Origin of the sequence: Leisingera aquimarina DSM 24565 (genome assembly GCF_000473165.1) — a bacterium.
GTDB classification, from domain to species: Bacteria; Pseudomonadota; Alphaproteobacteria; order Rhodobacterales; family Rhodobacteraceae; genus Leisingera; species Leisingera aquimarina.
The window spans coordinates 24,810-82,480 of record NZ_KI421505.1 but is presented as its reverse complement, the minus strand read 5'-3'; the positions used below and the strand labels follow the sequence as shown (position 1 = coordinate 82,480).

44 protein-coding genes, 5 pseudogenes and 1 other annotated feature (1 of these 50 only partly in view) are annotated in these 57,671 nt (G+C 62.9%); of the genes and pseudogenes, 21 read left to right on the top strand and 28 right to left on the bottom strand.

Annotated features, from left to right (window positions below; translation table 11 throughout):
* Positions 1 to 228, bottom strand: partial view of a DUF2218 domain-containing protein gene (locus AQUI_RS0125720; RefSeq protein WP_027260067.1) — the 5' portion only. 84 nt of this gene lie to the left of the window's left edge; only the first 228 of its 312 coding nucleotides appear in the window; it begins with the start codon at positions 226 to 228; its stop codon lies off the left edge, out of view.
* A 287-nt stretch (positions 229 to 515) separates the two neighbouring features.
* Between AQUI_RS0125720 and AQUI_RS0125715 the strand changes: the two genes are divergently transcribed.
* Positions 516 to 2,357: an ABC transporter ATP-binding protein gene (locus AQUI_RS0125715; RefSeq protein WP_027260066.1), complete on the top strand. Its 1,842-nt coding sequence runs from the start codon at positions 516 to 518 to the stop codon at positions 2,355 to 2,357.
* 94 nt (positions 2,358 to 2,451) lie between these two features.
* Here the strand turns inward: AQUI_RS0125715 and AQUI_RS0125710 are convergent, their stop codons facing one another.
* From AQUI_RS0125710 to AQUI_RS0125685, 6 genes are all read right to left on the bottom strand, one after another.
* On the bottom strand, positions 2,452 to 3,291 hold the full coding sequence (locus AQUI_RS0125710; RefSeq protein ID WP_027260065.1) for a sugar phosphate isomerase/epimerase family protein: 840 nt from the start codon (positions 3,289 to 3,291) through the stop codon (positions 2,452 to 2,454).
* Positions 3,288 to 4,598, bottom strand: coding sequence for a DUF6005 family protein (locus AQUI_RS28985; RefSeq protein WP_035920559.1), 1,311 nt, complete (start codon positions 4,596 to 4,598; stop codon positions 3,288 to 3,290). The genes AQUI_RS0125710 and AQUI_RS28985 overlap by 4 nt, the downstream gene beginning before the upstream one ends.
* Positions 4,595 to 5,827, bottom strand: a complete 1,233-nt coding sequence (locus AQUI_RS0125700) for an AMP-binding protein (RefSeq protein ID WP_027260064.1) — start codon at positions 5,825 to 5,827, stop codon at positions 4,595 to 4,597. Before AQUI_RS0125700 ends, AQUI_RS28985 begins: the two co-directional genes overlap by 4 nt.
* 5 nt (positions 5,828 to 5,832) lie before the next feature.
* Entirely contained in the window at positions 5,833 to 7,545 is a 1,713-nt protein-coding gene (locus tag AQUI_RS0125695; protein ID WP_035920557.1) for an IucA/IucC family protein, read from the bottom strand.
* Entirely contained in the window at positions 7,532 to 9,295 is a 1,764-nt protein-coding gene (locus AQUI_RS0125690; protein ID WP_051372061.1) for an IucA/IucC family protein, read from the bottom strand. The genes AQUI_RS0125695 and AQUI_RS0125690 overlap by 14 nt, the downstream gene beginning before the upstream one ends.
* Before the next feature lie 346 nt (positions 9,296 to 9,641).
* Entirely contained in the window at positions 9,642 to 11,627 is a 1,986-nt protein-coding gene (locus AQUI_RS0125685) for a TonB-dependent receptor plug domain-containing protein (protein WP_027260061.1), read from the bottom strand.
* A 272-nt stretch (positions 11,628 to 11,899) separates the two neighbouring features.
* Here AQUI_RS0125685 and AQUI_RS0125680 point away from each other — a divergent pair, with 272 nt between their 5' ends.
* From AQUI_RS0125680 to AQUI_RS0125665, 4 genes are read left to right on the top strand one after another with little or no spacing between them, the layout of a single operon-like run.
* The gene (locus AQUI_RS0125680) at positions 11,900 to 12,811 is read left to right on the top strand and encodes a siderophore ABC transporter substrate-binding protein (protein ID WP_027260060.1); all 912 of its coding nucleotides are present in this window, start codon (positions 11,900 to 11,902) and stop codon (positions 12,809 to 12,811) included.
* 52 nt (positions 12,812 to 12,863) lie between these two features.
* Positions 12,864 to 13,796: an ABC transporter permease gene (locus AQUI_RS0125675; protein ID WP_027260059.1), complete on the top strand. Its 933-nt coding sequence runs from the start codon at positions 12,864 to 12,866 to the stop codon at positions 13,794 to 13,796.
* The gene (locus AQUI_RS0125670) at positions 13,789 to 14,733 is read left to right on the top strand and encodes an iron chelate uptake ABC transporter family permease subunit (protein WP_027260058.1); all 945 of its coding nucleotides are present in this window, start codon (positions 13,789 to 13,791) and stop codon (positions 14,731 to 14,733) included. The genes AQUI_RS0125675 and AQUI_RS0125670 overlap by 8 nt, the downstream gene beginning before the upstream one ends.
* Positions 14,730 to 15,488 (top strand): iron ABC transporter ATP-binding protein, encoded by a 759-nt coding sequence (locus AQUI_RS0125665; protein WP_027260057.1) that lies wholly within the window; start codon positions 14,730 to 14,732, stop codon positions 15,486 to 15,488. The genes AQUI_RS0125670 and AQUI_RS0125665 overlap by 4 nt, the downstream gene beginning before the upstream one ends.
* A 40-nt stretch (positions 15,489 to 15,528) precedes the next feature.
* Here the strand turns inward: AQUI_RS0125665 and AQUI_RS0125660 are convergent, their stop codons facing one another.
* Both AQUI_RS0125660 and AQUI_RS0125655 read right to left on the bottom strand, forming a co-directional pair.
* Positions 15,529 to 17,916 carry a transketolase gene (locus AQUI_RS0125660; RefSeq protein ID WP_027260056.1) on the bottom strand — a complete coding sequence of 796 codons (2,388 nt, stop codon included), beginning with the start codon at positions 17,914 to 17,916 and terminating at the stop codon, positions 15,529 to 15,531.
* A gap of 10 nt (positions 17,917 to 17,926) precedes the next feature.
* On the bottom strand, positions 17,927 to 19,129 hold the full coding sequence (locus tag AQUI_RS0125655; RefSeq protein WP_027260055.1) for a methionine gamma-lyase: 1,203 nt from the start codon (positions 19,127 to 19,129) through the stop codon (positions 17,927 to 17,929).
* A 114-nt stretch (positions 19,130 to 19,243) separates the two neighbouring features.
* Between AQUI_RS0125655 and AQUI_RS0125650 the strand changes: the two genes are divergently transcribed.
* Positions 19,244 to 19,702, top strand: a complete 459-nt coding sequence (locus tag AQUI_RS0125650; RefSeq protein WP_027260054.1) for an Lrp/AsnC family transcriptional regulator — start codon at positions 19,244 to 19,246, stop codon at positions 19,700 to 19,702.
* Between the two features lie 300 nt (positions 19,703 to 20,002).
* Complete coding sequence (locus AQUI_RS32610) at positions 20,003 to 20,296, top strand: DDE-type integrase/transposase/recombinase (RefSeq protein ID WP_084294565.1); 294 nt, start codon at positions 20,003 to 20,005, stop codon at positions 20,294 to 20,296.
* Here AQUI_RS32610 and AQUI_RS0125640 read toward each other — a convergent pair.
* Positions 20,230 to 21,606: an O-antigen ligase family protein gene (locus AQUI_RS0125640; protein ID WP_156916943.1), complete on the bottom strand. Its 1,377-nt coding sequence runs from the start codon at positions 21,604 to 21,606 to the stop codon at positions 20,230 to 20,232. The genes AQUI_RS32610 and AQUI_RS0125640 overlap by 67 nt on opposite strands.
* Before the next feature lie 325 nt (positions 21,607 to 21,931).
* Here AQUI_RS0125640 and AQUI_RS28980 point away from each other — a divergent pair, with 325 nt between their 5' ends.
* From AQUI_RS28980 to AQUI_RS0125610, 6 genes are all read left to right on the top strand, one after another.
* Positions 21,932 to 23,107, top strand: a complete 1,176-nt coding sequence (locus tag AQUI_RS28980) for a polysaccharide biosynthesis/export family protein (protein WP_051372060.1) — start codon at positions 21,932 to 21,934, stop codon at positions 23,105 to 23,107.
* Positions 23,108 to 23,121: 14 nt separating this feature from the next.
* Positions 23,122 to 23,883: a metallophosphoesterase family protein gene (locus AQUI_RS0125630; RefSeq protein WP_084294563.1), complete on the top strand. Its 762-nt coding sequence runs from the start codon at positions 23,122 to 23,124 to the stop codon at positions 23,881 to 23,883.
* A 172-nt stretch (positions 23,884 to 24,055) separates the two neighbouring features.
* Positions 24,056 to 24,772 (top strand): hypothetical protein, encoded by a 717-nt coding sequence (locus AQUI_RS29560; protein WP_156916942.1) that lies wholly within the window; start codon positions 24,056 to 24,058, stop codon positions 24,770 to 24,772.
* Positions 24,773 to 24,843: 71 nt separating this feature from the next.
* Positions 24,844 to 27,159 (top strand): Wzz/FepE/Etk N-terminal domain-containing protein, encoded by a 2,316-nt coding sequence (locus AQUI_RS0125620; RefSeq protein WP_027260050.1) that lies wholly within the window; start codon positions 24,844 to 24,846, stop codon positions 27,157 to 27,159.
* The gene (locus AQUI_RS0125615) at positions 27,149 to 27,670 is read left to right on the top strand and encodes a hypothetical protein (protein ID WP_027260049.1); all 522 of its coding nucleotides are present in this window, start codon (positions 27,149 to 27,151) and stop codon (positions 27,668 to 27,670) included. The genes AQUI_RS0125620 and AQUI_RS0125615 overlap by 11 nt, the downstream gene beginning before the upstream one ends.
* A gap of 230 nt (positions 27,671 to 27,900) precedes the next feature.
* Positions 27,901 to 28,464 (top strand): sugar transferase, encoded by a 564-nt coding sequence (locus tag AQUI_RS0125610; protein WP_084294567.1) that lies wholly within the window; start codon positions 27,901 to 27,903, stop codon positions 28,462 to 28,464.
* A 28-nt stretch (positions 28,465 to 28,492) separates the two neighbouring features.
* Here the strand turns inward: AQUI_RS0125610 and AQUI_RS28965 are convergent, their stop codons facing one another.
* The 12 genes and pseudogenes from AQUI_RS28965 to AQUI_RS31045 form a co-directional block, all read right to left on the bottom strand.
* Positions 28,493 to 29,173 (bottom strand): transglutaminase-like cysteine peptidase, encoded by a 681-nt coding sequence (locus tag AQUI_RS28965; RefSeq protein ID WP_051372058.1) that lies wholly within the window; start codon positions 29,171 to 29,173, stop codon positions 28,493 to 28,495.
* A 230-nt stretch (positions 29,174 to 29,403) separates the two neighbouring features.
* Complete coding sequence (gene rfbA / locus AQUI_RS0125600; RefSeq protein ID WP_027260047.1) at positions 29,404 to 30,294, bottom strand: glucose-1-phosphate thymidylyltransferase RfbA; 891 nt, start codon at positions 30,292 to 30,294, stop codon at positions 29,404 to 29,406.
* A complete protein-coding gene (gene rfbD / locus AQUI_RS0125595) occupies positions 30,291 to 31,139 on the bottom strand; it encodes a dTDP-4-dehydrorhamnose reductase (protein WP_027260046.1) in 849 nt (282 codons plus the stop codon). Before rfbD ends, rfbA begins: the two co-directional genes overlap by 4 nt.
* 109 nt (positions 31,140 to 31,248) lie before the next feature.
* Positions 31,249 to 32,301, bottom strand: a complete 1,053-nt coding sequence (gene rfbB / locus AQUI_RS0125590; protein ID WP_027260045.1) for a dTDP-glucose 4,6-dehydratase — start codon at positions 32,299 to 32,301, stop codon at positions 31,249 to 31,251.
* 32 nt (positions 32,302 to 32,333) lie between these two features.
* Positions 32,334 to 32,888: a dTDP-4-dehydrorhamnose 3,5-epimerase gene (gene rfbC, locus AQUI_RS0125585; RefSeq protein ID WP_027260044.1), complete on the bottom strand. Its 555-nt coding sequence runs from the start codon at positions 32,886 to 32,888 to the stop codon at positions 32,334 to 32,336.
* Between the two features lie 11 nt (positions 32,889 to 32,899).
* A complete protein-coding gene (locus tag AQUI_RS30400; protein WP_169730843.1) occupies positions 32,900 to 35,062 on the bottom strand; it encodes a glycosyltransferase family 4 protein in 2,163 nt (720 codons plus the stop codon).
* Positions 35,063 to 35,090: 28 nt separating this feature from the next.
* The gene (locus AQUI_RS31400; RefSeq protein ID WP_027260042.1) at positions 35,091 to 36,464 is read right to left on the bottom strand and encodes a nucleoside/nucleotide kinase family protein; all 1,374 of its coding nucleotides are present in this window, start codon (positions 36,462 to 36,464) and stop codon (positions 35,091 to 35,093) included.
* Between the two features lie 43 nt (positions 36,465 to 36,507).
* Positions 36,508 to 37,575 (bottom strand): EpsG family protein, encoded by a 1,068-nt coding sequence (locus AQUI_RS0125570; RefSeq protein WP_027260041.1) that lies wholly within the window; start codon positions 37,573 to 37,575, stop codon positions 36,508 to 36,510.
* On the bottom strand, positions 37,572 to 38,696 hold the full coding sequence (locus AQUI_RS0125565; RefSeq protein ID WP_027260040.1) for a phosphotransferase: 1,125 nt from the start codon (positions 38,694 to 38,696) through the stop codon (positions 37,572 to 37,574). Before AQUI_RS0125565 ends, AQUI_RS0125570 begins: the two co-directional genes overlap by 4 nt.
* Positions 38,697 to 38,704: 8 nt before the next feature.
* Positions 38,705 to 40,030: a lipopolysaccharide biosynthesis protein gene (locus AQUI_RS0125560; RefSeq protein ID WP_027260039.1), complete on the bottom strand. Its 1,326-nt coding sequence runs from the start codon at positions 40,028 to 40,030 to the stop codon at positions 38,705 to 38,707.
* A gap of 9 nt (positions 40,031 to 40,039) precedes the next feature.
* Positions 40,040 to 41,275, bottom strand: a complete 1,236-nt coding sequence (locus AQUI_RS29555) for a glycosyltransferase family 4 protein (protein ID WP_156916941.1) — start codon at positions 41,273 to 41,275, stop codon at positions 40,040 to 40,042.
* Positions 41,276 to 41,693: 418 nt separating this feature from the next.
* Positions 41,694 to 42,018, bottom strand: a pseudogene (locus AQUI_RS31045) (IS30 family transposase); the annotation flags it as partial.
* Here AQUI_RS31045 and AQUI_RS0125550 point away from each other — a divergent pair.
* Positions 42,005 to 42,322: a zinc-binding dehydrogenase gene (locus tag AQUI_RS0125550; RefSeq protein ID WP_027260038.1), complete on the top strand. Its 318-nt coding sequence runs from the start codon at positions 42,005 to 42,007 to the stop codon at positions 42,320 to 42,322. The pseudogene AQUI_RS31045 and the gene AQUI_RS0125550 sit on opposite strands and share 14 nt — an antisense overlap.
* A gap of 215 nt (positions 42,323 to 42,537) precedes the next feature.
* Here the strand turns inward: AQUI_RS0125550 and AQUI_RS28955 are convergent.
* Both AQUI_RS28955 and AQUI_RS29550 read right to left on the bottom strand, forming a co-directional pair.
* A pseudogene (locus tag AQUI_RS28955) lies at positions 42,538 to 42,850 on the bottom strand (zinc ribbon domain-containing protein YjdM); the annotation flags it as partial.
* Between the two features lie 170 nt (positions 42,851 to 43,020).
* A complete protein-coding gene (locus AQUI_RS29550) occupies positions 43,021 to 43,941 on the bottom strand; it encodes a LysR family transcriptional regulator (RefSeq protein WP_027260037.1) in 921 nt (306 codons plus the stop codon).
* A 106-nt stretch (positions 43,942 to 44,047) separates the two neighbouring features.
* Here AQUI_RS29550 and AQUI_RS0125530 point away from each other — a divergent pair, with 106 nt between their 5' ends.
* The 7 genes and pseudogenes from AQUI_RS0125530 to AQUI_RS28930 all read left to right on the top strand — a co-directional run.
* A complete protein-coding gene (locus AQUI_RS0125530; RefSeq protein ID WP_027260036.1) occupies positions 44,048 to 45,571 on the top strand; it encodes a sulfatase-like hydrolase/transferase in 1,524 nt (507 codons plus the stop codon).
* Between the two features lie 95 nt (positions 45,572 to 45,666).
* Positions 45,667 to 47,283 carry an ABC transporter substrate-binding protein gene (locus AQUI_RS0125525; RefSeq protein ID WP_245596998.1) on the top strand — a complete coding sequence of 539 codons (1,617 nt, stop codon included), beginning with the start codon at positions 45,667 to 45,669 and terminating at the stop codon, positions 47,281 to 47,283.
* 81 nt (positions 47,284 to 47,364) lie between these two features.
* Positions 47,365 to 48,762 (top strand): amidase, encoded by a 1,398-nt coding sequence (locus AQUI_RS28945; RefSeq protein ID WP_051372056.1) that lies wholly within the window; start codon positions 47,365 to 47,367, stop codon positions 48,760 to 48,762.
* A 112-nt stretch (positions 48,763 to 48,874) separates the two neighbouring features.
* Positions 48,875 to 49,006 carry a helix-turn-helix domain-containing protein gene (locus tag AQUI_RS32605; RefSeq protein WP_425411844.1) on the top strand — a complete coding sequence of 44 codons (132 nt, stop codon included), beginning with the start codon at positions 48,875 to 48,877 and terminating at the stop codon, positions 49,004 to 49,006.
* Positions 49,003 to 50,074, top strand: a pseudogene (locus AQUI_RS32600) (transposase); the annotation flags it as partial. The gene AQUI_RS32605 and the pseudogene AQUI_RS32600, both read left to right, overlap by 4 nt.
* Positions 49,322 to 49,476: a sequence feature (AL1L pseudoknot), on the top strand. (Overlaps the previous pseudogene by 155 nt.)
* A pseudogene (locus AQUI_RS30390) lies at positions 50,065 to 50,415 on the top strand (hypothetical protein); the annotation flags it as partial. The pseudogenes AQUI_RS32600 and AQUI_RS30390, both read left to right, overlap by 10 nt.
* A 147-nt stretch (positions 50,416 to 50,562) precedes the next feature.
* Positions 50,563 to 51,118, top strand: a pseudogene (locus AQUI_RS28930) (IS3 family transposase); the annotation flags it as partial.
* Between the two features lie 78 nt (positions 51,119 to 51,196).
* Here the strand turns inward: AQUI_RS28930 and AQUI_RS0125495 are convergent.
* The 4 genes from AQUI_RS0125495 to AQUI_RS0125480 form a co-directional block, all read right to left on the bottom strand.
* Positions 51,197 to 52,552, bottom strand: a complete 1,356-nt coding sequence (locus AQUI_RS0125495) for an HlyD family type I secretion periplasmic adaptor subunit (RefSeq protein WP_027260034.1) — start codon at positions 52,550 to 52,552, stop codon at positions 51,197 to 51,199.
* Entirely contained in the window at positions 52,549 to 54,585 is a 2,037-nt protein-coding gene (locus tag AQUI_RS0125490) for a peptidase domain-containing ABC transporter (protein ID WP_169730840.1), read from the bottom strand. The genes AQUI_RS0125495 and AQUI_RS0125490 overlap by 4 nt, the downstream gene beginning before the upstream one ends.
* A 98-nt stretch (positions 54,586 to 54,683) precedes the next feature.
* Complete coding sequence (locus tag AQUI_RS0125485) at positions 54,684 to 56,309, bottom strand: ABC transporter transmembrane domain-containing protein (protein WP_211236074.1); 1,626 nt, start codon at positions 56,307 to 56,309, stop codon at positions 54,684 to 54,686.
* A 165-nt stretch (positions 56,310 to 56,474) separates the two neighbouring features.
* Positions 56,475 to 57,671 (bottom strand): calcium-binding protein (locus AQUI_RS0125480; RefSeq protein WP_027260031.1); only part of this gene is annotated, 1,197 nt, incomplete at its 5' end.

Sequence of the window (57,671 nt, the reverse complement as noted above, 5' to 3'; positions counted from 1 at the left end):
CTGCCGCGCATGATCGAGTTCCTCGGGGGTCGGGGCGGTGACCTTGGCGGTCAGATCCTGACCAGTTGCATGCAGGGTTGCGGGTCCCATTCCCAGCGCAACGGTGCCTTGGCCGGTTTCATCGGCGGTGTCGAACTGCACCTCGACCTTATGGGCGAAATGCTTGCAGAGCTGCTGCAGGTATTTCGCCCCGTTGGGGGTGTCAAAGCGGCCGGTGTCGGTGAGCATTGCTTAATTCCTTACTATTTTACTAGGCTACAGGTAATGTAGTGAATCGCTACGGCGCTGCAACCTGTAATCAGGGGGCAGACCAAGCGGCGCCGCGCCTGCGCTTTTTGCGGTGCGGGGCATTTGCGCTGCTGACAAAGGGCTGCGGGCATTCTAGAACAGCCGGGCTGCGGTGCAGGCATCTTTCGCAATGGTTTCAGATTCGGCCCCGCCCGCGGACCGTCTGCAGGGCGGAAACGGCAACCCACATCTCAAGCGATCCCAATACAATCCTTGAGAGGGTCCCCATGTTCCGGGCTTTTGAAAACCTTGTCGATCCCTTTGCCGCAGAGCGGATGGCGCCGCCGCGGGCCACCCTGCGGGCCTATCTGATGCAGCAGCTGGCACCCTATAAAAAGTGGCTGCCGCTGATGTTTGCCACCGGGGTGCTGACGGCGCTGATGGAAAGCGGGCTGATCTTTTACTCCGGGCGGGTGGTTGACCTGATGACCGGAACCGGCGCCGCTGCGTTCTGGGCCGCGCATGGCACCGAGATGCTGCTGGCGCTGTTCTGCGTGCTGATCCTGCGGCCGGCGCTGGTGGGGCTGAACCATCTGCTGCTGGAGCAGACGCTGTCGTCGAACCTGCAGGAACAGGTGCGTTGGCAGTCGCACCGGCATTTGCTGGGGCAGTCGGTAGGGTTCTTTCAGAATGACTTTGCCGGGCGGTTGAGCAACCGGGTGATGCAGATGGGGCCTGCGGTGCAGGACAGCGTGCATATGCTGTTCGAGGCGATCTTGTTTGCGGTCACCTATATGATCGGCGCGGTGCTGGTGCTGTCGCAGATCGACTGGCGGCTGGCAGTGCCTTTGGTGCTGTGGGTGGGCCTGTACATCCTTTATGTGCGCCACGTGGCGCTGAACGTCGCGGCCACGGCCGAGAAATGGTCGGATGCGCGGTCTGCCGCGACAGGGCGGATCGTGGATGCCTATGGCAATATCGAAACGGTCAAGCTGTTTGCCCAGAACCAGCAGGAGCAGGTTTATGCGCTGTCTTCGCTGCGCCGCCTGCGGGCGCGGTATCAGCGGTTCTTGCGGATGATGACGACGCTGGCCTTTGGCAGCATCGCCATCAACGGCGTGCTGATCCTGATCGTTGTGGCACCGGCCATCTGGCTGTGGATGCGCGGACAGGTCAGCGTGGGCGAGGTGGCGGCGGCTTCGGCGCTGACCATTCGGCTCAATGGGATGAGCGGCTGGATCCTGTGGGTGACCATCCGGCTGTTTGAAAACATGGGGGTGATCCGCGAGGGGCTGCGCTCACTGTCGGCGGCGCATGGCATCACCGACGCGCCCAAGGCGCCGGCGTTGCAGGTCGGCAAGGCGGAAGTCCGGGTTGAGAGGCTGACCCATCATTATGGCAACACGCGCGGCGGCGTGAACGGGATTGATCTGGAGATTCCGGCGGGCCAGCGGATTGGCCTTGCCGGGCCGTCGGGGGCGGGAAAATCGACCCTGATCAACCTGCTTTTGCGGTTTCGCGACCCCGAGGGCGGGCGCATTCTGATTGACGGGCAGGACATCAGCCAGGTGACGCAGGACAGCCTGCGCAGCCAGATCGGGGTGGTGACGCAGAACACCTCGCTGATCCACCGGTCGGTGCGGGCCAATATCCTGTACGGCAATCCGGGCGCCACTGAGGCGGAGATGATTGCGGCTGCCAAGCGGGCCGAGGCGCATGAGTTCATCCTGGCGCTGCGGGATCAGGCGGGGCGCAGCGGCTATGATGCCCATGTGGGCGAACGCGGCGTGGCGCTGTCGGGCGGCCAGCGGCAGCGGATTGCGATTGCGCGGGTGGTCTTGAAAAATGCGCCGATCCTGATCCTGGACGAGGCGACCTCAGCCCTGGACAGCGCGGTTGAGGAAGAGATCCAGAAAACCCTGATGGATGTGATGCAGGGCAAGACGGTGATTGCGATTGCCCACCGGCTGTCGACGATTGCCGGGATGGACCGGATCATCGTCTTGCAGGACGGCCGGGTTGCCGAAGATGGCACCCATCAGGAGCTGCTGGCCGGGCAGGGGGTTTATGCCGGATTGTGGCGCCGTCAGGCGGGAACCTCCGGGCGGGTGCCGGAGCGGGCCGGGTGAGGTCTGCCCGGCAGATGCGGTCCCTGATAAAAAAAAGCCGGTGCGCAGGGATGCGCACCGGCTTTTTTTCTGAGCCGTCCGGCGTGATCCGCGGCTACACCGCAGTGGCGGTCTTGGGGGTTTCTTGGCGGGTTCTGGCCCGGAGTTGCGCGATATCGCTTTTCAGGGTCTGAAAAACCGCATCCCCGAACCATTCCAGCGAGGCTTCGCAGCCGGGGTCCTGCGCCAGGGCAGACAGGAAATCGCTGTAATCATAGGCGCCCTTGAACAGCGGCACCATGCCGTCGCGGGTGCCTGCGGCGCTGTAGACGTTGTTGGGGGCAAAGACCCCGAACCGGTCGCGGGACGAGACGTTTTTCAGGTGATAATGGGCGATGCGGGGCAATAGGATGCGGCGGGCCTCGACCGGGTCGTCGCCGCCTTCCCAGACGTGCAGCGCGTCGAAGTTGATCATCAGCGCATCGTGATTGACGGCATCGATCAGGTCGCAGGTGCTGGGCAGCGTATCGGCCAGGGAACCTGGGTGGGTTTCGACCAAGAGCCGCAGCCCGTGGCCGGCAGCGATGGTGCAGACCTCGCGCAGGGCGCGGATGGTCTGGCGGCGCTCGTCTGGCGTGGCGGCGGCGCTGGCCTGCTGGCCGGCAAAGGTGCGCATTTTGGGCGCCCCCCAGACGCGGGCCTGGGCGCAAAGCGCCAGGGTGCAGCTGCGCAGCAGATCCGGGTCATGCAGCGGCAGGTAGTCGCTGATCATCGGCACCGACAGCCCCTGCGCTGCCATCCACTGGGCGTTGTGGATAGCGAGCGGCGATTGATTGCGGGCGTGGATGGCCCATAGTTCGATGCCCTGAAAGCCGTTGTCGCGGGCCCAGAAGGCAATGTCCTTGAGGCCGATCAGCCGATGGCGGAAGGAAATGGTGCAAAGCGAGATTTTCATGCCGGAACCTCCTCGGGCTGCGCAATGTTCTGCGGGGGGCTGGCCGGAAGACTGGACTGGGCTGGCAGATTGGCGGCGCACCAGTCGCCGAACTGGGCGTGCAGTGCGGATTTGATGGTGAACTCGAGCTTGTCCAGCGCATCCAGCGCTGCGAACAGATCGGGGATCAGGGCGCGGTCGCCGATATGGGCGATGCGGGCGGCCAGGAAGTGCAGGCTGCGGAACCCCTCGCACAGCGCCTCCACCCGGTCGCATTCGGCGTCGAAGGGTTCGAACGCTGTATCCAGCTCCTGCCAGAAGAAGGCAAAGGCGTGCTCATAGGCGTATTTGCGCAAGGAGAGCACCGGCATTTCCCGCACTGCGCGGCCGAGGTCGGCCAGTGCCAGCGGCCGGGAGGGCTGGCAGTGATACTCGAAAATTCGGCGCAGGGCGGAGGTCAGGAGGTTGTCATCCGCGCGGAAGGTGTCGGTGAAATATGTGGCAAGATCTCGGGGTTTCGGCGCCTGCGCATGGCCGCTGTTCAGGATATAGCCGCCCGCCACGGTGGGCTGCGCCATCGCGTTGAGGATGGTTTCGCGCGGCAGGTCGCCGCGCCAGCGGTAATCCGGGTCATAGAGGTGCCAGAGGTCCGGGTCCTCGGTCAGCTCAATGATGACGTAATGCGGGAAAGGGTTTTGATTGGACTTGTTCTCGCGCTCCGGCAGGTGGAACATGTCAAGGAAGACTACCAGCTGCTCGTCATCGGATTTGGTCGAGAGGAGCCGCTCGAACTGGATCAGGTTATCTTCCTTGGTCTTGCCGTGGTCGTACCATTCGCGCACCGGGATATTGTACAGGCGTTCGACCCAGCGGGCGTACAGATCCTGGGTAATCTCCTCGCTGTGATAGGCGAGCTGCATCGCGGGGGTGACTGCAAAGCTGCTGTCCCAGGTGCCGAAGTAGAAGGGCCGGAAATTCAGGGTCTCATGCCGGCGGATCGCGGCGCAAAGGCAGCTGACAAAGCAATGCACGGTGATTTCGCTGGGCGCGGGGGCATTGCCGCTGTCTGCCGCAGGGGCGGGGGGCTCGCCCATCAGCATACGGATCAGCCCGTCGACGGTGGCGAAATCGTCCTTGGACAGCTCGCGTTCGGGTACCTCGATGCGGTGATCTGTTTCCAGATGCAGCATCAGGTTGATCAGGATCACCGAGTCGATGTGCAGGTCGTCGTTCAGTACCGCCTCGGGGCGGAAGTTCTGCATATGCGGGTTGGCGAGAGGTCCGGACAGAATCTGGCGGATGGCGTCGAGGATACTGTCGTAGGTCATGCGGGAACCGCCTCTTGTGCGTACTGGGCCGAAATTTCACTGCGGCTGATCTTGCCGTTGGCCTGGCGGGGCAGGGCGGGCAGATGTTTGATCAAGGCGGGCTGCTGGTAGTCCGCCAGTGCGCTGCGGCAGGCCTGGCGGATGGCGTCTTCGGTTGCCGTACCTGAGTAGAGCAGGCCGGCGCGGGCGCCGGAACGCGGGTCAGGGATGCGGAAGGAGACAGCGTCACTGACGCCGGGCAGGGCCATTACGGCCTGTTCCACGTCCTGCGGATAGACATTGAGGCCCGCCACGTTGATCATGTCATCGGCGCGGGCGGTGAAGACCAGCATGCCGGTATCATTCAGGTGGCCGAGGTCGCCGGTGTCGATTGTCTGTCCTGCGATGGTGATGCGCACTGCGTCCGGGGTGCCGTTCTGGCCCGCGGTGAGGGCGGCATGAGGCAGCGGCTGGCCGACGTCATAGGGGTTCTGCAGATCCTGGTTGATGGCGACGCAGCCAGCCTCGGAACAGCCGTACTGCTGAAACAGATGGATGGTGCGGGCGCGGATCAGTTGGAACCAGGCCTCTGGCAGCACGGTGCCGGAGGTGTTGGCGGCATGGAGCCGCTGGTCCTCGGGCAGGAGGCGCGCCAAAGTGTGCAGCATCGCGGGCGAAGTATAGAGCAGCGGCTGGTCCGTCTCGCGCAGGCGGCGCAGGATGTATTTCGGGTTCAAGCTGTCGAGCACCACCGGCACATGGCCGCGGTGCAGCGCCACGAAGACGCCGGCAATCAGCCCGTAGGAATGGGTGACGGGGCAGGCGATCACCGGCGTCATCGCGGCACTGGCGGTGAAGAAGACGGCGTAGCTTTCGACCTCGGCCGCGATTTCAGCCCATGTGCGGGTGATCACCTTGGCGGTCCCGGTGGTGCCGGAGCTCATCTGCACCAGCACGCCGCCGCGCGGGGTGGCGCCTGCTTGGGGGAGGGCGGTCTGTTTCAGCCCGTCGCTGAGCATCACGTCGCAGCCCGCCGCCTGCGCCATTTCACGGGTGGTTTCCGGCGGGATGCCGGGGTGGATCGGGAAGACGCCCGCGTTCTGCGCGCGCAGGTACAGAAGCGCAGACAGCGCGGCGCCCGCGTTCTGCATGTGCAGGCCGTAGCGGTGCGCGGCGGGTTCGGTCAGCACCCGGTCCAGCCGTGCGGCGAGGCCTGAGGGGTCGATGGGGGTGTCGTTCAGAACAAACATGTCAGTCATCCTTTCTCGGTGGCCAGGGCGTTGGCGATCAGGTGGCCGTGCTGCGGGCGGTCAGGGTCGATCTTGCGGGAAATCAGGCTTTCGGCGCGGATCTGCGGTGCGAAGGGGGCGAGGGCGGCCTGCCGCGCCTGCATTCCGTGTTCGGCGGTGTAGCGGTCCAGCCGGCTGCGGACCCGGCGCCAGAAGGAGGTTTCGGCAAAGCCATAGTGGCGCTGCAGCAGGTACGAGAGGTCGGCGAGGTTGAAGACAAAAAGCGTGTCCATCACCAGCCAGCGCAGCTCCTCAGCGCTGGACATCCGGTGGAATTGGTCGGGCGGCGCGGCCGCATAGACCGGGTCGATGCGCGCGAGATCCGGGCAAAGGTCCGGGCGCGAAAGCAGGTTTGGCACGTATTCCAAGCTTTCGTGGAAATCGCGGGCAATCAGGCCTGCGGGCCAGCCGCCTTCATGCTGCAGGATCAGGTTCTGGCCGTGTGCCTCCAGCCCGATGCCGTGGGCCACCAAAAGGTGCCAGATGGGCAGCACCGCAACCTCGATCAGCTGGTTCAGCCAAGTCTCAAGCCCGTGCTGTTCGATCCAGGGGGCGATCAAGGGTGTGCCGTCCGGTTCCGTGAGGGCGAGACCGTTGAAGGGCATCATGCTGTCCGGGGCCAGGCCCAGCGAGTCCGGGCTGCGGCGCCAGATCGCGGCCAGATGCCCGTCCAGCGCGGTGCCGCGGCCGGCGGTGACGGCAGCGTATTCCGGCAGCAGGGTCAGCGGGTAGCGGCTGGAGAACAGCGGATCATTGCCGCACACACCCGCCAGCCAGTTGGAGATCGCCGGGGCGACGGTGACGGATTCCGGCGCGAGGGTGCGCAGCGCGGAGGTGTTGCGCATCGCCATCGCGGTTTTCACATGGGCGCGGGAGGGGGTTTCGGCGTTCATCAGGGTCCGGACCGACTGGGTGGCCTTGTAAGCCTCGCCGATGGGACCGATTTCTAACAGCTGGCCGGATGTGCGCCATGTGTTGAACAACGGGTCGGGTTGCAGTCTGGCATGCTGCCAGGGATGCAGGGGCAGCAGGTTGTAATTGCCGAGCGGTGCGTTGTGCTGTTCCGCCAGCGCGGCGATACGGTGCCACTCGGCGGCTCCCAGCTCCTGCCCCCAGAAGTCCTCGTGCGGCAAGGATTGCTGTATCAGCGTGTGGTGGAACAGCACGCCCGTCAGGCGGAAGGTTTCGCCACCCTCCGGCCCGTAGGCGAGGTGGTCGGCATCGGTGAACCCGCTGCGGGCTTTGAAACAAGGGTGGTAGGGGTGGCCCTCGTACAGCGCGGTTTCCAGTGCGGAGCAGGGTAGGGAATGGCGCCGTGCCGCTGCCCGGGTCTGCAGCGCGGCCAGGTCGCTGAGGTGTTCGGTGTGGGCCAGATCGTCGCGCAGGGTTTCCATCGCGGGCGAAGGGTCTGCCACCGCTGCCAGAACATCCGCGGTGCAGGCGGGGCGCCAGGTGCCGCTGTCATGGATCTCAATACTGCCTTCCTGCAGCCTATAGCGGCCAAAGGCGCCGCGGCGTCCGCGGGCTCGGAACTGCGTCTGGCGCAGGCACCAGCCTACCGCTTGGCTGCGGTCCAATTGCAGTGATGCGGCCCAGCCCTCGCACAAAAGCGCCTCGCACAGCTGGCGCAGGACGCGGGGGGCGGAGATTGCGCGGCTTAAGGGTTCATGCAGGGACATCGGCACGCTCCTGCAGGGGCTGCGGCTGGGCTGCGGCGATGGGGTTCTTCATCTGCAGGAACATCCCTTCCTGCGCGGCGGTCTCCAGCTCATCCACGTTGTGGACGCGGGTCAGCAGGTTGGCCTTGGCAGCCAGCGACGGTGCGGTCAGCAGGTAGCAGGCAAACTCCGCCGCGGCGCCGGTGAGGCGGCTGGCGGCGGCGATCAAACGGCGGCGCAGTTGCAACAACAGCGCGGGTTCGCTGGCCAGCCCGTCGCAGCCCAGACGGCGGATCACCGCAAAGATCTGGTTGACCACCAGGTAATAGGCCAGCCGTTGGTTGATGTGGCCGCGCGGGTAAACCAGCGCGGGCTGGCCTGCCAGTGACGGCTCCAGCGCGTTGAGGCGGGGGAAGGCGTCGCAGGCGATGAAATAGCCCTGGTTGTCACGGTAATAGCCGCGGGACGGCAGGCCGGTGCTGAGATCCAGCAGGCAGTTCTGCTGATGCGCCTCCAGCGCGATGCCGTGCCGGTCGTAGAGATCCAGCACCGGGTCCAGCATGCAGTCGAGATAGGCCTCGAACCAAAGGCGGGCGGTCTCGGAGGGGGATTGGCCGCGGGCCGCTGCCAGGCGATTGATGAGGGTGCTCAGGAGCGCACTGCGGCCGGGCAGCGGGTCGGCGCTGAGGGCGGCGAGGTTATAGATGCCCTTGCCCGCTGCGCCCATAAAGGGATTGTTGCGGAAAATAACCTCAAACCCGCTTTCGCGGCGGCCCGGCAGATTCACGGTCAGATAAGCGGGATCATCGATGATCCGGAAGCGCGGGCTGATCTTGCTGAATTCCAGCTTGCGCAGCAGCCGGGCCATGGACACACCCACGTCCAGTTCGTTGCGCAGGGTGACGCGCAGCGAGTTTGTCAGCCGCACCGGGATCGAGAATTTCAGCATCCAGGGGCAATCCGGCGCATAAACTGTGCGCACCGAAGACGTGGCGGCAAAATCGCCCCCTGCCGCGCCCAGGTCGCGCAGTTTGCCCGAGGCGAGCAGCGCCTGCACCGCGGGATCCAGCCGCAGCATCTGCGCCTGCAGCGGGTGTGCGGGGATCAGGGCTTCATGGGTTTGCAGCTGAAATGCCCCGGCGATGCCAGGGATCTGATGGACCATGTCCGCGGCGGTCCCGTATGCGGCGCTCTGCGAGACGATGCTTTTGTCGGCAGCAAAGAAGGTGAGCGGGAACCGGCCTGCGTATTCGGGGGCGTATGCCGCCTGCTGCCAGTCGGTCAGCCCGTCGCGGCTTTTGGGAGTGGGGTGCAGCCAGTGGCCGTAGGAGAGCGCCTGTTCTGCCTCCAGGAAGCTGTCCGGGTCGGGCGTGCCGGCGTTGCGGCGCAGGATCTTTTCGATTTCAGCGTTGCTGTTGAAGACGCCGCGCAGGAACTCCGGCAGCTTGCCGGGATCGCGGGCGTTCAGATGCGCAAAGCATTCCTGCGCAATCAGTGTCATCACCTGTACCGGCGCGGCTGCCTGCCAGACGGGGGAGGCGGCAAAGCGGATCTGCGCCGCCCCGAAATGATGCGGCCCGGTCCGGGAGTAATATGCGACCGCCACCCGCAGACGGGCGGGAATATGGCTGAGCGGGATTTCAACCGCATCATTGCCGCTGGTCAGGGTAGCACTGTCCGGCAGGACTTCCCGCAGGAAGCCGTTCAGCAGTGCCTGCAGGGATGCAGCCTGGGCGCTGGGGCCGGGCTGAATTGTTTTCTGGAGGCTCATCGCGGGCCGCCCCGCAGAGGCGTGATGAGAGTAAAGGCAGGTCGCATGGTCCAGGATTTTCCCGTAGCCGTGCCGCGGCGGGCCGGCGCCTGGCGGGGTGCCGGGCAATCAGGTCAACCGGGTCTGTTTCGACATGAACTAGCGGGATGGCTGGCTGCTGAGCGGCGCCGGCGAAAGGCAAGGCGCCTGGTGTGACGTTGAATTCACACCGCTCTGACTAATCGGATTCCGGCTGGCGGGGAAGCGAATTTTTCCAAAAATACGAAGGATTTACGGTGCCCGGCAGAAGACCGCGCATGACGGAAATCCGAGACAGGGGCGCCAAGGCAGGCGCCCCCGCGGTTGCTTAGAACTTAAGGGTGGCAACAACCGAGATATTGCGGCCCGGTTCCTTGATCGAGGTCAGCGACGCAGCGGTGTATTCGGTGCCATAGGTGGCCCGGTCGGCGTATTGGGTGTCGAACACGTTGTCGATGGCCGCCCGGATGGTGACGTTGCCAAGGGATGGCGGGCTGTATTCGGCGAAGAGGTTCAGAACCTGATAGCTTTCCTGCTTTTGGGTGTAGGTTTCATAGACGCCATTGTCGTTCGACAGGCCGGCCTCGACGCTGCCGCCGACCAGCAGATTCATGGTTGGGATTTCCTGCTGCACCTCAAAGGCCAGAACTTTGCCGATCGGAGTGCCCGAGTCGACGACAAAGAAGCTCTCCGCCGGCTGGCCGTTGAATTCGATGTCGCTGCTGTTCATGGTGAAGCGGGCAAAGCCGCTGTCCCAGCCATAGGTTGCGGCCAGGTTGAAGCCTTTGCTTTCGAAGTCGTTGCCGACGACAGCACCGGTCCGGGTGACACCGCGGACATTGCCGATATTGGTCTTGAACAGCTCGCCGCCCAATGTCCAGTTGCCGCGCTGCCAGTCGGCACCAAGGATGATGTTCTTAGCGCGCGAGGCCCGCAGGCCCGCATAGTTCCAGGCCTGATAGAACAGGAAGTTGTCTTCCAGATCGTAACCGCCAAAGACGTTGGAATAGCCGGCCCGCAGCGACAGCGAGTCGGTCACGTCATAAACCAGTGACAGGTTGCCGCTTGCCCCGGACGGGGAATCGGTGAACGGGGTGCCGGACTGGGCGAAATCCTGGCCGGTGAAGTCCTGCCAATCATAGCGGACGCCGGCAGAAACGCTGAGGCGGTTGGTGGGTTCAAGCCGGGCCTGGGCGAAGACGCCGAAGTTCTTGCTTTCCTCCCCGGTCAGCCCGTTGACCCAGGTGGCGTTCACCGTGCTTTCGCGGACCTGATAATCCACGCCGGCCGTGATCGTGTTGCTGTCGGACAGGTGGAAATCGTTCTGCAACGTCAGCGAGTAGGTGTTTGAACTGGTGGAAGTGGAATCGCCGAACGGATCGGAAGGGCGGTCAACGTTGATGTCGGAGAAACCAAAGGTCGCCGAAGGGTCCCAAAGGCCGGTCTCGTTACCGCTCTCATAGCGCAGCGAGGCGATGCGGCGGCGGGTGTAATAGGGTGCGAAACCGCGGGTGCTGGAACCGAAGTTGGGCTGGAAGTTGCGGATTTCGTTGTCCTGTGTCTCTTGCAGCGACAGTTCGATCCGGTCGCCCTGATCGCCCTCATAGGCGAATTTCAACAGGCCTGCAGTCAGGTTTGCGGCGGAGCCGGTCACCTCGTTGCCGCCGCCGTCCTCATAGTTGTCGCCGGTTGCGCGTTTGGCGTAGCCAAGGATTTCAAAGCCGCCGCTGCGGCCTGCCAGGGTCAGCGAGCCCTGGGCGGTACTGCCGTTGCTGGAATAGGACAGGCGGGACCGGCCGCCGAAAGTTGCGCCGTCGTCCAGGATATCTTCGGCATCGATGGTTTCCATCACCACCCGGCCCGCCAGCGCGCGGGGACCGGCGTCCGCGGGGGCGACGCCGGGATCGACGCGGACCGATTTCATCAGGCCGGGGTCAAAGGCGTTGGCGCTGACGTGGTGGAAGGTGCGGTTGTTCTGGCTGACGCCATCCACCTGCACCGCCAGGTTCAGCATGTCGACGCCGTTGACGAAGATCTTCTGCGCAATCGGAATGCCGCCGCCGACCGAGACCGAGGCGATGCCGGCAAACAGGTCCTTGAGGTCGCCCATCGCGGCGCGTTCGATCTCGGCGTCGGCCACATAGATTGATGTTGCGCGGTCGGCGGCGTTGCCTGCGGGGTCGCGCTGTTTGACGATGATCGGATCCAGCGACAGCACGTCGTCTTCCTCGGCAAAGGCGGCTGGGGCGGAGATGAGAGTCAGAGCGGTGCTGCACAGCAGCCCTGACAGGCGGATGTTGGAAGTTCGTGCCATGATAAACCCGTGTTCTAAGAGCTGTTAGCTTGGGCTTGATCCTGGCTGGCCTTGCAAAGGCTTGGGCCTGATAGGAAGCAATTCCAGCGGCTGCAAGCCCCTGTCCGGGCGATTTTCCGTTATTATGCTGATGTTGCATTTTTGTGCGGCCTGCGGCCGGCAGCTGGCACAGCAGCAGCACGGCTGGACTTTTGCGGCACAGGCCGGTAAGCCCCTCTCGATCTTGAGCAAGCCTGCCCCGCCAGCCAAATTCCATCTTAGCAGGATAGAAAATGGCCCATCGGAAGATTTTGCAGCTGGCTGCATCAATTGCTGTTGCCCTGGCCGGTGCTGCTCAGGCGCAAAGCATTGCCATTGACACCGCGCGCGGCGCGGTCGAACTGCCGCACGCCCCGCAATCAATCGTCGTGCTGGATGCCGCAGCGGCGGACACGCTGGAGGCATTGCGGGCGCCGATCACCGGTGTCCCGTCCAAGCTGTTTGTCAGCCACCTGCAGGATCTGCAAGACAAGGCCGCGCCGGTAGGCACCCTGTTTGAACCGGATTTTGAGGCCATTGCCATGCTGGCGCCGGATCTGATTGTTGCGGGCGGGCGGTCCTCGGCGCAGGTCGAGGCGCTGGCCGGGATTGCCCCGGCCATCGATATGACGATCTGGGGCGAAGACCACGTTGCGCAATCGCTGGCGCGGCTGCGCAGCTATGGCCGCCTGACCGGGCAGGAGGCGCGGGCGGCGGATCTGGAAGCGGCGTTCACTGCCAAGCTGGAGCACACCCGCGCTGCCGTTGGTGGCCGTGGCAAGGCGATGATCCTGATGACCAACGGCCCCAAAGTGTCTGTCTATGGCGCGGGGTCGCGGTTTGGATGGCTGCACACCGCGCTGGATCTGCCGGAGGCGGTCGAAAGCGTCGCAGCACAGACCCACGGCGAGGCGGTATCCTTTGAGTTCATCGCTGCGGCCAACCCGGACTGGCTGATCGTCATCGACCGCGCCACGGCGATTGGCCAGGGCAATCAGGCGGCGGCGGTCACCCTGGACAATGCGCTGGTGGCGGGCACCACAGCCTGGCGCCGGCAGCAGGTGGTCTATCTGAATGCGGCCAATGTCTATGTTGCGGGCGGCGGCATCCAGTCGATGACGGCGACGCTGGAGGACATTCTGACAGGGTTTGCGGCAGGTGGCTGATCCTGCCGCCCTGGACAGCCGCGCTGCGGGGGGGCGGAATACCCTGGTTCTGATGGGCCTTCTGTTGGGCTTGCTCGCTGCGGTCAGCCTGTTTGTAGGGATCAACCGGCTGAGCCCGGGGGCAGTGTTGAGCGATCCGCAGGCGTTGCAGCTGCTGGCGGTCAGCCGCATTCCCCGTACCGCTGCGGTGCTGCTGACCGGCGCGTCCATGGCGGTGGCGGGTGTCATCATGCAACTGCTGGTGCGCAATAAATTCGTCGAGCCCGGCACCACCGGCACCAATGAAGCCGCCATGCTGGGATTGCTGGCGGTGACGCTGCTGACGCCTGCGATGCCCTTGTTCGGCAAGATGCTGGCGGCCTCGGCTTCGGCCCTGGCGGGCACTGCCCTGTTCATCCTGCTGGCCCGCCGCATTCCGCCCGAGCGGCCTTTGCTGATCCCGCTGGCCGGGCTGGTTTACGGCGGGGTTTTGATGGCCTGCGCAACGTTCTTCGCACTTCAGACCGATCTGCTGCAATACCTTGGCATCTGGATGACCGGCGAGTTTTCCGGCGTCCTGGCGGGGCGGTATGAGCTGCTTTGGCTGGCAGGCGGGCTGGCGGTGCTCAGCTATTTTGCGGCAGATCAGTTCACCATCGCGGGGCTGGGCCGGAATATCAGCCTGAACCTTGGGCTGCGTTACGGGCAGGTGCTGGGTTTTGGCATTGTCACCGTTTCGCTGGTGTCGGCGCTGGTGATCGTGACCGTCGGGATGCTGCCCTTCATCGGGCTGGTGGTGCCGAATCTGGTCTCACGGATCATGGGTGACAACCTGCGTGCCAGCCTGCCGGTCGTTGCCGGCACCGGGGCCGGGCTGCTGCTGCTGTGCGATATTCTGGGGCGGCTGCTGCGCTACCCTTATGAAATCCCCGCCGGCACCGTTTTCGGCATCTTCGGCGCTGCGGTGTTTCTGTACATGCTGCTGGGGCGGCGGCCGCATGGCTGACCGGCGGATCCTGGGCCTGGGCTGCTTGCTGGCGGCGGCGGCGGCGCTGTTCCTGTTCTGGGGCTTGCGCGGCCCCACCGCCTATATCCTGGAGCTGCGGATGGTCAAACTGGCGGGTCTGCTGTCGGTCGGGGCCGCCGTCGGGGTCGCAACGGTGCTGTTGCAGACGATCAGCCACAACCGCATTCTGACACCCGCCTTTATGGGGTTCGACGCGCTGTTCCTGCTGCTGCAGACCGGGTTGGTTGCAGGTTTGGGGATTGCCGGCAGCAGCCGGATCCCGGCCCTGGCCGGGTTCCTGCTGGACGCAGCGGTAATGATGGGTGCGGCGCTGGTCCTGTTCACCAGCGTGCTGAGCCGGACCCGCCATGATATCCAGCTGATGGTGCTGACCGGCGTGGTTCTGGGGCTGATGTTCCGGACACTCACGGCCTTTGTTCAGCGGCTGATGGATCCGTCCGAATTTTCAATCGTGCAGGCCAGAATGTTTGCGCAGTTCGGCGGCATCGACAGCGAGGCGCTGGCGGTGGCCCTGGGACTGATGATGCTGGCCTTTCTGTGGCTTTGGCGCAATCACGCGGTTTTGGATGTGGCCGCTCTGGGCCGGGATACGGCGCGCAGCCTGGGTGTGGGTCATGACCGGCTGCAGCTGAAAGTACTGTGCATCATTGCCGCGCTTGTTTCGGTGTCGACGGCGCTGGCCGGGCCGATCGCCTTTCTGGGGCTGCTGGTGACAAGCCTGGCGCACAGTCTGATGCGGAGCCACCGCCATGCGCTTCTGCTGCCGGCTGCGGCGCTGATTTCCGCGCTTATCCTGGTAGCGGGCCAGACCGTGTTCGAACGCGTCCTGATGCTGCAATCCACCCTGGCCGTTGTCATCGAGTTTTGCGGCGGCTTGTTGTTCATGTTCCTGCTGGCAAAGGGGAAAATCCGGTGATCAAAATAACGGGCCTCAGCTATGGCCATGGCGCGAAACCCATCCTTGACGGGATTGATGCTGAGATCCCCGCAGGCCGGATCACCGCCCTGATCGGTCCCAATGGCGCGGGCAAGTCGACGCTGCTGAACCTGATCGCGCAGCAGCTGGCCCCCAGCCGCGGGTGCATCAGCCTGGACGGTATGGACGCGGCCCGGATTGCCCCGGCCCAGCTGGCCCGCAAGATGGCGGTTGTGGCCCAGAACCTGACCGTGGCCAGCCGGGTCCGGGTCAAAGACCTGATCGGCTTTGGCCGCTGGCCGCACAGCCAGGGACGGCTGACGGCAGCAGACCGCGCAGCCATCGGGGATGCGATTGAGCTGTTCGGCCTTGCCCCCTTGCAGCAACGGTTCCTGGATGAGCTGTCGGGGGGGCAGCGTCAGCGCGCCTTTATTGCCATGGCTTATGCCCAGGACACCGGCTGGCTGCTGCTGGATGAGCCGTTGAACAATCTGGACCTGCACCACGCCCGTAATCTGATGGCGCAGCTGCGCAGCCTGGCCGAACAGCGCGGCAAGGGCATCGTGATCGTTGTGCATGACCTCAACTATGCCATCAGCTGGTCCGATCATGTGGTGGCGCTGAAGGACGGGCGGGCCGTCTTTCAAGGACCGGTGGATGAGGCTGCCAGCGCTGCCAGCCTGACGGCGCTGTATCAGACACCCGTGGCCATTACCCGGATTGGCGGCCTGCCGTTTGCGCAATACCACCGCTAGCGGCGGATGCAGGCGCTGCGGCGGGACCGCTTGACCAGCGTCAGCCGTGGTTGACCGGCATCAGCGCTGCCTTGCGGCCCGCTGTCAGACCATCGATGGATTTGACGATTGCCTCCCTGTCGATCCGGAAATGGCGGGCGAGATCGCCGATTGTCCCGGTCTGGCCAAAGTGCTCTACCCCGTGCGGGACCGTCTTGTGCCCGGCCACGGCGCCAAGCCAGGCGAGGGTCGCCGGATGGCCGTCGATCACCGTGACCAGGGTGCAATGCGCAGGCAGATCCCGCAGCAGCTGCTCGATATGCGAGAGGGCAGCCGGATTGCCGCGGGCGCGCTCCCGCTGGGCGGCGGTCCAGCCTGCATTCAAACGGTCCGCCGAGGTGACGGCCAGCACGCCGATATCCCGCCGCACGCCGCCGATCATGCCGGCGGCGGCAATCGCCTCGTCCGCAACCGCGCCCTGGTAGGCGATCACAACCGAACAATTGGGTCCGGGCTTGCGCAGCCAGTAGGCACCGTCGACGGCGCCTTGGCGGAAATCCTCATCGGCGCGTTTGCCGGGCTGCTCCAGCGGTTTTGTGCTCAGCCGCAGATAGACCGATCCGCCGGTTTCATCCCGGAGCCAGGTCCGTTCATCCGGGTCGCCCTCGCCCTCCCGCTGCAAATAGCCAAAGGCCCATTCCATGATCACTGCCAGCTCATCGGCAAAGGCGGGTTCAAAGGCCGCAAGCCCGTCCTGGCTCATGCCGATCAGCGGTGTGCTGATGGATTGATGCGCGCCGCCCTCGGGCGCAAGCGTCACCCCCGACGGCGTGCCTGCGATCATGAAGCGCGCATCCTGGTAACAGGCATAGTTCAGCGCATCGAGGCCGCGACACACGAAGGGATCATAGACCGTGCCGACCGGGATCACCCGTTTGCCCCAAAGACTGTGCGCCAGCCCCGCCGCCCCCAGCAGCAGGAACAGGTTCATCTCGGCAATGCCCAGCTCCAGATGCTGGCCCTCGGGGGCAAAGTTCCACTTGGCAGTAGAGGGAATGCGGTGCTCGATGAAGGCATCCGCCTGCGCCTCGCGGGCAAACAGTTTGCGCCGGTTCACCCAAGGCCCCAGTCCGGTGGTGCCGGTCACGTCCGGCGAGGTGGTCATGATCCGCTGCGCCAGGTCGCTGTCCCCGCGTGCCAGCGCATCCATGATTTTGCCAAAGGCCATCTGGGTCGAGATTTCGCGGGATGTATCCACGGCCACGGCAGGCACTGTCAGCGGAGCCTCGGAGTAGCGGCGCGGACCTTCAGCAAAGAAGGGAACCCGGCCAAGGAAAGCCTGCAGCGCGGGCACATCGGCAACTGTTGTAAAAGGCTCCCATTCCTGGCCGTCCGGCACTCCCATATGTGATTGCCAGTCCGCCATCTGCGCCTTGGTCATCAGCCCGCCGTGGTTGTCCTTGTGGCCGGCAATCGGCGTGCCCCAGCCCTTGACCGTATAGGCCAGGAAACAGACCGGGCGGTCGTGGTCTATGGCGGCGAATGTATCCGCCATGGTCTCCACGCAGTTGCCGCCAAGGTTTTCCATCAGCGCGGCCAGTTCCGTATCATTGCGGCGCTCGATCAGCGCGGTGACCTCTCCCTGGTCGCCCAGGTCATCCAGCAGCCGCTGGCGCCAGACCGCACCGCCCATGTAAGTCAGCGCTGAGTATTGCTGGTTCGGGCAGGCGTCGATCCAGGCACGCAAAGCCGCCCCGCCCGGCTCTGCAAAAGCAGCCCGCTGCAGGGCGCCGTATTTCACCCGCACTACATCCCAGCCAAAGGCATCGAATATCTTCTCAATCCGCTCGAACAGGCCTTCGCGCACAATCCCGTCCAGCGACTGGCGGTTATAGTCGATGATCCACCATGTGTTGCGCAGGCCGTTTTTCCAACCCTCCTGCAGCACCTCGTAGATATTGCCCTCGTCCAGCTCCGCGTCACCTGCCAGCGCCACCATGCGGCCCAGCCTGGTCCCGGCGCCCCATTCCTTGGCCGCGATGAAATCCTGCACCATGGACGCCAGCGCGGTGATCCCGACACCCAGCCCGACAGAGCCGGTTGAGAAATCCACGTCGTCAATGTCCTTGGTCCGGCTGGGATAGCTTTGCACCCCGCCAAAGCCGCGGAAGTTTTCCATCTTTTCGCGGGTTTGGCTGCCCATCAGGTATTGCATCGCGTGGAAGACCGGCGAGGCATGCGGTTTCACCGCCACCCGGTCCTCGGGCCGCAGCGCCGAGAAATACAGAGCCGTCATGATCGACACCATCGAGGCAGAGGAGGCCTGATGCCCGCCCACCTTGATCCCGTCCGGATTAGGGCGGATGTGGTTGGCGTTGTGGATCATCCAATGCGACAGCCATAACAGCCGCTGCTCAATGGTCTTCAGATGGGTCAGATCCGGGCGCATGGCTGTCTCCTTATTCGGCGGCGTGCTGCACAGGGGCGGGCAGGGCCTGCGCCAGATCAGCCAGGATGTCCTCGACCTCTTCCAAGCCGACGGACAGGCGGATCAGCCCGTCGCTGATGCCATGTTCGGCGCGCTCTTCAGGCGTATAGGTCGAATGGGTCATCGACGCCGGGTGCTGGATCAGGGTCTCTGCATCGCCCAGCGATACCGCGCGCTGGATCATCTGCAGGCCGTTCATCAGCGCGATGCCGCCAGCCAGGCCGCCCTCGACCTCAAACGCGATCATCGCGCCGGGCTGGTCCATCTGACGTTTCGCCACGTCATGCTGCGGGAAGCTTTCAAGGCCTGGGAAGTGCATTGTGCGGACCGCCGGATGGGCGGCGAGGAAGTCTGCCACCACCCTGGCCGAGGCGCAGTGGCGGTCCATCCGCAGGTTCAGTGTCTTCAGACCGCGCAGGATCAGCATCGCATTGAACGGCGCCATCACCGCTCCGGTCATGTCTTTCATGCCGACCAGACGGATTTCGGCGATCTGCTCGGCGCGGCCCGCAACCAGCCCGGCCACCACATCGCCATGGCCGCCGAGGTATTTGGTGGCGGAATGCAGCACAATATCGGCGCCCAGTTCAATCGGGCGGGTCAGATACGGGGTGGAATAGGTGTTGTCGACCACCAGCTGGGCACCGGCAGCATGGGCGATCCCGGCCGCACCGGCGATGTCTACCAGACGCATGTTGGGATTGGCCGGCGTTTCGAAGTAGACCACCCGCGTCTTGGCGGAGACCGCTTTGCGCAGGTTGTCCAGATCGCTCATGTCGACATGGGTGATGGTGACGCCCCATTTCGCCAGCCCGTGGCGCATGAAGGCAAAGGTGCAGCCATAAAGCGTCTTGTCGACGATGACTTCGTCTCCTGGCGACAGCAGCGTCCACAGCACAGCGGTCACCGCCCCCATGCCGCTGGCCAGCGCCAGGCCCGCTTCTGCCCCCTCCAGCGTGGCGATGCGCTGCTCCAGCAGATCGCAGGTCGGGTTTGAGATGCGGCTGTAGATATGGCCCGCGCGCTCCCCCGCAAACATCTCGCCGCCTGCCTCGGCAGTCTCGAATGCAAAGGTCGATGTCAGGTGCAAAGGCGGCGTCAATGCGCCCTCGTGATCCTGCGGGTCATAGGCATGGTGAATGGCGCGGGTGGCAAAGCCGTCGGGGCGGGTCATGGCTGTCTCCTCAATCTGATTTCAGCCATAATACGCCTGATTGAAGGGTAATGGATTGCGAATGATGCTTCAATGAATGTAACTATTGGCAGATACTGCCAATTCGGGGTCCTCATGGATAACAAGGACAGACAAATCATCCGCGCGCTGCAGCAGGACGGGCGGATGACAAACCAGGAGCTTGCCGAGGCGGTCAACCTGTCTCCGTCGCCCTGCCTGCGGCGGGTCCGGAACCTTGAAGCCAAGGGGATTATCCGCGGCTACAGCGCTGATGCGGATGCCGCCGCCTGCGGGCTGGCGATCACCGTCTTTGTGCGCATCCGCCTGGAACGGCATAACGAAACGGACGTCCAGAATTTCGAACGGCGGATGCAGATGATCGAAGACGTGCTGGAATGCCACGTGCTGACCGGAGCAATGGACTATCAGTTGCGCGTTCTGGTGCCTGATCTGGAAGCCTATGAGAATTTCATCCGCCACCGTATTCACCCGATTGGCGGCATCGCATCGATCGACACCAGTTTTGTCTACGGCACAGTGAAACGCACCGCAGTCTTTCCCTTGTCTGACTGAGCCCGGGCTTTCCGGGTCAAATGACGGGAAACTTGGGCCTATTGCTCCCTTTGCAAGGCCGTCGCTAAGGCACCGTAAGGTTAATGTGGCGGTCTGTGCTAAATGCGACATGACGGCATGGCTGATACCCGCCTCTATCGCTGTTACCGTTTCCCGCCTGACGTGATTGCTTACACTGTCTGGCCGTATTTCCGGTTCGCCTGAGCCTGCGTATGGTCGAAGACCTTCAGTTGGAGCGCGGCATCATCGCGGCACATCAGGCAATGCGGGCGGGGGCGGAAAAAATTCGGGTGGTAGTTCTTGAAAACGATCCGTCTCCGGTCGGTTGGCAGGCTCGGTGGCAAACAGCATCTGGACGAAGTTGTCATCTCTATCGGAGGCGGCAAGCATTGGCCTTGGCGGGCCGTTGATCAGGAGGAGTTCGTGCTGGATGCGTTGGTTCAAGCCCGCCGCGACCGGCAGGCTGCCCTTCGGATGAAGCGGAAGCTGTTGTCTCGGCAGTGCCTTCCGCCACGGGTTTTGCTGGATCACTGGCGGTGCGGGGTTTCCAGGGCCGAGATGGCGCAGCCGGCGCCCAGCAGGGCGGCGAAATAATAGGCGATGCCGGGGATCTGCAGCGGGAAGTCGACCAGTGAATGGGCCGAAACAAAGGCCAGTGCGCCCAGGGTCAGCACCGGGATTGCGCGCAGGGAGCGCCGCCACCGCAGGCCGGCGAGGCAGCTATTCAGAATCAGCCGGACGCTGAGGCCCAGCAGCAGCAGGGCGGCAGGCAGGCCGAACCCCAGGATGAGTTCAAGATAGGAGTTATGAGCCCGGTGCCAGCTGCCTTCGGTGCCAAGGCAGACCGGATCCCGGTAGCTGGGAAACACCTCGGCAAAGGTGCCAAAGCCGGTGCCGGTCCACAGGTTGTCCCGGATCGCGGCAAGCGTGCCGGCCCAGGCGCACCAGCGCGGATCGCGGGCGGGGCCGCTGAGCCGCGAGAACACCGGTTCGCCGAACAGCAGCAGCAGCAGGCAGCCGCCGCCCAGCACCAGCAGCACCCGGCCGGCCCGGCCGCTGCGGCGCGCTTGGGCAGAGACAATCGCCAGGCACAGGAACAGCAGCGGCAGGCTGAGCATGGCGCCTGCCCGCGACCGGGTTGCGAAAATGGCAATCAGCACCGCAAACAGCAGCAGCCAAAGCGCCGGCTGCGCAAGACTGATGCGGGCAGGGGAGGGGGGCGGGCCAGACCGCCGCAACCGGGGCGCGGGTTTGAGGATCTGGAGGCTGCCGGCCAGGGCAAAGGCCGTGAGGCCGAAAAACGAGGCGGCAGCATTGCGATTCACAAACACGCCGGAAAAGCTGCCATGGCTGACCGGGTAGCTGGTAAAGACCTGTGCCTGGGGAAAAAACACCTCAAGCACGATGGACAGCAGCACAATGGCAGCGCCGGTTAGCGACAGTGCGACCCAGACGCGTTTGGCGGAGCGGGGGGATTGGCACAGGATCAGGGTGCTGAAAAACACCAGGCCGGGCAGGATCAGCGCCGGCAGCGCCGCCAGGGTGCGCAGCGGGCTGACCGAGAGATAGCCTGCGCTGAGGTCCAGCGCGGCGGCGGCCTGCTGCCAGACCGGGTGGGTCAGGGGGCCGATCGGCAGCGGGACCATCTGCAGCCCGCCCCAGAGCGCCGCCAAAGTCAGGATCAGCGCGGTGAATTGCACCAGGCGGCGGATGTCCGGAGAGGGCGTTTTAACGGGCAGGCAGACCAGGGCCAGCAGGGCCGCCAGGCATCCCGTTATCTGGGTATAGGGCGGGGAAACCGAGCCGTTGAACAGCGCCGCCAGGAACAGGACAGCTGCCAGACCGGCCCGGCAGAAATCCCGGCAGCGGTGCGGAGAAACCGCATAGGTGGCTTTTTGCAGCACGTTCACGCCGCCCGGTCAACCGGCAGCGGTATCACCCTGCGATACCGGAAATGCAGGGGCTCTGCCGGCCAGCTGCAGGGCAGAGAAGTTTCAGGGGGACCGTGAACTTGGACAGATAGCATGGGGAACGGCTTGGTGATTGCAGAATTGGGTTAAAACGCAACGGGATTAATTGCACGCATTGAGGTTATACAACTCAATCCGCAAATGAATCATTAAATTTTATTAGAACTCTTTATTTTCGGTAATTTCTGCTAAAAAGGCCATCAGGGTGGTATGTTTCAGCCTGTGCAAAATGCTTTGGACGCGTAGAATTGAGAACCCGATGATTTGCAAACGAACCCTTGGCCTGTTGTTGGTGCCTGTTCTTGCGGGCGCGTGCAGCTTTCTGCCCCGCAACGGCCCGGATGAGACCGCGATTCTGGAAAAATCCTCCAGCCATTTGCAGGCCGAAGACGCGACGCTGGGCTATAACTATGTGGTTGTTGATGTGAACCGGGAGGTCATCCCGTTTGTCACCAAGGACGATAGCAGCTCGTTTTCGACCTTTGGTGCCAGCAGCGCCGAGGTGCCGAGCATCCGGCTGGGCGCGGGCGATGTGATACAGATCACCATTTTCGAGGACCAGTCGGGCGGGCTGTTCATCCCCAAGGAAGCCGGGGTGCGGCCGGGCAATTTTGTCACCCTGCCAGCCCAGGAGATCGGTCGCAAGGGCATGATCTCGGTGCCTTATGCGGGCAAGATCCGGGCGGCCGGCAATACCCCCTCGGCGGTGGAGGATATCATCGAGCGCCAGCTGGAGGAAAAAGCGATCAACCCGGCGGTGACAATCGAGGTCGTGGAGGCGAATTACCCGCGCGCCTCGGTGATTGGCGAAGTGGAGGAGGCCGGCGTGTTCACCCTGCGCAACAGCGGCGACCGGGTGCTGGATCTGGTGGCCCAGGCCGGCGGTATCACCGGCGAGGATCATGAGACTTTTGTCACCCTGTCGCGGGGGCGGCAAAGCGCCAAGATCGCCTATGAAGCGTTGACGGCCAATCCGCGTGAAAACGTCTTTGTGGCGCCGGGGGACAACATCAATATTTCCAGCGAGAGCAAGAAATTCTACGCCTTCGGTGCAACCGGTACAGTGGGGGAATTCACCTTTGGCGCGGCTACCGTGGATCTGAACGGCGCCGTTGCCCAAGCTGTTGGCCTGGATGACAACCAGGCCGATCCGGCGCATGTGTTCATCTACCGCACCGAGCACCGCCATGCGCTGAAGGAAATGGGCGTGGATGTCTCGGGGTTTGAACAGCATTATATTCCAACGGTTTACCGGGCCAATTTCCGCAAGCCTGACAGTTTCTTCATGGCGCGGAATTTCGACGTGCGGGACGGGGATGTGGTCTATGTCTCCAATGCAGACTCGGTTGCGGTCAGCAAATTCTTCGGGCTGGCGACCACAATTTCGGGTGACACGGTTCAGATCGACGGCGATCTGTCGAACCTGTCCAATTAAGGCGGGCGGGCTTCATGCATGGGTTTTTCAATCGGTTCCGCAATAAGGCAAGCAGGCGCCAGGACGCGGCGTTTGCGCCGCTGGCCCCGGCAGAGGGTTTTGCGGCGGTGGGGGACATTCATGGTTGTTATGACCTGCTGGGCCGGCTGCTGGACCGGATTGCGGTGCAGCCGGACTGCGGGCGGCTGGTGTTCCTGGGCGATTACATCGACCGCGGTGAAAACAGCGCCCAGGTGTTGCAGGCGCTGCACGGGCTGCAGGCCGGCGATCCGGAGGTGGTCTGCCTGCGCGGCAACCACGAGGACATGCTGCTGGGGTTTCTGGACGATCCGCTGGGTGAGGGGCAGGGCTGGCTGCGGCATGGCGGCCGCCAGACCCTTGCAAGTTTCGGCATTGAAGCGGTGCACGCTGGGATGCCGGATCTGAATTGGATTGCGGCGCGCGACAGTTTGCAAAACAGGATGGGCGCCGGGCTGATCAGCTGGATCCGCGCTTTGCCGGCCTATTGGCGGAGCGGCAACGTGGCGGCGGTGCATGCGGGGGCAGACCCGGCGCGGCCAATGGAGGTGCAAGAAGATTACGATCTGGTTTGGGGCCACAGCAATTTCGGGCGGGTGCCACGCCAGGACGGGGTCTGGATTGTCCATGGCCACACGATTGTTGAGGATGTGCGAGCGGAAGGCGGCCGGATTTGCGCGGATACCGGTGCTTTTGCAACCGGGAAGCTGAGTGCGGTTGCGGTTCTTGATGACGGCTTTGAGGTTTTGACCGCCTGACCGTTCGGGAAAGGGCCGGAGAAAGGGCGTGCGTGAAAATTATCGGGGATTTAATTCAAAGCGCATCAATCCGGCAGGCTAGGGTAATTATCTATACACGCAATAGGCGCATCCATTGGATGCAAACGCGCGGCCCCCTCCGCGCCGCGAATAGGGCATTTGAGGTCATGATATGAGTTTTGCGTTTCCTTCAGGAGCCCGTCGGGTGCTGGCGGCCGGGTTTGTTGCAACCTTTGCAGTGTTTCCGCCGCCTGTATCTGGGCAGACGGCGGAAGGCGCGGCCGGGGCAGGCCGGGCGGAAAACCCGCTGCCCCAGGTGGAGGCAAGCCCGGCGGCGCTGGCGCTGTTCCTGGCCGATCCGTCAGGGTTTCTGACCCAAGAAGGTGATCTGGCGGGACTGATTGCCTCGGTCGCCCTGACGGATCCGGACACGGCGGCCAGGATTGCCGGCCTGGCCTCTGCGGAGGGGGTCAGCGCAGAGCAGGCCGCAGCCATTGGCGCAGGCCTGGCGCAGGCCGCAAGCCAGATGACAGCGGACGGGAATTTTCAGCAGGGCGCGGCCATCCTTGTGGCGGTTGCGCAATCTCCCTCTGCCGGGCTGGCGGCGGGGTTCACCGCCGCCTCGGGGGATGTGCAGACAGCGGCCACGAATCCCGCCGCACCGGGGACGCCCGGCGCCGGGCTTGGGGGGCCGGAAGCGGCGGCGGGCGGCGGCGCGGCGGATATCGGCGGCGGTGCTGCGGCCGCAGGCGGCACGCCGGCCACCGGTGCCGGGGAGCCGGGCGGCAACGCTGCGGGCGGCGTATCCGGCAGCACCCCGGGCAGCGGCAGATCCGGCGGCAGTAGCGCAGGCGGGGTGCCGGGCGGTGCTGTCAGCCCGGCCGGTTAGGTGGTTTCCGGGCAACAGCTGCGTTTGCGGACATCCGCTGCGGCAGCTGTTTGCCAGTATTCAGGTGCCAAATGCAGAAGATGACCTATGAACCGATGCGGGTGCCGCAGGCGCCGGAAGGCGGCGGGGCGCAGGACGACGGCCTTGACCTGATGCGGATCTTTGCGGTGGCGAGGCGGCGCTGGCCGGTGTTGCTGCTGGGGCTGGTCTGCGGGCTGCTGCTGGGGATTGCCTATGCGGCAACGGCAACACCGGTCTACACCGCCTCGGCCCATATCAGCGTCGGCTCTGCGGATGCCGAAAACGCCCGCGAACTGTCGGGGGTGTCAGGGGTCCGGCTGGACGTGGATCAGATCACCACTGAAATCCAGGTGCTGCAGTCGGAGCAGATCGCGGCGCGGGTGGTTGCGGCGCTGGATCTGGTGCAGAACGAAGTATTTCTGAGCGAACCCAAAACCGGGCCGGGGCGGGTGGCTGAAGGGGTGAAAGAATTGCTGCGGCTGGCGGCGGCAGCGGCTGTGTCCTGGGTGCAGGACGAACAACCCGCCATTCCGCTGACGCCGCAGGAACTGGCAGAAGCCGCCCGCCAGGATGCCGTCAGCCTGCTGCGGGACAATGTTTCCGTGCGCCAGGTGCAGCGCAGCCGGGTTTTGCAGATCACTTATACCTCGGTCTCTCCGGCGCTGTCGGCGCGGATCGCCAATGCGGTTGCCAATGCCTATATCGAGGATCAGCTGGCCTCGAAATACGAGGCGACCCAGCGCGCCACCAACTGGCTGAAGGAGCGGTCGGATCAGCTGCGGCTTCAGTCCGGCCTGCTGGACAAGGCGGTCGACAGATTCCGGCGCGAAAACAATCTGGCAGGTGCAGGCGGCGATCTGTCGTCGGATATCGAGCTGGAGCTGCTGAACAAGCAGGTGGCGGATCTGCGGGCGGAGCTGCTGGCGCTGCAGGCCCGCAGCAACCGGCTGAACGAGATCGTCACGCAGAATGACACCTCAGCCTTTGTCAGCTCGACCGCCAGCCAATCGATCACTGCAAACCTGCGCAGCCAGTATCTGGAGACCTTGCGGGACTTCAACTATCTGCGCAGCAGCCTGGGCGCGGATCACGCGCAGACCCGGCGGCGCCAGCGCGAGCTGATCCAGTTGGAAGGGCTGATGTTTGAAGAGATCAAACGCTCGGAGGTGGTGGCCCGCAACGATGTGCATGAAGCCCGCGAACGGCTGGCCAGCCTGGAAGCCGCGCAGGCGGTTGCCGCCGAACAGCTGGGGGCGGACAACACAACCCTGGTGGAGCTGCGCGAGATGGAGCGCAGCGCGGAGACCGTGCGCAGCCTTTATACCAGTTTTCTGCAGCGCTATCAGCAATCGCTGCAAGAGCAGAGCTTTCCAGTGTCGGACGCGCGGATCCTGAACCTGGCGCGGGTGCCTGAAACCCCGAGTTCGCCGCAGCTGGCAAAAATCGCTGCCCTGGCCGGCATTCTGGGGGTGCTGCTTGCGGCGGGCTGGAGCGCGCTGCGGGAGGCGGTGGACACCAGGCTGCGCACGGAAGAGCAGATCAGAACCACCCTGGGGCTGGAGTTTCTGGGCGGGCTGGAGAAGATTTCAGCGCCGCAGCACCCGCCGGAGGCGGCGGATCTGCAGCTTGGCAGGCGGAAGGTGCGGTTTCCCGGCATCCTGCGCTATGGTGCCGGGAAGCCGCTGTCAGGATTTGCCGAGACGCTGCGCACTGGCAGGATGAGCCTGACGCTGAAGGCGCCGCAGCGCGGTGCCAGCCAGATCATCGGTGTTGTGTCCTGCTTCCCCGGTGAAGGCAAAACAACCACCGCTGCCAATTTTGCAGCGCTGCTGGCGGCGCAGGGCGCCTCGGTCATGCTGATCGACGGCGATTTGCGCAATCCGGGCCTGACCCGGGCGCTGGCGGGCGATATTGAGCAGGGCCTGGTGGATGTGCTGCTGGACGGGGCGGACTGGCAGGATGTGCTGTGCGTCGAACAAGAGACCGGCGCCCATATCCTGCCGAACCGGCACGGCCGGGCGGTGCATACCGGCGAGCTGCTGGGCGGCCCGGCGATGGAGCATCTTCTGGGCGCCTGTGCGGCGGTCTATGACTGTGTGATTGTCGATCTGCCGCCGCTGGGGCCGGTGGTGGATGCGCGCGCGGTTCTGCACAATCTGGACGGGCTGTTTTTTGTTGCCAAATGGGGGGCCGCCAATGTGAACCACGCCGCTGCCATCCTCGGCAGCGACCCGCGGCTGCGCGGCAAGTGCTATGGCGTCTTTCTGAATATGTTCGACGCGAAAATGGCCGCTGCCTATGGCAGTTGCGAGGGGTCGTCTTATGGCTACGGGAGGGCCTACGCCCGCTATTACCATGACAGCTAAGGCCCTGCTTCTGGCGCTGGCGGCCCTGTGCGCAGGGCTGCAATGGCAGGGTTTGCGCGGCCATCTGAACCACCAGTCGCATCACCGCCTGGCTGCAGAGGCCGGGGCCGGGCGGCTGGAGTCGGCGGACAGCGGGCTGGTGGCGGCGCTGCTGGCCGCGCCAGCCGGAGCGGCAGCGGTGTTTGATCCGCATCTGCACCGCAGCAGGGCGGTTTTGCATCTATACGCGGCAGATCTGATAGCAGCGGCAAAAGGCCTGAACCCGCTGCTGCCCGCATCGGACCCGGAGGCAGCTGCGGCCCGGAAAGCCGCCCTGCGCCAGCTTGAGGCGGCGCTGGCCCGGCAGCCGCTTGACGGCGATCTTTGGCTGCGCCTGGCTGTGATGGGCCGGGCTCTCGGCCTGCCGGAACGGCTACTGGAAACCTATCTGGAACGCTCAAGACTCTCCGCCCCGTACGAAGGCTGGATCCTGCGGCGGCGGGGCGCGCTTCAATTTAATAACAACTTATGAATGTTTAACTGTGCCTTTTTTGGAATCAATTGACACAATTTCTACACAGCACATAATTGCCTAATGTTTACTCGCCTGATTGCGGCGAATGGTTAAAATTTCTGTTAAACCTTAGGTGTTAAAGCTAAATGTTTGACTTTGAATTCCCAGAACGGGATTTGCCTAATAATTCAGTCCGTCCGCCGCGCCGCAGCACCCTGTCCTGCCTTGTGTTTGCTGGGGTCAAGCGGATGTTTGACCTGGTTGTGAGCAGCGGGATCCTGCTGCCGCTGGCACTGATGTGCGCTGCGGGCCTGCTGCTTCTCAACCCGTTTTGGAACCGGGGGCCGTTGCTTTATTCGCAGCTGCGTATGGGGCGGGATTGCCGCCCGTTCACCGCCTACAAGTTCCGGACAATGCGCCCCGCGCCGGAAATCCGCCGCACTGCTGATTGCCCGCTGGAAGAAGAGCGGATCACCCCGCTCGGGCGGTTTCTGCGCCGCGCCCGTTTGGATGAGTTGCCGCAGATTGTTAATGTTTTTAGGGGAGATATGAGCCTGATCGGACCGCGTCCGGATTATATCCACCATGCGCGCAGGTTTCTGGCCGACGTGCCGGGATATCAGGAGCGGCATGCGGTGCGCCCTGGCATCAGCGGCTGGGCCCAGGTGGAGCTTGGGTATATCGAAGGCATTGATGCCACGCGGAACAAAGTGCGTGCCGATCTGCATTACATCGCGAATACGGGTTTTGCAATGGAGGCCCGCATCGTGTGGCGCACACTCAGCGTGATTGTGCGGCGCGGCGGCGCCTGACGCGGGTGCGGACCTGCGGCAACGGGGCTCAGGACAACCCGTCTCCGGCTTGCGGCGCGGCAACCGAATACCAGGCTTTTGGATCTGTTTCCGATTGGATTTTCAAAAACCGGTATCCGGTTTCCCGCCAGGGCCGGATTTCATTTGTGAGATTGTCCAGGGCAAAATCCCTGCCGTGAAAACGTGCAATCAATACGGCATGGCCGGTGCCATCCGGTGCCAGCACCGTTGCCAGCCGGAGTGATTTGGATGGCCAGCCCAAATTAATTAACCTTTTACGCTTTTGAAGTGCATAATCTTCGCAATCGCCCCGTACCGCATTCAGCCGCCATTCATCGGCAATTCCCTGTACGGTGCCGTCTGTTTGCGGGGTGATGTCCCGGTTTACCGCCAGATTGATCCTCACCAGCTCGGCCAGCTGCGCCTGTGCGGAGCGAGCAGGCTGCGGGTTGCCGCCGCGCACTGCGCATTGGCCAGGGTGGCGCAGGCAGAAACGGGCATGGGCCAGGGGCGGCAGCACTTGCCGGGACACTGGCACCAAGGCGGCAGGCTCTTGCGCTGGCGGCGGCTGAACGGCCGCAGCGGGTCCGGCCAGCGCCGCCGCAAGCAAGCCGGCGGCCAGCACCGTGCCGGTGCGGAACAGCAGCTGCTGCCGCATGCGGCAGCCAAGGCCCTGCCCAGGGCGGGTTTCCGTTTGCCGCTGTGCCATTGCGTGCTCCTCGCAGGAAAAATCCGGTTGAGGACAGGCCTATTGGCGCAATCGAGAATGGCTGTGGGACTGCTGTGGCTAGAAAATGGCCCTTGTTGTCAATTTGTTAGGAATTCCTGTCAATTCCCTGCCCGCGCACCCGCAAGCCGCGACCCCCGCGCCGCGCAGCGGCGCCGGGCCCACCGGAAGAGGCTATCTGTGATAGCGGATGACTGGCGGGAGCCTGCCGCCTACTTCAGCAGCCCTTCGAGATAGGCGCCATAGGCGTTCTTGGCGAATTTCTCCGCCCGTGCCTTCAACTGGGCCGCATCAATCCAGCCCTGGCTGTAGGCGATTTCCTCCAGGCAGCCGGTCTGCAGGCCTTGGCGTTCCTGCAGGGTGCGCACGAAATTGCCCGCATCCAGAAGCGAGCCATGGGTGCCGGTATCCAGCCAGGCATAGCCGCGGCCCATGGTTTCAACCCGCAAAGACCCTTCCTCCAGGTACATCTGCAGCAGATCGGTGATTTCCAGCTCGCCGCGCGGCGACGGGGCGACCCGCCGGGCCCGTTCCGGCGCCGTGCCATCCAGGAAATAAAGGCCGGTCACCGCATAATTCGAGGGCGGCACCTCAGGTTTTTCGATGATCTCGCGTGCGCGGCCCGCGTCGTCGAACCCGACTACGCCATAGCGTTCCGGATCTGCCACGTGGTAGCCGAACACAGTGCCGCCTGCTGTTTGTGCATCGGCGGCGGCCAGCAGGTCCGGCAGACCATGGCCAAAGAAGATATTGTCGCCCAGAACCAGCGCCGAGGGGGCGCCGGCCAGGAAGTCCTCGGCCAGGATAAACGCCTGCGCCAGCCCGTCGGGCGAAGGCTGCACCACATAGGTGAGCGACACCCCCCACTGGCTGCCGTCGCCCAGCAGGCGGGTGAACTGCTCCTGGTCCTGCGGCGTGGTGATCACGCAGATCTCGCGGATGCCTGCCAGCATCAGGACGGACAGCGGGTAGTAGATCATCGGCTTGTCATACAAGGGCAGCAGCTGTTTCGAGACCGCCATGGTGATCGGATAAAGCCGGGTGCCCGAGCCGCCCGCCAGAATGATGCCTTTGCGACCCGCGCCGGTCTTGCCGTCAGTCATGCCAATTCTCCCAAATCTTTCAGAATCTCAGTCAACCCCATCCGCCAGTCCGGCTGCGGGATGCCGAAAACCGTCTCCAGTGATGTGCAATCGAGACGTGAATTCAAGGGCCGTGCCGCCGGTGTCGGATAAGCAGCGGTGGGGATATCCTCCACCGTGCAATCCACGTTGGCCTGCGCAAAGATCTCGCGTGCGAAACCCGCCCAGCTGGTCTGCGGGGCGCCTGCAAAATGATAGGTGCCGGGCTTGCCCGGACCCGTCATCAGCTGCCGCGCCATCACAAGACAGGCCGCCGCAATATCCCGCGCCGGGGTCGGCGCGCCGGTCTGATCAGCAACAATGGTCAGGCGGTCACGTTCGCGTCCCAGCCGCAGCATGGTTTTCACAAAGTTGCTGCCATGCGCCGAGACCACCCAGGAGGTGCGCAGGATGGCATATGCGCCGCCCGCAGCGCGCACCGCTTCCTCGCCCGCCAGCTTGGAGCGGCCATAGGCGTTGAGGGGGCTTGCCGCATCGGCCGGTTTCCAGGGGGCTTCGCCGCTGCCGTCAAAGACATAATCGGTGGAGACGGTGACAAAGGGAATGTTCAGCGCGGCGCAGGTCCGTGCCATGGCGCCGGGAGCATCGCCATTGATGACGGCGGCCAGTGCCTCTTCCTCTTCCGCTTTGTCGACGGCGGTGTAGGCAGCGGCATTGATGACGGCGGCAGGCGCATGGGCGCGGATGGCCGCCGCGCAGGCTTCAGGGTCGCTCAGGTTTGCCTGATCGCGGCCCAAGCTGATGATACCCGCATGCGCCGCCAGCTCCCGCGACAGCTGGCCGGTCTTGCCGAAAACAAGGATCATACGCGCCTCCCCTTCATCTTTTCCCAAATACTCCCGTCCCGCTGCCCGGCAGGCGGCTTTGCCGCCGAGAGGGGAGGCCGCTGTCCGCAAGGACAGCCCGGTCACGCCTTCACTTGCCGGTGCCCAGCCGCTGGCCGACGCCGTCGCGGTCCTGCAGGGCACGCCACCAGGCCTCATTGTCGAGATACCATTGCACCGTGCGTTCCAGGCCTTCCTCAACCGTCACCGAGGGCCGCCAGCCGAGTTCGCCGCGGATGCGGCTGGGGTCGATGGCATAGCGCGCATCATGGCCCGGACGGTCCGTCACAAAGGTGATCTGGTCCTTGTAGGACTTGCCATCGGCGCGCGGCCGCTTGCCATCCAGGATCGCACAGAGCGTCTGCACCAGCTCCAGGTTCGAACGCTCATTCTCGCCGCCGATATTGTAGCTGCGCCCCAGTGCGCCCTTTTGCACCACCAAGAGGAGGGCGTCAGCGTGATCCTCCACATACAGCCAGTCGCGCACGTTGGAGCCGTCGCCGTAGATCGGCAGCTCTTTGCCCGCCAGCGCATTGAGGATCACCACCGGGATCAGTTTTTCCGGGAAGTGATAGGGGCCGTAATTGTTGGAGCAATTGGTCAGCACCACCGGCAGGCCATAGGTTTCGGCCCAGGCGCGCACCAGATGGTCGCTGGCGGCCTTGGAAGCGGAATAGGGCGAGCGCGGATCATAGGCGGTGTCTTCGGTGAACATCACCGCGGGGTCGGCAGGCAGGCTGCCGTAGACCTCATCGGTCGAGATGTGATGAAAGCGGAAGTCTTCCGGCTTGCCGGCCGCGGTCCAGTATTTCCGGGCGGCTTCCAGCATCTGATAGGTGCCGGTGATATTGGTCTCGACAAAATCGCCCGGCCCGTCGATCGAGCGGTCGACGTGGGATTCCGCCGCCAGATGCATCACCGCATCGGGTTTGTGGGCCTCAAACACGCGGTCCAGCGCGGCGCGGTCGCGGATGTCGGCCTGCTCAAAGGCATAAAGCGGGCTTTCTGCGGCCTTGGCCACATTCGCCAGGCAGGCGGCATAGGTCAGCGCATCGAGATTCACCACCTGATGGCCGCGGCTGATTGCCAACCGCACCACTGCCGAGCCGATAAAGCCGGCTCCGCCAGTCACCAGTATCTTCATGCCGCGCCTCCGGCTGCGAGTATTTTCATCACTTATCCTTCCCAGGCAAAGGGGCTGTCGAAATCCGCCAGCGCGGGTGCGCTTTTGTCTTTCTCCGACAGGACAGGCGTGCCGTCAAATGCCCAATCGATGCCGCAGCTGTCCCAAGCCACCGCGCCGTCGCAGTCCGGCGCGTAGTAATCGGTGCATTTATAGATCACCTCGGTGTCCGGCGCGCGGGTCAGGAAGCCGTGCAGGAAGCCCTTGGGCACCAGCAATTGCTTGCCGTTCTCTGCGCTCAGCTCAATACCGAACCATTTGCCGTAAGCGGGCGAGCCTTTGCGGATGTCCACCGCCACATCGAACAGGGTGCCCTGGCCGCAGCGCACCAGCTTGTCCTGGGCATGGGGCGGGGATTGGAAATGCAACCCGCGCAGGGTGCCGGTTTGCGCCGAAACAGAATGGTTGTCCTGCACAAAGTCCAGATCGATGCCCTGGGCGGCCAGCCGTTTCCGGTTCCAGCTTTCGCTGAAAAAGCCGCGCGCGTCGCCGAACCGTGCCGGTGTCAGCACCTTCAGCCCTGGCAGCCCTGTTTCGTCTATCTGCATCGCCTCTGACCTCATGTCTTCTGTGTGTCCGCCTGCATCAGGCCGAAGTACTGCTGCCCGATCCGGTCCCATCTGTAGCGCCGCCGGGCAACTTCGCACAGGGCTGCTGCTGCGGCGGTATCGTCAAACCCGCTGGATATCAACTGTGCCAGCGCTGCGGAGGATTTGAAATAGGTGGCCTGCTGTTCGGTGGTGAAGCGGTTGAAACTGCAATCATAGGCTAGAATTGGCAGGTTGAAATACATCATCTCGACCAAAGCGGGATTGGTGCCGCCGGCCGAGTGGCCATGCACATAAAGCGATGCGTTCGAGCGGAGGCGGCAGAGTGCGCCGGGATCGTAAACCGGGTCCAGCAGATGCAATGCGGGATACTCGCCAAACTGCGCCCGCAGCCTGCGCCCGAAGGCGCTGTTGTTCCAGTTGCCGGCAAAGACCAGCGGCTGCCCGGCCCGGGCAAAAGCTGTCAGGATCATTTCGGGATTGTTTTCCGGCTCGATCCGGCACAGCGCCAAAGCGTAGCAGGCGGGCAGCGCGGGATCATCGCTGCCGGCTGTGCAATGGGCGGCAAGCGCGTGATCCCCGCCGTATGCGATGACTTCGGCGGGGATGCCGTAGGTTTCACGCAAGTAATCGGCAATGCCCTGGTTGTCGGCAATGACCTGATGCGACCAGCGCACGGCAAGCCCTTCGGACCAGCGCAGAAAATGGCGGGCGGGTCCTTGCCATTTTGCCCGCTGCCATTCGATCCCGTCGACATTGGTGATGATCCGCACGCGGGACACCAAGCGGATCAGCGGCAGCACACAGGCGCCCGAAACCCCCAGCAGCAGCAGAACGTTATGGCCGCGCCGTGCCGCATCCAGCGCTGTCATGGCATCATAAAGGATGCTTTGAATGCCGTTGGCGTTCAGCCGCGAATAGCGCAGCCGGGCGTTCAGAAACCGGGCCGGACGGGCAGGGTAGGCGCAGGCGCTGCAATAGACAGTCAGATCCGCCTCGCTGCGGTGTTGCGCCATCGCATAGCGCACCAGATTTTCCGCCAGCGTTTCAAACCCGCCATAGCGCCCCGGCACCCCGACGGTGCCGAGAATGGCGGCCTTCAGCTGCGGGGCAGGGTGCGTCTGCTGCGGCGCAAGTCCTGCCAGAAACCGCGTCTTGAAGCCGTCGAGGGTAAAGCGGGCCTTGTATTGCGCGCGGTTTTGGCGGGCGCCATCGGGGCCTGCCTCTGCCAGATTGGCTGCCAGCCCCTGGGCCAGCGCTTCGGCATTCCCGGGCGCCACCAGCGTGCTGGCGGTTCCCTGCAAAGCCTCGGGCAGACCGCCGGTATCGGAGGCTACCACCAGGCAGCCCGCGCGCAGGGCTTCCAGCGCGGTGGTCGGGAAGGGATCGGCAAAGAGCGAAGGGATGCAGGCCGTTTTGCTTTGCGCAAAAAAGGCGGCGGCGTCGGGGCGTTCGCCCAGATAGTCCAGCTGCAGATGGGTAAAGCCCGCAAAGGTGCCGGGCGGCAGGGTCTCGCCGGGAAGACAGCCGCCCAGGATCAGGATTCTGGTGCCTTGGTGCCGGGGCGTGTCCAGCTGGCGCAGGGCGTCCAGGAAGACATAAAACCCCTTTTTCGCCGTCAGCCGCCCGACAAAGGCGATGTCCCAGCGGCGGATTTCCTCCAGGGCGGCAATGCCTGCATCCAGATCGGGAATGCCGTTGTGAATCACCTGCACCCGCGCGGCGTTTTCCAGCCCCCAGGAGTCTTTGATGGCCTGCGACACCACGATGACCCGCAGGCCGGACAGCCGTATGGCCGCCTTCAGCAGCCAGGCCGCGGCAGGGCCGGGGGCGGTTTCATGCAGATGCAGAATGCAGCGGCGGCGGAACATGCGGGCAATCAGGGCTGCGGGCAAGGTCGCGAAGGTGTTGCAATAGAGGGTCCGGTGGCGGGGAAAACGCCGACGCAGCAGGGCGGCAAAACGGACAGAGTTGCGGACCGTCTTGGCCAGACTTTTGAACGGCGCCTGCCGGAAGTCCCGCATAACCAGGATCGGCAGGTCCGCGCGGGCGGCATAGCGGGCGGCGGGGGCGTTGCGTTCCACCGCCACCAGCGCATCCACCGGATATCCGGCGTCTTCCAGAAAGGTGATGATGAAACGCCCGATCCGGGACGATCCGTAGATGTCGGACACCGAGTCCAGAAACAGGAGCGGCGCGGTTTTATCTGTCTGGGGGGCGGGACCGGGTGCGGCTCCCGGTACGTTTTCCGCCGTTTTCCGCGCAAGCCGCCAGGAGGGTTTCAATGATCTCATCAACAATGTGTTCAATATCCCTATCAACATTGACCGCCGCAAAATGGCGGTTCTCGCGGGCCATCTGCTGCAGCAGATCCACCTGTCTGGCGGTTTCCTGAAGCTCGAGTTCCGGCTTTCTGCCGTGCAGCACCTCTGGCGGGCCGTGCAACGCAAAGATGATGTCCGGCTTGGGCGCGAGACGTTCGATCAGCCGCAGCAGCCGCGCCGGAACCGCCATGCGGTAGCGCAGCTGGTCAAGGCGGATGTCGTTGAGGAACCGGTCGAAAATCACCAGGTCCTTGCGGATCATCCGGGGCAGGACCACTAGGAAATGCCCCAGGATGTAATCGCAGGCAAAGTAGAGCAGCCGCGCCAGCGACACCGCGCGCCCATGCGGCACAACATCGTGCGGGTTGGGGTTTTCCTGCTTTTCGGGCGCCGGGTTCCAGAATTTGAGCCGTCCCGGCGTTGGCAGCAGCCGGGGCCGCCAGTAGAGCAGGGTCACGCCGTGAAACACCGGTGACAGGTTTTTGTGCAGCGCAGAGATCAGGGTGGATTTGCCAGAGCCGTCCGGCCCCAGAAACGCAATGCTGCAGCCCACCGGCTGCCGGATCCGCTGTGCCCGTCGGCGGATCTCCTGCGCCCCGGCCGCCAGCCGCCTGCGCAGGCCCATGCGCGCCCGGCCATAGCGCGCCAGCTGCCGTCGCAGCGTGGTTCCCTTTTGCGGCAGCTGATCTGCCGCTGCGGCCTTGACCGCGTCAAGAATGACGGGCGCAAAGGCGGATTTGAAGGCGCCCATGTCCTGGGTGCCCTGCAGCTCCCGGATCCGTTCGGCGCGGTAGGACCGGTTGTCGTTCTTCAGCACATGGCGGACTGCCAGATAGGCCAGCTCTGATTGCGGCGACAGGCTCCAGAACATGCCGTTATTGACCCTGTTGCGGGCAAGTTCCGCGTGGCGCAGAACTTCGCCGGTGCTGAAGGAGCCGTAACCCGCCATGATGTCCAGCTTCAGCATCACCCGCCCGGCGCTGCCGCGCTGAACCAGGGTATAGGCGCGGCTGCAGGTGCCGGACCAGATATCAAACAGCAGCAGCAGATCGTTATCGCGCGCGAATGCCCGCACAAGCCTGGCGATCAGGGCACTGTCGGCGGGGGCGGCAGAGATATCCACGTCCAGATCATACTCCGGGTTCTGTGCAGACAGGCCGGACAGCACGCAATATGAGACGCCGTGTTCCTCCAGGCAGGCAAAGAAGCGGAGCAGCAGCTGGTCGCGCTGTGGCAGGCTGATGCCGTTCATGTCAGCATTTCCAATGCGGTTTTGCGCCGGGGCGGGCACCGATTCAGTAAAATTGCAGGACATTGCGCGGCCCCCAGATCAGGATTGTCCCGGCTGCCATCGTCAGGAAGAAGGCAAAGCCGCCGACGGCAAACAGGACGTCCTCGCGCAGCACCCGCCGCAGGAACAGTGCCAGGAACAGCGGCTCCATCAACTGGGCGGGCAGGTATATCCGGTCGCGGAACAGGACATTGTCCCAGAACACCGCCGCCAGGATCAGCAGCGCCAGGTAGTAGCGCAGCAGCAGCCGCTCGGTGTCTTGCAGCCGCCGCCATTCCAGCAGCGCGCCGAGGAACACCAGAAGCGGGATCGCGTGCTGCGGTTTCAGCGATGCGTTTTCATAGGCGAACTGTCCGGTGGCGGCGTAATGCTGATAATCCTCGAACCGCTCGATCCAAGGGGCAGCGCTTGCGGACACATAGGGAAAGACCAGGAACAGGGCCGCGGCAGCGCAGATCAGCGCGCCAGCGGCCTGCCCCGCGCGCCGGGCGGTGGACAGATCCGCCGCGGACAGGAACAGCGCATGCCCCAAAGCGGAATAGTGAAACCCGCCGCCCGCCAGCGCCAGGGCAAAGAAACTGCGGGTGCGCCCGGCGGTGACCAGGATCAGCGTGGCATGCAGGATAAGCGCTGCCGCCAGGCCGTTGCGCAGGATCAGGATGTTCACGGTCCAGAACACCGGTGAGGCGCAATAAAGCGCAAAGGCAAAGCCGGCCAGACGGGGATTGAAGCGTGCAAAGCCGAGATAGACAATCAGGTTGGTAACAAAGGCGCTGGCAAACAGGTAGAACGTGCCGTCGGTGCTGATGTGCCGCAGCAGGCGGATGGCAGTGATATATGCGGTCTCGACAAAGCTCTCGAACCGGTGGGGGTGGCTGTACATCTCCAGATAGATCCGGGTGTCGGCGCCAAGCTGGACATCGCGCCAGCTGACCGCCAGCGAGACCAGCACGACAACCGGCAGGCTGACCAGCAGCTGCCCCGGCCGGCCCCTGACCTGCAGTGCCGCCAGGGATGCGAGGCCTGCTGCCAGGACAATGGCAAAATAGATCAGATGCACCGGCGCGATCATGCGGCGTCCTGCGCCGGCGCTGCCAGCAGGCGCTGCAGCATTTCCGGGCTGGCAGGGCAGGCATTGCGCCGGAAAATCCGGTCCAGATGATAAGCAATCAGCAGGAACCTGGCGCTCCCGGCCGATCCGTGATGCCAGCGCGCCTGCATCTGGCGCAGCAGCGGGACGGGGTCGCCGCAGGGCGGCGCTGTGCCGCTGCTGCGCCAGAAATGCAGGTGATCCCAGCCAAGCGGCTGGCGGGCCGAAAGCTCCCAGTCGAAGACATAAAGGCGGGAGCCGGTAGCGGTGCAGTTCCAGGGGGTGAAATCGCCATGCGCCAAGGCAGCATGCACCGGGCTGCGGGCAAGGATACGGCGCAGGGTTTCCAGCCCGCGGGCGGCCAGATCGGTTTGCGCCGCTGGCAGGGATTTTGCCGCCGCTGCATGCTTCTGCATCAGATCGTGAAGGTATTGACAGCTGAGGGGGGCCGCCGTTTTCGCCGCCATCTCGTCCAGGAAATCAAAATGGCTTTGGCGCAGGGTGCGGGCCGGGTTGAAGCCGGGGCGGGTCTCGTCGCTGCAGATATACGCACGGCGGGGGCCGAACCGGGTGTATCCCAGCACGGACGGCAGCAGCGCCGACGACAGATCCAGCTTGCGGGCGGATCGCAGCGCCCGCACCTCGTTTGAGATCAGCGTGTTGGCGTGCGGTGAGCAGGCCAGTTTCAGATAGGCGTTTTCGCGGCTGTGCGCGCCGCGCAGTTGCACCGTTATCTTGCGCTCGGGCCCCGGCGTGCCCGAGAAGAAAGCCGCCGAAGGCCAGCTGTGCAGGCAGGAAGTGCGCGCGCGCGCCTTCAGATAGATGCGGTTGCGGGTCCAGACCGGGCGCAGCCCCGCGCCGTTGAGGGCCAGCACGGCGGATTTCGCCAGCCGTGCGCGGCGCGACATCGGGGTCAGCATCCGCAAAGCATCTGCCACTGCCGCGCGGCCTTGCAGCGGCACCAGCAGCCAGCGCTGCACGCTGGCGGCCCTGAGCACGGCAAAAGCGGTGGCGCCGGGATCCGCGGCGCGGCAGGGTTCGATGCCCAGCAGGCCCAGTTCTTCGATGAAGCCTGGAAAGCCGGGCTGCGTGACGGGAAACATGCGGGGGCTCATAGGAACGGCAACCGCAGGCCTAGGGTCCGGTAACCGCCGGCTGCCAGCGGCAGATAGGCTGCCAGAACGCCGGCCGTGGCGGCCATGCCTGCGCCCTGCAGGCCAAACTGCGGCACAAGAACCCAGGTTGCGGTGCCAAGAACCGCCGCGCCGGCCAGCTGGCTGGCAACGCAATAGGCTTGATGCCCCGTCATCAGCAGCATCACCGTCAGCGGCCCGAAGGCCGCGCGCACCAGCTGCGCGGCAAGCAGCAGCAGCAGCACCGGGTAAATGCCGCTGGCATAGGTCTGTCCCAGCAGCAGGCGGATGATTTCTTCACCCAGGAAATACAGCGGCGCGGCGATCAGCAGGGCTGCTGCAAACCCGGCCGCGGTCAGAGTCAGGTATAGCTTCCTGAGAGCTTTGAGGTCGCCCTGGGCGTACAGGCTGACAACCCGGGTCGCCATCAGTAATTCCAGGATGCCGACCGGCAGCACGGCAAACTGGGCCGCCTTATCCGCCAGATTGTAATAGGAGACGTGCTCTGCCTGCAGCAAAACACCGACCAGAAGCAGGTTCAGCTGCAGGCTCAGGATCATCAGCACCGCATAGGCGATGTAGGTTTTGCTTTGCGCGGCGACAGGGCGGACCAGGGCGCGTGCGTCTGTGGCGGGGCCGCTGAACCCTGCCGTCAGCTGTCCGAGCCGCAATTGCGCCAGCACTGCGCCCAGCCCATAGCCGGCGGCTATTGCGGCCAGCGCTGCCCAGGCGGTCCGGCTGCCGGTCAGGGAGATCATCAGCAGCAGGACAGCAGCCGAGGCCGCCGGGGCCACGATCAGGAGAAAGAGCTGCCCTTCGGCGGCCCGCTCCAGCCCGCGCAGCGCAGCGCTGCCGATGTTGATCACTCCGATAAAGGCGGCAACCAGAAAGATCAGCGCAATGGTGCCGCCGGTGAGGGGCAGCGGGATGGCTCGCGTGCTCCAGCCGGCGGCGAGCAGCAGCAGGAACAAAAGCGCTGCAAGGCTGACAAGCCGCATCGCGGCGGCAATATGCGGCTGGATTTCAGGCTTCCGGCCGCTCTTGTGCAGCAGTGCCACCCGCCGGGTCAGAAATTGCGACACTCCGCCAGAGACCGCCGCGGCGCCAATCGCGGCCAGCGACCAGGCGATGGCATAGACGCCGTATTCCTGCGGCCCCAGCCAGCGGGCCAGCAGCACCGAAATCGACAGCACCAGCGGCACCGACGCCAGTTTGATGATCCCGACAACAGCCCCGTTGCGCAGGTAAAATGAAAGAGTGCTCCTTGGGCGGGGGCTGGGACGGGAGCGGGCGGTGGAAATCATGCCGGCAGCTCACACGGATCCGGCTGCCGTGCCGGGCTGCGCCAAAAGGGAACAGTAGACGTCTGTGTGCCGCGCCGTGATTGCATCATAGTTATACGTGTTCAGGGCCAGATCCATTGCAACCCTGGCTTTTATCTGCCGCAGTTCCTCATCCCCGGCCAGCGTCAGTAACGCCTGCGCCAGCACTCCGGCAGCATCGCCGGAGCCTGGCGGCGGCAGGGTTATTCCGGCCTCCTGACCCACCGCGCGGCCAATGGCGTCCCCTTCCAGGCAGACGGTGGGCAGGCCGGTCAGCATGGCCTGCAGCAGAACGGTCGCCAGCCCGTGGTGGTAGCTGGGATAGAGAAAAACATCGGCGCGGTTCAGCTCGCTCAGCAGCGCCGCCATCGGCAGTTTCCCGGTCAGGGTTACCGCGGTGTCCAAACCGTTCCGGCGGATCACCGCGCGGATCGCGGTCTCCTGGTTGCCTGCGCCAACCATTGTCAGCCGGGACTGCGGATATGCGGCATGAAATCCGGCAAAGGCGCGGACCGCCAGAAGCGCGCCCTTCCAATCAACAAATTCACCGGCATAGATAATCCGGATCACCCTGCCGCGCTGCAAATCCGTTTTCCGCTGCGCCATCCGCGGCGCGGACTCAATCCCTGTCTGCACAAAAGGCACCACTTTGTTCTGCAGTTTGCCAGGAAAGTTGCCCGGCGTGTGCGACAGGATCACATCCGCCCTGGCGCGGGTGCGGCGGACGCCGGGGGCCAGATTGCGCAGGCAATAGCGCAGAGCCGAGCGGGCAATATCTTTGAGCCGGGCGCGCCAGGGCATCTGCCTGCGGATCAGAGGATGGGTGTTTTCGCTGCCCACCGGCCCCCAGACAAACGGCTTTTTCTGAAAGGCGGCGCCGGAGGGCATCCAGTCCATCCCGCCGGTCAGATGGTGGATGACCTCAAAGCCGTGAACCCGGTCAAACCGGCGGATTGCGGCGGCAGAGCCAAGCTGCCAGAGGTAGTAATACAGCAGGAAGTTCTTTTTTCCGCGGCCCTTCAAGACGATGAACAGGCGCGGCAGATCGTAATAGAGGAGCTTCAGATCCGGGTTCCGGTTTGCAGCGGCCAGGGCAGGCTGGTTGTTGCGACGGGTCAGCACCCAGACCTGATGCGCGCCCGCCAGCCGGTTTGCCAGCGCCCAGCCGATTTCGCCTTCGCCGCCTTTGCCCGGCTCGCAGGCATATGCAAGAATGAGTATTCTCAAAATTCCCTCAGCATAATGGCGGGTGGCGGCACGCACCCCTGTTTCAGAGGCGGAGCGTGCTCATTCTGATCGGTTGGCGGTCAGGGCGGGTCACCGCGGCGGCGGCATCAGCAACGAAAAATGCGTGCACCGCTGGATCCCGCCTGCAGAAAACTGTGTTTATTGATACTGTAATACCGTTCAATCTGCTATACAGGTATGACGCGAGCAATCATTTATTATGGTTTTTTAATAAAACAACTTCAGGCAGTTATTAATAAATGATCTAAAGTTGTAATGTCGTTCTTCCTTCATTGCTCATCCTCCTGGTCCAATCCGGACCACTTTCGCACAAGTGCCTTCAGGAGGGGCTACCCAACCCATCATCAAAGCCACTCCGACAAATCCACCCGTGTGAGCGACACCTGAACCGCGGTACCTATTGCCTCTGAGGGTTGGGGGAGCGGCCCAGTTCTTCCATCATCTTCTCTCTGAAGACCCCGCGGGCGTCTTCCACCCAAGGCATTTGCGGGGCGTGTTGTTAAGACGGTCTCGCAAATTACTTTAATGTCGTGATCTGAGAGCTGCCGGATATCGTGCTTCCGCGGAAGCCATCGCCGGGCCCGCCGGCTTGTGTTCTCAACCGTGCCCTTTTGCCAAGGAGAGCAGGGGGCGCAATACCATGTCTGCGTACTGGTCTGTGCTTGCAGATGCGGCCAGGACACGAATTCGGTGCCGCGGTCGAAAGTGATGGATTTGCGGGCAGGGCCACAGTGGCCGGTCCTGCTGGACGTAATACGTCCGGGTGGGCGCTATGCCGTGGCAGGCGCAATCGGCGGCCACATCGTCGGTCTGGATGTGCGAACACTCTATCTGAAAGATCTCAGCTTCTTCGGCTGCACAGTTCTGGTACCCGAGGTCTTCGGCAATCTGGTCAGCCAAATCGAACGCGGCGAAATCAAGCCGCTGGTTGCAGAAACCTACGCTCTGAAGGACATTGCCAAGGCACAGGAAAGTTTTGCCCGAAAGGGCCACGCCGGCAAAATCGTCCTTGAGGTTCCTTGGTGAAGAATAACATGGGGTTAGTCGCGGGTGAGTATGGAATCCTACGCTAAGCCGATATGAGCCACCGCAAGAATGCCTATGCCAAGCTCGGTACCGGCACCCAGCAGCAGCTGTTCAGCGCCTTCCTACAATGGCAGGGCAAGCCCAATGAAAGGGGGTTCTGACCGTCGCCTGATCCGCACCCATCGCAGCCCGGACGCCGGCCATCAGCGAGGGCCTTACCCGGATACTTTCTTCAAAAATTTGGATTTCAGCCCGATTGGACCGAACCACGGCACCTTGCAATCTTTGTCGCGGTCGCCGCCGACCAGCCGGATTCCCCGAACTTTGTTCCGTCCTTGATGACCGAGGACGTCCCTTAAAGCTTCAGGTCTTTCACAACCGTCACAGTGTCTCCATCACATAGCACATTGCCCACGCTGTCACGCACGTCTGCGGCTAGGTCAGACGGCGCATCCGCCGCCCATTCATGCGCGCACTCGGGGCAGATCAGCAGGCGTCCGCCTGATAGGTATAGGCAGAGGAGCATTCGGCTCACCGGCACCGCGCCACCGCCGCGCGCAGCATAGCCGCGGGCCTGATCCATCACCGTGAACGGGTGGCCGGGTGTTGTCACATTAACTCCATTTGCTTGAGAGCAAGGTCGCTGATTTAAGTTTCAGGCGCCGCCCGCGGCGGTTTCATCGCCGACCACCGGAACTTCAAGCATCTGTCTGTCCGGGCATTTCCTCTATCCAGCGCAGAATGCGCTCCGTTTCGCGGGTAAGTTCTTCCTTAAACCGGTGCGCGATGAGAGAAGGCCTCGCGCCAATGGGCTCAAACAAGGCGAAACGATAGGCTGGAAGATCGGCAATCGGAAGGGCGGCAGACGGCTTCAGTCCGGTCCAGAAATGCGCAGTGAATGCATCCGCGATAGGAAGGCCAACATCTTGTTCGCCCAGCAATAATGCCGTTATCGAAAGCTCAGACGTCAATGGGGAAAGGAACCTGTCTCCAATCTGATGCATAGACAATTCGTCAGCGATGCCCCCTTGCAGCCCGATGAGCCGTTCCTTTCGCAGATCCTCAAGGTGAAGCGAGCTGTGAGCTTGGGCAAGTTCATGCTCTTCGCTCAGAATGCACATATGCGGGACTGCCCCTTCGTAGAGCAGGTTAACGCCTTCAGGAATGTCCTGAATGTTGGCAAAGCCCAGCTTGAGCGTACCCATGCTGGCGTATTCCGTGACCCAGCGGGACGTTTTGACGTGCCAGTTGACGGCAATATCGTGTTTCTGAACTCCCAGAGCTTTCAGAGCCCGAGGCACGACCTCAAGTGACAAGGCGGTATTTGCACCAAAAGTCAGAGTACCACGTTCCTTGCGGGCAATTTCCTCCGCAGCCTCTTCGAGAGAAGCTAGCGCAGAATACGTGCGTTCGACTTCGATCAGAAATTCTTCTGCTTCCGGGGTCGGCTGCACGCCCTTGCTTTTCCGTGTGAACAAAGGGCAACCGAAATCGCGCTCCAGATCGCCCAGGATACGGCTGACGCTGGGTTGAGAGAGGTTCAGGCGGGTTGCTGCTCCGGAAACCGAACCAGTGCTCATAACAGTGCGAAAGATTTCGAGTTGCTTCCGGTCAAACATCACAAGTCATATTTGGATTTCGAATATCAGTACAAAAACATAGTATTTTTTTAGATGCAAGTTTGCCGCTACCGTTTTGAGATCACGATCACAGGACGGTTCGGGTATGACAAATGTTGTTCTAATCATGACTGATCAGCAGCGCGCTGACAGCTTAGGGTGTACAGGCAATCCAATTGCCAGAACGCCCAATGTGGACGTTCTGGCAGAGCGCGGAGCAGTATTTACAAACCACTACACGCCGCATCAGATTTGTTCGCCGAGCCGTGCAACGCTGTTTTCCGGTCTCCTTGCCAGAAACCACGGACTGACCCGCAACGGTGTTGCTCTGAGCGAAGAAATTCCTCTCATCTCGCATGAATTAAAGGCGGCCGGATACAGAACGCACGGCGTGGGAAAGTTTCATTTCCAGCCAATCCTGGCCGGCGCAGAGCACAAAATGCCCGATTCCAATGCCTTCTGGGAACTTCCCGAGAGTGCAGGGTGGAACGGGCCGTTCTATGGATTTGACACCGTCGACATTCTGATCGGTGAGTCTGTCAGCGCCACAGAGGGCGGACACTATGCCAACTGGCTGAGAAAAACCGCACCAGAGGCGGCAGAGCTGTTCCTTCCGGAAAACGCCCTGGCACCGGTGCCCGAGGATTGTGATGAAATCTGGAAGAGCGCGGTGCCGGAGGAATTGCACTACAATAGCTGGATAGCTGACCAGGCATGCGACTTCATTGCCGCTGCTGACACGTCAAACCCGTTCTTCCTGCTTGTCTCTTTTCCGGATCCGCATCACCCGTTCTCGCCGCCAGCCCCCTGGTGCGACATGTACGATCCCGCCGACATGCCTGCTCCGGATGCACAGGTGAACGAGCTTGCACTCATGCCAAGCTATATCTCTGAAAGCGACGGAGCAGACGGCAGCAAGAGCTACGTGGATTTTCTGCGCGACCCAGGGCCACCCCGCGAGCAAGGGTTCATGCAGACCACACACAGCCTGTCTGACGCATCGCTTCGGCAAGCCATGGCTCACACCTACGGAATGGTCTCTATGATCGACAGCCGTGTGGGCCAGATCCTGAAAGTCCTTGATGACCGGGGGCTGACTGAAGATACATTGATAATCTTCACCTCAGACCATGGCGAACTGCTGGGTGATCACAATCTGATCCGAAAGGGGCCTGCACCTTACCGTCAGTTGCTGAACATTCCGCTGATCATGGCGGGACCCAATGTGACACAGGGGCAGCGGCCGCAGTTCACCAGCCATGTCGATCTCAAGGCGACGCTGCTGGAGTACTTGGGCCTTGCCGGAGAGGCTGGAGATGGAACGTCTTTCGCCAACCTCCTGCCGGACGAACTCCACGAAACTCAAGACCACCTTATAGCCGAGTACCACGCTCGCACCCGTCCCGAGACCTACAATCAGACACTGATTACAGGAAAATGGCGCCTCACTCTCTACGCAAACAATCCGAGTTGGGGGGAGCTCTTCGACCGCAGCGCGGATCCCGGTGAGCACTTCAACCTGTATCATAACCCAGAATTTGGACCAATCCGGGACGAGCTGGCACGCCAATTGCTGGATCTCTTCCCGCCTGCGCCCGATGCAGGCGGGCCATCTATCGCAACGTACTGAACCGCCACACACGGCGGACAAGCCTGGCTTTTACACGGGAGGATGAAATGCCTAGTCAATCCAAGCCACAACTCCAAATCCATCCAGCTGCAAAAATGTACGCCGAGGAACATTGCGCCGGCAAGTTGAGCCGCCGGGAATTCCTGGCACGCGCCACGTCGATGGGGGTCGCTGCGGCCACCGCATACGGGATGGTTGGAGCGGCCTCACCCGCCTTCGCATCTCAGACACCAAAGATGGGCGGCACTCTGCGCGTTCAGATGAATGTGCAAAGCCTCAAAGAACCCCGGACCTATGACTGGTCGGAAATGGGGAACCTCACCCGCAGTACCTTGGAATACCTGGTCGAATACAACAACGACGGGACCTTCCGGGGGATGCTGCTCGAAAGCTGGGAAGTGAATGACACCGCCACCGAATACACGCTCAATGTTCGCAAGGGCGTGAAATGGCACAACGGCGATAACTTCACCGCCGAGGATGTCGCCCGAAACATCATCGGCTGGTGCGATAAGTCGGTCGAGGGCAACTCGATGGCGGGCCGCATGGCGACACTTGTAGATCCAGAGACGGGTAAGGCAATTGAAGGGGCCGTCAAGGTAGCGGACGATCACACCGTCCATCTGAAATTGCCCCGCCCGGATATCTCAATTGTACCGGCCATGGCGGACTATCCTGCCGCAATCATTCATCAGTCCTACAATGCAGCCGATGGGCACAAGAATGCCGGGACCGGCCCTTACCTCATTGAAGTGCTGGAAGTCGGCACCAAAGCCGTGCTGGTCCGCAACTCAGAGCAGGAATGGTGGGGAACAGAGGTCTATGGCGGGCCGTATCTGGACCGGATCGAGTTCATCGACTACGGAACTGATCCTTCCTCCTGGCTGGCTGCTATCGAAGCCGAAGAGATCGATGTGGTCTATGAGTCGCTGGGGGACTACATTTCGCTGTTTGACGGTATCGGACTGGAAAAATCCGAAGTGGTTACCGCGTCGACCATTGTCATTCGCCCCAATCAGCAGGCCGAGGTGAACGGAGTAAAGCCCTACGCGGACGTGCGGGTCCGCCGCGCGCTTGCGATGGCTGTGGACAATAAAGTCTGTCTTGAACTTGGCTACAATGATCAGGGGATCCCGGCAGAGAACCACCATGTAGCCCCAGTACACCCGGAGTATGCCGAGCTGCCGCCTGCCGTATATGACCCCGAAGGTGCCCTTGCCCTGATGAAAGAGGCCGGCATGGAAGACTTCGAACATGAGCTCCTGTCCATTGACGACGACTGGCGCCGGAACACCACTGACGCCGTCGCCGCTCAATTGCGCGATGCAGGCATCAAAGTGAAACGCTCTGTCTTGCCAGGATCAACATTCTGGAATGATTGGGCCAAATACCCGTTCTCCTCGACAAACTGGAACCATAGGGCCCTGGCGGTCCAGATTCTGGCAGTCGCTTACCGCTCGGGTGAGCCCTGGAATGAGTTCGGCTGGGAAAATGCCGAGTTCGATACCCTGCTTGATGAAGCCCTTGCCATTGCTGACGCGGATAAGCGCCGTGCGGTTATGGCGAAAATCCAGAAACTCATTCAGGACGACGGGGTAACGATCCAGCCTTACTGGCGCTCGCTGTACCGCCATGTGCGCCCGGGCGTCGTCGGAGCGGGGATGCATCTCACCTACGACCTGCATCACTATCAGATGGGGCTTGCCGGCTAACGTCGCCGTGTTTCCGGCTCCGGTCTGCTGTTGAGCACCCGGAGCCTTACATATGAAGGGAGCGCCAGGCAGGTGCTCCCTTTGAGCAACGAGGACAAGTACCTGATGCAGGAATGGCTATTTGCTTCTGCGGTCGAAATGGCCACTGCAATCCAAAGGAAGGCAATTTCTTCGCACGAACTCGTCACCCTGCATCTAGAGCGCATCTCAGCGGTGAACCCGGCGATCAATGCAGTGGTCACTTTGGCTGCGGAACGCGCACTCGACGAAGCCCGGAAGACAGATGCACAAATTGCCCAAGGCCAGAATTCAGGACTGTTGATGGGGGTTCCGATCACGATCAAAGACTCGTTTGATACGGAAGGGATCGTGACCACCTACGGAATGCCGGCCCGGGCCGGGGTTGTCCCCCGCAAAGACGCTACTGTTGTGGCCCGCCTGCGCGAAGCGGGCGCAATAATCCTTGGCAAGACCAACACTTCTGAGCTGACAGTTCACCAAGCGGCACACACCAATCCTCCGCTGTTTGGACGTACCAACAACCCCTATGACCTGGCACGATCACCCAGTGGCAGCAGCGGCGGCGCGGCGGCAGCGGTAGCGGCAGGATGTGCCGCTTTGGACATTGGCAGCGACACCGGCGGCAGCATTCGTGACCCTGCCCATGTTTGTGGAATTGCTGGGATCAAACCATCTGCGGGCCTCGTGCCGCGCACTGGCCATTGCGTGTCATATGGGCTTGGAACGCTGGATACCCTGACACAGATTGGGCCGATGGCACGTTATGTCGATGACCTGGCTCTGGCACTGACCGTTATCAGCGGCCCCGATGGGCAAGACCCTGATGCAACATCGGTTTACTCAAATGGAACTGTAGAAGCAGGTTTGGCCGGTATCCGGGTGGCCTATTATACCGGTTGCGGCGCTTATCCGGTTTCAGAAGATACGGCCAAAGCCGTAACCTGCGCGGTTGCCGCCTTGCAAGATGCTAAAGCCGACATTTCCCGGGACTTCCCCGCAGGTCTTCCCAAGGCCTCCATGCTATTCGAAGCTCTGGTGACAGCAGATGGGGGCGTGTGGAAAAACAAACTTTCCAGCCTCGCTCTAGAAGGCGGTATTTCCGGTTCAACGGATCTCAATCTTCGTCAGGAGCCACCAGCAGCAGACAGGAGCGCGACTGCATTTTGCAAGCAGATTTCGGCCTTCAAAGCCGATCTGTCGGCCTTCTTCAGCAGATATGATGTACTGCTTGGCCCCGTGTCACCGGCGGCCGCGCGTTTACATGATGATACGCCGCAAGGCTATAATTTCTGGAACGACCTGAATGTCCACAACATCAGTGGATTTCCGGCGGCGACTGTTCCCGCGGGGCGCAACTCAGGTGGTCTGCCAATCGGAGTGCAAGTCGTTTCGGCTATCGGTCGCGATCACGTTGCGCTCGCTGCGGCAAAAGCGATCCAAACCAGACTAGGTTGTTGATTTCCGCTGGGATCTGACCCGGTACAGTCGAAAGTTCTCATTGAGAATTGACCCATGTGTGACCGTGCCCCTGGCTTTTATCGGCAGGGGTTATTGGAGCGATCGACATGGCATTTTGAGTGTGAACCGACGCTGGGCGCTTCGGGATCAGATGTCTATTCGGGAGATAGCGAGGCGAACGGGCCTTGAACCGCCCCGGGTTTTCCGGAGGCTTCACCTCCTGATTAGGATGAAGCCACAATGAGCAAGACAACAAACAAGTATTCTCCTGAGGTCCGCGAGCGTGCGGTGCGGCTGGTGCTGGACAAGTGAGCCATTGAGGCGCCATTGGTTCGCGCCCAATGGCGAACGGCCAGCACAGTTCCCGTTGGCAGGCGATCATGTCGAGCTCCGCAAAGACCGGCTGTTCGGCGCATAAGCTGAATGAGTGGGTTAAGAAGGCAGAAGCCGACAGCGGCAAGCGGGCGGGCGTGCCAACAGATGCAGCCGGCAAGATGAAGACGCTGGAGCGGGAGAACCGCGAGCAGCGCCAGGCGAACGAGATCCTCCGCAAAGCCTCCGCGTATTTTGCGATGGCGGCGCTCGGCCGCCGGTCGAAGTGATGGTGTCATTTACCGGCATGCATCGCGCGGAGCATGGGGGCGAGCCGATCTGCATTCGCCATTGCCGCTCGGACCAATGGCGCGGCATGTCTCATTCCTGCCGATTGCCCCTTCCAGGTATTATGAGCTCCTGGTGAAGCGGGCCGGTCCGGCCCGGTTGTCGGAGCGTGCCCGGCGTGACGCGGCATTGCGGCCCGAGATCCGGCGGGTTTTCGAAGAGAACTGGCGGGTCTATGGCGTGCGGAAGGTCTGGCGGCAATTGCAGCGGAAAGGCTTTGACGCCGCCCGCTGCACGGTTGCTCGGCTGATGAAGGGCATGGGTATTCAAGGCGCTCGCCATTGTCCTCGGACCAATGGCGGACAAAGGCTCGCTCATTGATGCCTATGCCCGCAAGATCGCCGGCCCCCTCCCGGCAGATCTGGCATGGCCAAATCGCCTGCCGGTCAATGGGTCGTGTCAGCACCCCGGCGCATGCCGGGTTCGTTCTCGATGCTCTGGAGCAGGCTGTTCACGAGCGGCGGCCCGCAAAGGCGATGGGGCTTGTTCACCACTCCGGCCGCCGTTCTCGGCGATGCTCGCATCGCCTGTCACGCAGTGGGTCAGCCAATACCTGTCGATCAAATACACAGAGCGGTTGGGAGAAGCTGGTATCGAGCCCTCTGCCGGCAGCGCCGGAGACAGTTGCGACAATGCCTTGGCCGAGACGATCATGCCGTCATCCCGTCCCGCAAGAACGCCAAGCCATGGAAGCCAACAAGCCCAGGAGCCATTGCCCGAAACGAGGCCGTAAACGCTTCGCGATATCTGGGTCGCGTCCTTTGGAAGCGGTGGAGCGGATATCACCGCCGAAGCCGCGCCGAGATTTGAGGAGGGTCAGAAAATGATCGGGGGGATCATTTTCCCGACGAAAGGATGCATTGCGTGAAACTGCTGGGGCAGCGCCTCTCGGCGCGAGACTTCGACAGGCAGGTCGCGGAAATCCAAACCCGTTTCGCCGTGCTCAACCGCTACACCGCTCTTGGCATACCCGCAACAGAGGCTATCGGGTAAGTCCTTCAGGGGAAAGGGGAAGTCCGCTCGCCATCCGATTTGTGCAACAAAGCCCTTTGAAAGGCGAACGGACTGTCGCTGAGCTGGCAAGCCAGTTTGGCGTTCACCCAACGATGATCCACAGCTGGAAGCGGGCGCTACTGGACCCGCCCAGACCAGGTCTGGGCGGCCGGCATCACCTACCTGCCCCTCTCGGCAGATTGCTTCGCAATCGCCTGCCGGGCAATGGATGCGCAAGGGGTTCCTGTATTTGGTGGCGGTCATTGACTGGCACACGCGCAAGGTGCTGGCCTGGCGCATCTCGAATACGCTGGAAGCCGGCTTCTGCGTCGAGGCGCTGAACGAGGCAATCCACCGCTTCGGCCCGCCCGGCATCATGAACACCGATCAGGGCTCGCAATTCACCTCCTTCGCCTGGACGGACAGACTGCGCAGAGCTGGCGTGCGCATCTCGATGGATGGAAAAGGCCGGTTCCTCGACAACATCTTCATCGAGAGGCTGTGGCGCACCCTGAAATACGAATGCGTCTACCTGCAGGCTTGGGAAACTGGATCGGAGGCAAGGGCGGGCGTCGGAAAGTGGGTGGGATTCTACAATCGGAAGCGCCCGCATTCCGCCCTTGGGGGCAGACCGCCAGCCGTGGTCCATTGGCTGAGAAAAGACGAAACCCAACCCGGTCAGCAGGGGCAGAGAGTAGCTTAATCTACGCCGGAAACTGTCCAACGATTGGGGAGTAGATCATACATAGGGAACAGCCACGAACCAGTCAGAAACGGTGGTTCATTGCTCTGAGAACGCGGCATCTCGGATCGCCCGCAGAGGTTTTAGGAAATATTCGAACACCGTTTTACTGCCGAGACGGATGTCTGCGGAGACCGACAAGCCGGGCCGCAGCTTCAAGTCCTGTTGCCTGGTACCCAGATCCGGCCCGATACTAAGCCGTACCAGATAGGCAGCTTCGCTGCTGTCCAGAATTTCCGAGCTGGGCGAAACGGACACAACAGTGCCCGCAAGGGTCCCGAACTGTGCGGCGTCGAAGGTCAGAAGGGTCAAAGCGCCGGCGAAGCCTGGTTCGATACCGCCGATCCGGCTGGCCGGTATCAAAACCTCGGCGAACAATTCGGCGCCCTCCGGCACGACTTCAGCGACGGGGCCGCCTGGGCTGATGACCTGCCCTTTGGTATCGACCTCGACCGCCTGGACCACGCCGTCAAGCGGACTGACCAGCACTCCGCTGTCCGCGCGCAGCTGATAGCGGGCGATTTCCTCGCGGAGTTCCGCCATTTTGGCTTCGGTTTCTGCAACGGCACGGGCGGCGGTGCTTTTGCGGGCGGCAAGGTATTCTGCCTTTTCGCGCCGGGCCTTTTGCATGCTGATCTCCGCAGTGCGCCTCTCGGCAGTTGCCACTGCGATCTGCTCGCGGGCTTCAATCAGGCTCAGTTCGGCCTGGTCTCTGTCCCGGCGGCTGATGAAGCCGCCACTGCTGAAGGACCGGTCAAAAGAGACAAGACGCTCGGCCAGTATCACTCGCCGCCGGTCCAGTTCCATCAGGCGCGCGGACGCTTCGGCTTTGCGGGCGCTGGCAAGGTCCAGGTCCGCCGAGATCAGGTCGAGTCTTGAGCGGACTGCAGCGGCCTCGGCAAGGAACGACGCCTGCTGGCTTTGGCTCAGGACGGTCTTCCAGCTGCTGGTGGGGGTGAATTCCGTGCCACCTAAGATTGCGGACTGCAGGTCCAGTTCCAGACGCAGCGCCGCTTCGCGCACCCTGAGCTGCTTTAGCTGCAGCAGGTCACGCGAACGGTCAAAGGTCACCAGCGGATCTCCGGCGCGCACCTCCGAGCCTTGCCGCACATGAACGGCGGTCACGCGACCGCCATGCTCGCTTTGTAAGGTGCGCACGCCATCAAGGGGCATCAGGCGGCCCTCTCCGGTCACGGTTTCGTAGACCGGGGTCATCGCGGCCCATGCGACAAAGCCTGCGGCGGCGATCGCAAGCAGCCAGATCAGCCGGGTGTAGCCCTTGGTGTCGGCTGGCTCGGAGAGATCGGCCTCCAGCAAAAGCGCGCGCCTTTGAAACGCGTTGCCAACCGGTGTTCCGCTGGCGGCCGGTGCCACTGGATTGCTGTGCACTGTCATGCGGCGTTTTCCTTCTTTCGCCTGGCCAGCCTGGGCATGCCATCAAGCAGGGGCAGTTCGAGATCCGCGAGCCGGATGTGACTGGGGCGATGTGTCACCATCAGCATGGTGACACGGCCTTTGCGGCGCTGGAACGCTTTGATCATTGCTGCTTCTAGGGTCTGGTCCAATGACTGGGCCGGGTCGTCAAGCAGTAGGACCTGCGGGTCGCGCAGCAGTGCTTGCGCAACCGCAAGGGACTGGCGGAAGCCGCTGGGCAGCGTGGCCTGGACCTGGTCCGTGAGCACCGTGTGAATGCCATCTGGCAGTTTCCCGACAGCGTCGTGCAGAGAGAGTTCGTCGAGTATCTCAAACATCTGTGCTTCTGTGGCAAAGGGGTAGGCGAGACGCAGGTTCTGAGCCACCGAGCCATGCACAAGCACCGGCCGTGCAGGCACATAGCTTATGAACTGGCGCAGCTGGGACACAGGGATCTGGCTGGCGTTGACCCCGTTTATCGACAGCACTCCGGTCTGAGGCTGCAGCAAGCCCGCCACCAGCCGCAGAAACGTCGACTTCCCTGCCGCTGACGGGCCGGTGATTGCAACCAGCGCCCCTTCCGGGATCCGCGTGCTCAGGCTGCGCAGGGCAGGGGCGCTTTTGTTGCCGTATCGGAAGCCTACCGCGTTCAGCTGAATGTCGCCTTTGGCCGAATAGCTGTGGTGCACGCGTTTGGGGTCGTGCTCCTGGCGCAGGGCGGCAAGCCGGTCCAGCTGCGATGCGACGCCCGCAATCTCGGTCCATTTGGTCGCCAGCAGCAAAGCGGACTGCAGCGGCGCAATGGCGCGCCATGTCAGCATCACAGCCCCGAGCAACGCGCCGGATGACAGGTTGCCCTGGATGACCAGAAAGGCGCCGAAAAGCGCGGTCAGCCCCCCGGCCACCGGTGTCGCTGATTTGCACACTGCGTCGATTGCGCTTTGCGCCATCTCTGCGCGCCGCCCCGCAATAGCCTTGCGGCGAGTGACTGTTTCCAGACGCTCCCGCCATGCCCGCTGCTCGCCTGCACAGCGGATTGCAACGGCATTCCGGAACAGGTCGCTGGTGACACGGTTTTCATTTTCAACTGCGCTTCGGGCAGCGGCTTCCGTGCGGCGCAGATGCGGTACCAGAAAGGCCGCCAAAAGGCCGAAACACAACATCAGAACAACGGGAACAAAGCCAAGCGGCCCCGCAATCGCAAAAATTGCCGCAACCGTAAGCAAGGAAAAAGGCAGATCGGCCACGGTGTCGGCCGCGTTGCCGACAAGCAGGGTGGCCATGCGGCTGAACTGCCGGATCCGGACCGCCTGGGTGCTGACGGGGCTTGCAATTATGTGCTGGAGGGGCAGGGAGAAAATCTTGCGTAGCACGGTGGTAGCGACGAGAAATTCCATCCGCGCCGCGATCCGGGCAAGGCTCCGGGCCTTGAGGCCGCGGATGCTCATGTCGAGCAGCAGGAGCATGGCCAGGCCGGCTGCGAGCCAGGCGAGAGTGTCATGAGCCCTGGCCGGGATTACCGCGTCATAGACGGCAATCACCCCAAACGCGATGGCCAGCGCTGCGAAGTTGCTGACGGTCTTGGCGGCAAACGCCTGCATCCAGTTCTGTTGAAAGCGTATTAGAAGCTGCCTTACAAAACCGTATTGCGCGGTTTGCGAGGGTTTATTGAAACTGAATGTCAGCGTCCGGGATGTCACCCCTTGATTGCAGCGTTCTCCGGTCACGGGGTCGATCAGGGTGGAACCACCTTCCGCACCGGTCTGCACAATGAGGATGCGGCCTGCGCCGGTGACCAGTGTTGTGGCTGGAGCGAGGTCTTCAACCCGGCGGCTTCCGAGGCGGCTTTCGGAGCTGGAAATTCCGAGCCGTGACAGGATCGACCTCAGGTCCGAGGCCGTCAAACGGTCCGGCAAATGCGGCAGCGCGCGCACGAAACTGTCGCGTGAGCCGGTCCAGCCGAACGTTCCGAGTATCCGGAAGACCGCGGCGAGCACCGGGTCCTTGGATGTCACGCCCCAACACTTGCTTGTGTCAATGCTGTCGGCAATCAAGTCCAGCTCCAAGGCACTGAGTGCGGAGTTACTTGCAACGGTGGCGGGGGATCGGCCGTTCATGCTGCACCCGGTGCGTCAATGGCAGCCGCGGTGGTTTGGTGCGGTGCGCGTGGGAATTCTTGAAAGTTTGTCAGGCTGCCGTCCTCCAGGTGGAACTGACGGTCTGCAATTGCGGCGAACGACGGCCGCTGAGTCACCAGGACCGTAATCGCGTGGCGACGACGCCGTTTCAGTGCCTCCAGCAGCAGCCGGTCAGCGCGCAGATCCAACTGAGCATTGGCCTCGTCAAACAGAATGGCATGAGGGGATTTCACCAACGCCGCAACCAACGGCAATTGCGACTGGACGGCAACGGGGATGTCGGCGCCGGCTGTGTTCAGGGACTTGTCCAAGAAATCGTCAGGCTGAAGGGCGAAATAGTCAGCCAGCCCCAGTTCCCGTGCTGTTTCAAGCGCTTCGGGCAAAATTGCTGGCCCGCCCATCCCGGTGAGCGCATCCATCACGCTGCCCGAGGAATGCACAGGCGCAGACTGCATGAAAGCAAACCGGCTTGCGATATAATCCGGATCATAGCGGGAAATTTCACAGCCGTTGACCAGCACCTTGCCGGAACTCGAACGGTGCTGGCCCAGCATCGTTTTCAGCAGAGTGGACTTGCCGCTCCCGCTGGCGCCGCTGATGGCAATTGACTCTCCCCGCTGCAACGACAGGTTCAGACCCTCGCACACCAGGTTTCCGGCAGTCGAATGCACATCGAGGTCCACGAGTTCGAGAGTTTCGATCTTGTCCGCTGGATGGAGCGTCCCAACAGCGGCTGGTGCCGTCAGGGCGCTGTCCAGGCGGTCAAGTGCCGGACGGATAGCCAGATTTCCGGCAAACGCCGCCTGCAATTTTACGAAGGGTGCGATGACGCGGCCTGACAGCAGGATGGTTGCGGCCAGTTCTCCCGGGGTCAACGTTCTGTTGATCACAAAGGGCGCACCGACCATGGCAATGAGCATTGGTGCCGCTTTCGAGAGTGCTTCTGCAAATGCACGGCCAGAGGTTTGGCGGAAGACCAGTTCTTGGGTCACTTCCGCCCCCCTGGCCACCAGTCTTTCATGACGGCGCATCATAAACTCACCCGCGCCAAGGCCTTTGAGATGCTCAATGCCGGAAAGAACCTCGAACACAAAACTGGTGGAACGCGCGGAGATTTCACGGCGGTTCTCGTTCAGGTCCCGTAGGGCCTTTCGGCCCTGCGACCGCAAAAAAAGAACAGCAGCCAGGATGGCTAGTATCGCGACGGCCAGCCAGGGTTCTATGACCCAGAAAACGGCCAGAAACACGCCGGCAAAAGGCAGGTCAACCAGCGACAGTCTCTGGCCGCCGGAGTTCATCTGCTGCACCTTACTGATGGTTTCAAGCGCCTCTTGTCCTGCTTGCGCAGTCTCTGGCTGCTTACTTTCTGCGGGCTGGTAGAGCACGTTTTCGTAAAGCCGGAGCTTGGTCTCGAGTTCGTAGCGCATCCCGAAAGCCGAATGAAGACCGGCCAGCGCGATCCGGACCGCGGCTTCAGCCAGGACTGCGCCGACAAGGATTACGGCCAGCACAATCAGCGTCTCGATTGCGCTGTTGGGGATCACCCGGTCAAAAACCTGAATGGTGATCAGCGGAAGGACCAGCCCCAGCGTATTCGCCACCGCGGCTCCCATTTCCGCCGAAGCACTGGTCTGAACCTGGTGCTGTCGAAAAAGAGTAAAAAACTTTCCGGCCAAGGCCCAGCCTTTCAACAAGTTACCGCAAGAAACATAGCGGGGGGAAGTTAACTTTATGGAAACATTGAAAAGAGTGTTTCGTTTCAGGTGCTACCAAGTGATGGTTTCGATACCGTCAAAATCAATTTCCTCGCCATCATCGAATGTGATCCTGCCGGAAGCTCCTTCTGAAAGATTCAGGTTTCCGTCGCCCACACTTTCCACGGAACCGGTCTCAACCTGCAGAACCCAGCCGTTGCCCTCAACCGTGTTGCCGTCGGCCACCGCAGCGCCGCTCCCGGTTTCCAGGCGGATTGTGTCGTCCCAACCGCTGCCGCCGTCGATCTCGTCGGATCCGTCCCCTGCCGCGTAGAGGAAAAGGTCGTCTCCAGCGCCACCGGTCAGGGTGTCCTCGCCACTGCCCCCCTCTAGAGTGTCGTTGCCGTCGCCCCCCTGCAGCAGATCATTTCCGCCGCCGCCCGACAGGTCGTCGTCGCCGCGGTTGCCTTCGATGGTGTCGGCCTGGTCCGTGCCCGCCACGGTATCGTCGCCGTCGCCCGCGTCGATCTCCTCGATCTCCGTGATCTGGATGCCGCCGGAGAAGTCCAGCGTCTCGCTTTCGGCGGTGCCCGCGATGACGTCATAGCCGCCGCCGCCGCGGATCTCCTCGACGGAGGTGAGGTTGCCGAGGTTGTCGGTCACCCGGAAGGTATCGCCATAGCGGCTGCCCTGCAGCGCGTCATGGCCCGCGCCGCCATCGACCTGGTCGGTGCCCGCGGAGGAGCCGTAGACCAGAAAGACGTCGTCGCCCGCGCCGCCCGACAGGTCGTCGTCGCCGCGGTTGCCTTCGATGGTGTCGGCCTGGTCCGTGCCCGCCACGGTATCGTCGCCGTCGCCCGCGTCGATCTCCTCGATCTCCGTGATCTGGATGCCGCCGGAGAAGTCCAGCGTCTCGCTTTCGGCGGTGCCTGCGATGACGTCATAGCCGCCGCCGCCGCGGATCTCCTCGACGGAGGTGAGGTTGCCGAGGTTGTCGGTCACCCGGAAGGTATCGCCATAGCGGCTGCCCTGCAGCGCGTCATGGCCCGCGCCGCCATCGACCTGGTCGGTGCCCGCAGAGGAGCCGTAGACCAGAAAGACGTCGTCGCCCGCGCCGCCCGACAGATCGTCGTCGCCGCGGTTGCCTTCGATGGTGTCGGCCTGGTCCGTGCCCGCCACGGTATCGTCGCCGTCGCCCGCGTCGATCTCCTCGATCTCCGTGATCTGGATGCCGCCGGAGAAGTCCAGCGTCTCGCTTTCGGCGGTGCC

What these genes read in the sequence shown, in the direction of transcription:
- AQUI_RS0125715 (WP_027260066.1), top strand. Translation starts at nt 516, where the DNA reads ATGTTCCGGGCTTTTGAAAACCTTGTCGATCCCTTTGCCGCAGAGCGG.
- AQUI_RS0125710 (WP_027260065.1), bottom strand. Translation starts at nt 3,291, where the DNA reads ATGAAAATCTCGCTTTGCACCATTTCCTTCCGCCATCGGCTGATCGGC.
- AQUI_RS28985 (WP_035920559.1), bottom strand. Translation starts at nt 4,598, where the DNA reads ATGACCTACGACAGTATCCTCGACGCCATCCGCCAGATTCTGTCCGGA.
- AQUI_RS0125700 (WP_027260064.1), bottom strand. Translation starts at nt 5,827, where the DNA reads ATGTTTGTTCTGAACGACACCCCCATCGACCCCTCAGGCCTCGCCGCA.
- AQUI_RS0125695 (WP_035920557.1), bottom strand. Translation starts at nt 7,545, where the DNA reads ATGTCCCTGCATGAACCCTTAAGCCGCGCAATCTCCGCCCCCCGCGTC.
- AQUI_RS0125690 (WP_051372061.1), bottom strand. Translation starts at nt 9,295, where the DNA reads ATGAGCCTCCAGAAAACAATTCAGCCCGGCCCCAGCGCCCAGGCTGCA.
- AQUI_RS0125685 (WP_027260061.1), bottom strand. Translation starts at nt 11,627, where the DNA reads ATGGCACGAACTTCCAACATCCGCCTGTCAGGGCTGCTGTGCAGCACC.
- AQUI_RS0125680 (WP_027260060.1), top strand. Translation starts at nt 11,900, where the DNA reads ATGGCCCATCGGAAGATTTTGCAGCTGGCTGCATCAATTGCTGTTGCC.
- AQUI_RS0125675 (WP_027260059.1), top strand. Translation starts at nt 12,864, where the DNA reads ATGGGCCTTCTGTTGGGCTTGCTCGCTGCGGTCAGCCTGTTTGTAGGG.
- AQUI_RS0125670 (WP_027260058.1), top strand. Translation starts at nt 13,789, where the DNA reads ATGGCTGACCGGCGGATCCTGGGCCTGGGCTGCTTGCTGGCGGCGGCG.
- AQUI_RS0125660 (WP_027260056.1), bottom strand. Translation starts at nt 17,916, where the DNA reads ATGCGCCCGGATCTGACCCATCTGAAGACCATTGAGCAGCGGCTGTTA.
- AQUI_RS0125655 (WP_027260055.1), bottom strand. Translation starts at nt 19,129, where the DNA reads ATGACCCGCCCCGACGGCTTTGCCACCCGCGCCATTCACCATGCCTAT.
- AQUI_RS0125650 (WP_027260054.1), top strand. Translation starts at nt 19,244, where the DNA reads ATGGATAACAAGGACAGACAAATCATCCGCGCGCTGCAGCAGGACGGG.
- AQUI_RS28980 (WP_051372060.1), top strand. Translation starts at nt 21,932, where the DNA reads ATGATTTGCAAACGAACCCTTGGCCTGTTGTTGGTGCCTGTTCTTGCG.
- AQUI_RS0125630 (WP_084294563.1), top strand. Translation starts at nt 23,122, where the DNA reads ATGCATGGGTTTTTCAATCGGTTCCGCAATAAGGCAAGCAGGCGCCAG.
- AQUI_RS29560 (WP_156916942.1), top strand. Translation starts at nt 24,056, where the DNA reads ATGAGTTTTGCGTTTCCTTCAGGAGCCCGTCGGGTGCTGGCGGCCGGG.
- AQUI_RS0125620 (WP_027260050.1), top strand. Translation starts at nt 24,844, where the DNA reads ATGCAGAAGATGACCTATGAACCGATGCGGGTGCCGCAGGCGCCGGAA.
- AQUI_RS0125615 (WP_027260049.1), top strand. Translation starts at nt 27,149, where the DNA reads ATGACAGCTAAGGCCCTGCTTCTGGCGCTGGCGGCCCTGTGCGCAGGG.
- AQUI_RS0125610 (WP_084294567.1), top strand. Translation starts at nt 27,901, where the DNA reads ATGTTTGACCTGGTTGTGAGCAGCGGGATCCTGCTGCCGCTGGCACTG.
- AQUI_RS28965 (WP_051372058.1), bottom strand. Translation starts at nt 29,173, where the DNA reads ATGGCACAGCGGCAAACGGAAACCCGCCCTGGGCAGGGCCTTGGCTGC.
- rfbA (WP_027260047.1), bottom strand. Translation starts at nt 30,294, where the DNA reads ATGACTGACGGCAAGACCGGCGCGGGTCGCAAAGGCATCATTCTGGCG.
- rfbD (WP_027260046.1), bottom strand. Translation starts at nt 31,139, where the DNA reads ATGATCCTTGTTTTCGGCAAGACCGGCCAGCTGTCGCGGGAGCTGGCG.
- rfbB (WP_027260045.1), bottom strand. Translation starts at nt 32,301, where the DNA reads ATGAAGATACTGGTGACTGGCGGAGCCGGCTTTATCGGCTCGGCAGTG.
- rfbC (WP_027260044.1), bottom strand. Translation starts at nt 32,888, where the DNA reads ATGCAGATAGACGAAACAGGGCTGCCAGGGCTGAAGGTGCTGACACCG.
- AQUI_RS31400 (WP_027260042.1), bottom strand. Translation starts at nt 36,464, where the DNA reads ATGAACGGCATCAGCCTGCCACAGCGCGACCAGCTGCTGCTCCGCTTC.
- AQUI_RS0125570 (WP_027260041.1), bottom strand. Translation starts at nt 37,575, where the DNA reads ATGATCGCGCCGGTGCATCTGATCTATTTTGCCATTGTCCTGGCAGCA.
- AQUI_RS0125565 (WP_027260040.1), bottom strand. Translation starts at nt 38,696, where the DNA reads ATGTTTCCCGTCACGCAGCCCGGCTTTCCAGGCTTCATCGAAGAACTG.
- AQUI_RS0125560 (WP_027260039.1), bottom strand. Translation starts at nt 40,030, where the DNA reads ATGATTTCCACCGCCCGCTCCCGTCCCAGCCCCCGCCCAAGGAGCACT.
- AQUI_RS0125550 (WP_027260038.1), top strand. Translation starts at nt 42,005, where the DNA reads ATGGATTTGCGGGCAGGGCCACAGTGGCCGGTCCTGCTGGACGTAATA.
- AQUI_RS29550 (WP_027260037.1), bottom strand. Translation starts at nt 43,941, where the DNA reads ATGTTTGACCGGAAGCAACTCGAAATCTTTCGCACTGTTATGAGCACT.
- AQUI_RS0125530 (WP_027260036.1), top strand. Translation starts at nt 44,048, where the DNA reads ATGACAAATGTTGTTCTAATCATGACTGATCAGCAGCGCGCTGACAGC.
- AQUI_RS0125525 (WP_245596998.1), top strand. Translation starts at nt 45,667, where the DNA reads ATGTACGCCGAGGAACATTGCGCCGGCAAGTTGAGCCGCCGGGAATTC.
- AQUI_RS0125495 (WP_027260034.1), bottom strand. Translation starts at nt 52,552, where the DNA reads ATGACAGTGCACAGCAATCCAGTGGCACCGGCCGCCAGCGGAACACCG.